This window comes from Mariniluteicoccus endophyticus (assembly GCF_054780035.1).
In genome coordinates, this window is record NZ_BAAGXC010000004.1 from 1 (window position 1) to 53,955 (window position 53,955).

Sequence of the window (53,955 nt, forward strand, 5' to 3'; positions counted from 1 at the left end):
GTTGAGTTCTCAAGAATCGACCACACACCTCGCACCACCCTCCCGGGCGCCGCTTGGGGCAACTCGACTTACTTTAGTCAGGCTTCGGTCTCGAGTCAAATCGAGGTTTTCGGCCTGTTTCCGTCCGCGTCAGATCTTCGCGATCCCCTAGTCAAAGAGTGATCGACGTCGGTCTGTCATGGTTGGAAGTGTCCTTCGGGGCGACATCTTCAGCTTTGCTGCCGTGTTTCGCACCCTCAAGGCTCAGAGAACATTACTCACCTCCGGCGTACGCGTCAAATCGCCGCCGTGTGGCTTGCCTCACATCGACCGCGCCGGCCTGAAGGCACGTCCTCAGAGCGTCCGGCGCACCACCGCCATGGTCTTCTTGCCGCGCCGCACCACCAAGTAGCGGTCGTGCAGCCACTGGCCGGCCACGGTCGCCGACTCGTCGGCCACCTTCTCGTTGTTGACGTAGGCCCCGCCCTCCTTGACGGCGCGGCGCGCAGCGCCCTTGGACTCGACGACCCCGGCGGCCACCAGCACGTCGAGGACCCCTGCGTCGGGGTCGTCGACCTCTCCCCCGCCGACCTCGCCGGCCAGCCCCTCGAGCGTCCGCTCGTCGAGGGCCCCGATGTCGCCTCGTCCGAAGAGTGCGGCGGCCGCCTCCACCGCCCGTTCGCGCTGCTCGACGCCGTGGACCAGGTCGGTGACGTCGTCGGCCAGCGCCCGCTGGGCCTCTCGCTTGAAGGGCTCGTCCGCCAAGGACTTCTCGAGCGCCTCGATCTCCTCGCGCGAGCGGGGGCTGAACACCTTGAGGTATTCGATGACCTTGGCGTCCTCGGCGTTGAGGAAGAACTGGTGGAACGCGTACGGGCTCGTCATCTCGGCATCTAGCCAGACGGTGCCCGACTCGGTCTTGCCGAACTTGGTGCCGTCGGCCTTGGTGAGCAGCGGCGTACAGATGGCGTGGACGCGCTCGCCGTCGGAGCGCCGGACGAGCTCGACGCCCGCGGTGATGTTGCCCCACTGGTCGGAACCGCCCGATTGCAGCGTGCACCCGTGGCGACGGAACAGCTCGCGGTAGTCCATCGACTGAAGGAGCACGTAGCTGAACTCGGTGTAGGAGATGCCCGACTCGAGACGCTTGGCCACCACGTCGCGCGCCAGCATGCGGTTGACCGGGAAGTGCTTGCCGACATCGCGCAAGAAGTCGAGCACCGACATCTCCGCGGTCCAGTCGTAGTTGTTGACCAGGGTCGCGGCGTTGTCGCCCTCGAACGAAACGAAGCGCTCCACCTGGGAGCGGATGCGCTCGACCCACTGGTGGACCGTCTCGATCGGGTTCAGGTTGCGCTCCGATGACTCCTTGGGGTCACCGATCAGCCCCGTCGCCCCGCCCACGAGTAGTAGCGGCCGATGGCCGTACCGCTGGAGTGTGCGCGCGACGATGAGCTGGACGAGGTTGCCCATGTGGATGCTCGGCGCGGTCGGGTCGAAGCCCACGTAGAACGTGACGGGTCCGGCATCGAGGTGGTCCGAGAGGGCCTCCTGGTCGGTCGAGTTGGCCAACAGGCCGCGCCACTTCAGCTCTTCGAGTGCCTCGTTCACGCTCGTCACCCTAGTGGTTGGTCCCCTCAGGACCGCGGAGCGTCCGTCGGCGGTTCGGGGCTCCGACCCACCCCGGCCTGCCCCCTCCACCCGCGCAGACGATCCGGGCTCCACGGCTCGGGCAGCACGTCGGCGCTCACCCACTGGTGGCGACGGAGGCCGGCGTACGCGTCCTCCAGCTGGCGGGAGACGGCCGCGGGCCCGGTGCCACCGGTCGCCTCGCGGCTGCCGACCGCGCCCTCGACGGTCAACCGCTCCAGCACGCCGGGCCGGAGCCGGTCGTCGATCCGGGGCAGGTCGTCGGCGGTGAGGTCGGAGAGCTCGATACCGCGGGACTCGCAGTGGCGTACGGCCGCACCTGCGATCTCGTGGGCCTGCGCGAACGGGACGCGCTGCTGGACCAGCCAGTCGGCCACGTCGGTCGCCAGGGAGAAGCCCTGCGGGGCGAGTGCCGCCATCTTGTCGGTGTGGAACACCAGGGTTCGGACCAGGCCCTCCATGGCGGGCAGCAGGACGTGGAGCTGGTCGATCGTGTCGAACAGCGGCTCCTTGTCCTCCTGGAGATCGCGGTTGTAGGCCAGAGGAAGGCCCTTGAACGTCGTCATGAGGCCGGTGAGGTTGCCGACGAACCGCCCGGCCTTGCCCCGCGCGAGCTCGGCGACGTCGGGGTTCTTCTTCTGCGGCATGATGCTCGACCCGGTCGACCAGGCGTCGTCGAGGGTCACGAACCCGAACTCGACCGTCGACCACAGGATGATCTCCTCGCTGATGCGTGAGAGATCGACACCGACCTGCGCCAGCACGAACGCCGCCTCGGCGACGAGGTCGCGCGACGCGGTGCCGTCGATGGAGTTCTCCACGGGCCCGTCGAAGCCGAGCTGCTCGGCGACGAGCTCCGGCGACAGGCCCAGCGAGGTGCCGGCCAGCGCCGCAGAGCCGTACGGCGACCGCGCCAGACGCGCGTCCAGGTCACGCAGCCGGTCGAGGTCGCGCAGCAGGGGCCACGCGTGGGCCATCAGGTGGTGGGACAGGGCGACCGGCTGGGCCGACTGCAGGTGCGTACGCCCCGGCATGATCGCCCCCCGGTGCCTGTCGGCCTGCTCCAGCAGCGCGTCGACCACGCGGGCGACCGCGTCACCGAGCGTGCGCAGCTCGAGGCGGAGGTAGAGGCGGACGAGGGTCGCGATCTGGTCGTTGCGCGACCGACCGGCACGCAGGCGGCCGCCGAGCTCCGGCCCGGCCTCCTCGATGAGGAGACGCTCCAGCGCGCCGTGGACGTCCTCGTCGCTGGCGGCGGGCTGCGCCTCGCCCGAGCGGACCTTGTCGATCAGCGTCGTCAGCGCCGCGTACAGGCCCTCGGCCTCGTCGTCGGTGAGGAGGTCGGCGGCGTACAGCGCGTTGGCGTGGGCGATGGAGCCACGCAGGTCCAGCTCGGCCAACCGCCAGTCGAAGTGGGTCGACTTCGACAGCGCGAACATGGCGTCGGCGGGGCCGCCCTCGAACCGGCCGCCCCACAGCACGCCCTCTCCGGCGGACTTGGGCGAGGTCAGGGCAGGGTCGTGCTGGGTGTCGGACATGGCTCCAGATCCTAGAGGGCGGGTGCGGCCCGCTTCGGTGTGCGGTCCGGTTCGGGTGAGGGTTCAGCTGCGGGGCTCCGCGGCCAGGCCGAGCATCCGCTCGGCGACGGCCGCTCCCCCGGCGGGGTCGCGGGTGATGAGCATGACGGTGTCGTCACCGGCGATCGTGCCGAGGATCTCGGGCCACGAGACCTTGTCGATCGCCGAGGCGAAGTATTGCGCCGCGCCCGGGGGCGTACGCAGGACTGCGAGGTTGGCCGAGGCGTCGGCGGACACGAGGACCTCCCCGCAGAGTCGCGCGAGCCGGGCCTCGAACGCCTGCGACTCCCCCGCCTGGTGGCTGCGGTCGCCGCCCTCGCCCGGGACGGCGTACACGAGGTGGCCGGCGGCGTTGCGGATGCGGACGGCACCGAGCTCGAGGAGGTCCTTCGACAGGGTGCCCTGTGAGACGGAGATCCCGTGGTCGGCGAGCTTCTCGGCCAGCTCGGTCTGCGAGCGGATGTGCTCGCGGGCGATGAGCTCGCCGATCGACGCCTGACGGGCGGCCTTCGTCATCACGGGGCTCATCTCACACCCCTCGGGCGGCCTTGTCGAGGAACACGAGCACGGCCTTCTGGACGTGTCGCCGGTTCTCGGCCTCGTCCCAGACCGCCGACTGCGGGCCCTCCAGCACCGACTCGGCGATCTCCTTGCCGCGGTAGGCGGGCAGGCAGTGCAGCACGATCGCGTCGTCGGCCGCGTGGCCGACCAGTTCCTCGGTGATCGAATAGGGCGCGAAGACCCGCTCGCGGACCTCGTCCTCGCCCTCCTGGCCCATCGACACCCACGTGTCGGTCGACACGACGTCGGCGCCCTTCACCGCCTCGACGGCATCGGTGGTGATGGTGACCGAACCACCGGTGGTCTCGGCGATCTTCTTCGCGCGCTCCACGATGCCAGCGTCGGGCTGGTAGCCCTCCGGTGCGCCGATGCGGACGTGCATGCCGGCGACGGCGCCGCCGAGCACGTAGGACTGAGCCATGTTGTTGGCACCGTCACCCACATAGGCGAAGACCTGGCCGGCGAGGGCCCCGCGCCGTTCCTGGACGGTGAGGAGGTCGGCGAGCACCTGGCAGGGGTGGTAGTCATCGGTGAGCGCGTTGACGACGGGCACGCCGGCGTACGCGGCCATCTCCTGCAGCCGCGCGTGGCCCGACGTGCGCCACACGACGGCGGCGACGTGTCGGCCGAGCACGCGTGCGGTGTCCCTGATGGGCTCGCCGCGGCCGAGCTGGGACAGCTGGGCGTCCATGATCATCGGGTGGCCGCCCAGCTCGGCGATGCCGGCCTCGAACGAGATGCGCGTACGCGTGGACGCCTTGTCGAACAGCACGGCGACGGCACGCGGCCCGGCGAAGGGCTTGGCCGCGTACGGGTCACGCTTGAACTCCGCGGCGAGCTCGAGGACGTGGAGCTGTTCGTCGTGGGACAGGTCGGCGTCGTCGAGGAAGTGCCGCAGCTGGCCGTCGGCGTTGTCGATGATGTGGGTCGGTGTGGTCATGATGCGCTCCCATCGAGGATGGCGGGCAGGGCGGCCACGAACGAGTCGATCTGGTCACCGGTGATGTTCAGCGGGGGTGCGAGGCGCAGGGCGTCGGGACGCGGTGCGTTGATGACGAAGCCGGCGTCGAGCGCCGCCTCGTACGCCTTGGGGCCGATCTCGGCCTTCAGCACGATCGCGCGCAGCAGGCCACGGCCGCGGACGTGGTCGACAAGCGGGTGGCCGAGGCCCTCCACGCCGGCCTTGAGCCGCTCCCCCATCGCCGTGGCGTTGGCCAGCAGGTCGTCGCGCTCGATGACCTCCAGGACGGCGAGGCCGGCGATGGCGGCGACGGGGTTGCCGCCGAACGTGCTGCCGTGGGAACCGGGCTGCAGGAGGTCGGCGGCACGGCCGGTGGCGACGCAGGCGCCCACGGGGAACCCGTTGCCCAGGCCCTTGGCCAGGGTCACGACGTCGGCGACGACCCCCGAGGAGGTCGACGCGAGCCAGTCGCCGCAGCGACCGATGCCGGTCTGGACCTCGTCGAACCAGAGCAGGGCGCCGTGGTCGTCGGTGATGCGCCGCGCGGCGGCCAGGTAACCCTCCGGCGGCTCGACAACGCCGCTCTCACCCTGAACGGGCTCCATCAGGACGGCGGCGGTCTGGTCGTCGACGGCCGCCTCGAGGGCCGCCTCGTCGCCGAACGGGACGAACACCACGCCACCGGGCAGCGGCTCGAACGGCTCTCGATATCTCGCGGTCGACGTCAACGCCAGCGAACCCATCGTGCGTCCGTGGAACGAGCCCTCCATCGCGACGACCTTGGTGCGACCCGTCCGGCGCGTGATCTTGAACGCGGCCTCGTTCGCCTCGGAGCCGGAGTTGGTGAAGAACACCCGTGCCTGCGAGCCGTCGTGGGCGACCATGGCGGACAGCCGCTCGGCGAGCGCGATCTGGGCCGGTGTGGCGAAGAAGTTCGACACGTGGCCCAGCGTCGCCAGCTGGGAGGTGATCGCCGCCAGCACGTAGGGATGGGCGTGACCCAGCGCGTTCACGGCGATGCCGGCCAGCAGGTCGAGGTAGCGGTTGCCGTCGGCGTCCCACACGTACGCGCCCTCACCGCGGACGAACACGCGCTTCGGCGTACCGAAGGTGTTCATCAGCGCGCCGGTGTAGCGCTGCTGCAGCTCGGACTGGCGGGCGTGGGGCAGCAGCTCGTCGAGCTCGGAGCTCATGCGTCCACCTCCTTGTTCTCGTGGTTCGTGGGGTCGGCAACGACCTGGGTGCCGACGCCGTCATCGGTGAAGATCTCGAGCAGCAGGGCGTGCGGGACGCGGCCGTCGAGGACGGTCGCGCGGCTCAGGCCGCCCTCGACCGCATGGAGGCAGGCCTCCATCTTGGGCACCATGCCCGACTGCAGGCTGGGCAGCATCTCCTGCAGCTCGCTGGCCGTGATCCCGGTGACGATCTCGGGGTCGTCGGGCCAGTTGCGGTAGAGGCCCTCGACATCGGTGAGGACGACAAGCTTTTCGGCACCCAGCGCCACGGCCAGTGCCGCGGCCGCCGTGTCGGCGTTGACGTTGTGGACCAGGCCGTCGTCATCGGGGGCGACCGTGGCCACGACCGGGATGCGGCCGGCCTCGATGAGGTCCTCGACCGCCTCGGGGTGGACCTGGGCCACCTCGCCGACGAGTCCGAGGTCGACGTCCTCGCCGTCGAGCATGAGCCCCTTGCGCTGGGCGGTGAACAGGCCCGCGTCCTCGCCGGACATGCCGACGGCGAGGTGACCGTGGGCGTTGATCAGGCCGACGAGCTCGCGGCCGACCTGGCCGACCAGCACCATGCGTACGACGTCCATGGCCTCGGGCGAGGTCACGCGCAGGCCGCCCTTGAACTCGCTCTCGATGCCGACGCGCTTGAGCATCGTGGAGATCTGCGGTCCGCCCCCGTGCACGACGACGGGGCGTACGCCGCAGCGCCGCAGGAAGACGATGTCCTCGGCGAAGGCCCGCTTGAGGTCGTCGTCGATCATGGCGTTGCCGCCGTACTTGATGACGATGGTCTTGCCTGCGTACGAGTCGAGCCAGGGCAGCGCCTCGGCGAGAACCGAGGCCTTGGTGCCGGCGTCCATGCGGCTGAGGGGGCTCATGAGCTGTACTCCGCGTTCTCCTTGACGTAGTCGTACGTCAGGTCGTTGGTCCAGACGGTGGCGGTCGCCGCGCCCGCGTGGAGGTCGACCAGCACGTGGACGGCCCGCTGAGACAGGTCGACGAGCTCGCGGTCGTCGCCGATCGCGCCGCCGCGGCACACCATGACGCCGTTGAACGACACGTCGACCTCGTCGGGGTCGTAGGCGGCATCGGTCGTGCCGAGCGCCGACAGCACGCGGCCCCAGTTGGGGTCGGCACCGAAGATCGCGCACTTGAACAGGTTCGACGACGTGATGGAGCGGCCGACCTTGACCGCGTCGTCCTCGCTGGCGGCGTTGACGACCTCGACAGCCACGTCGTGGGACGAGCCCTCGGCGTCGCCCAGCAGCTGTTGGCCCAGGTCGTGGCACAGCGCGGTCAGCGCCGCCGCCATGGTGGTCTCGTCGACCTCGACGCCGGAGGCGCCCGACGCCATGGCGACGACGGTGTCGTTGGTCGACATGCAGCCGTCGGAGTCGAGGCGGTTGAGCGTCACCCCGGTCGCGCGGGCCAGCGCGTGCTGGAGCTCGTCGGGGGCGATCTTCGCGTCGGTGGTGAGCACCACGAGCATGGTCGCCAGCCCCGGGTTGAGCATGCCGGCACCCTTGGCCATGCCGCCGACCGACCAGCCGTCACCGGTGATGACGGCCTGCTTCGAGACGGTGTCGGTGGTCATGACGGCCTCGGCCGCGTCGGTGCCGCCGGTCGCGCTCAGCGCCTGCGCGGCGTCGCGTACGCCGGCCAGCAGCGGCTCCATCGGCAGGCGTACGCCGATGAGGCCGGTGGAGCAGACCGCCACGTCGGTCGCCTCGCACGACAGGGCACGGGCGACCTCCTCGGCGGTGGCGCGGGAGTCGGCGTACCCCGGCTGGCCGGTGCAGGCGTTCGCGCCGCCGCTGTTCAGGACGACGGCCTTCAGCGAGCCGTCGCAGACCTCCTTCGACCAGCGCACGGGCGCGGCCTGGATGCGGTTGGACGTGAAGACGGCGGCGGCTGTCAGGTCGGGACCCTCGTTGACGACGAGCGCGAGGTCTTTGTTGCCGGAGGCCTTGATGCCCGCCGCGACGCCGGCGGCGACGAAGCCCTTCGGGGCCGTGACCCCGGTCTGGCCGACGGCGTTCACGGTGCCACGCCAATCTGCGGGAGGCCCGAGTGTTCGAGCATGCCCTGGGTGATGTTCATGCACTGGATCGCCCCACCGGCGGTGCCCTTGGTGAGGTTGTCGAGCGCGACCACGACGACGAGCCGGCCGGCGGCCTGGTCGACCGTCACCTGCACGTGCACCGCGTTGGAGCCGAGGACCGCCTGGGTCTGGGGCCACTGCCCCTGCGGCAGGAGGTGGAGGAAGGTCTCGTCGGCGTACGCGACCTCGTAGACGGCGCGCACCTGGTCCTCGCTCGTCGCCGGGTCGGCGAGCGGCGCGGTGCAGGTGGCGAGGATGCCGCGCGACATCGGCACGAGCACCGGCGTGAACGACAGCGTCGGCCCGTCGGCCCCCAGTGCGGTGAGGTTCTGAAGGATCTCCGGCGTGTGGCGGTGGACGCCACCGACGCCGTACGCGGACGCGGAGCCCATGAGCTCGGCGCCCAGCAGGTGGGGCTTGAGCGCCTTGCCCGCGCCCGAGGGCCCGGAGGCGGCGACGACGACGACGTCGCGGCCGTCGATGATCCCCTCGGCGACCGCCGGCATCAGGCCGAGCGTCACCGAGGTCGGGTAGCAGCCGGGGACCGCGATGCGGGTGGCGAGCGCGAGCTCGTCGCGCTTGCCCGGCAGCTCGGGCAGGCCGTAGGGCCAGGTGCCGGCGTGATCGGTTCCGTAGAACTTCTGCCACTGCCCCGCGTCGGCCAGCCGGAAGTCGGCACCGCAGTCGATGACGACCGTCTGCTCGGGCAGCTGGGCGGCGATCTCGGCCGACTGGCCGTGCGGCAGCGCGAGGAACACGACGTCGTGGCCGGCGAGGTTGTCAAGCGTCGTCGGGAGGACCTCTCGCTCGGCGAGCGGCCACAGGTGGGAGTGGTGCTCCCCCAGGCGCGAGCCGGCGCTGGTGCCGGCGGTGAGGTTCCCGATCTGGACGGCGGGGTGCTCCAGCAGCAGGCGCAGCAGCTCGCCGCCCGCGTATCCGGTGCAGCCCGCGACTGCCACGCTCAAAGTCATGCGCATAACTATGCCATACACGGAATAGTTACGCCATCGAGGCCGGGACCCCACCCCCGGGGATGACTCAACGCAGGTGACGCTGCACCCGACGCTCAAGAGCGCTGCGGACCGGCGGCCACTCATGCGGCAGGATCGAGAACTGGACCGTGTCACGCAGGTTGCCCTCACGGTCGCGCGTGTCGTTGCGCAGGACGCCGTCCTGGCGCGCACCCAGCCGGGCGATCGCCTCGCGCGACTGGCGGTTCATGAAGTTGGTTCGAAAAACGACGCTCTCACAGCCGAGCACCTCGAACGCGTGCCCGATGAGCAGGAGCTTCGAGTCGGGGTTGGTGCCCGAGCCGTGGGTCGAGGCCCGGTTCCACGTGTATCCGATCTCCACCTTGGGCACCGACGGGTCGACGTTGCAGTACGTCGTCATCCCCAGCACCTGGTCGTCCGACAGCCGCACGGCGACGAACGGCATCATCGTCCCCGCGGCCTTCAGTGCGAGCTTGGCCTGGATGTCGGCGGCCATCGCCCCGGGCTCGGGCACCGATGTGTAGAACAGGTCCCACAGCTCGCCGTCCGCGGCGGCCTCCTCGAGCGCCTTGCAGTGGTCGGTACGCAGCGGCTCGAGGCGGACGAGTCGGCCGGTCAGGGTCAGGTCGGGATCGATCACGTGCCCATCCCACCACCACCGGGCCGGTCATGAAAGTGTCTTCCCATGAGCGAGACGATTGCCATCTTCGGCGGACGCAGCGAGATCGGCCTGGAGATCGCCCGGCGGCTCTCGCCCGGCGCGACCGTGGTGCTGGCCGCCCGCCCCGGTCCGATGGACGAGGCCGTGGCCGCCTGCGAGCAGGCGGGGGCGGCTCGTGTCGAGGTCGTGGAGTTCGACGCCGACGACACCGACGCCCACGACACGCTCATCGCCGACATCGATTCGCGCGTCGGGCCTATCGACACCGCGATCCTCGCCTTCGGGATCCTCGGTGACCAGGCCGAGGCGGAGCGGGACCACCGCGCGGCGGTGAAGATCCTGCACACCGACTTCATCGCGCAGGCCTCGCTGCTGACGGTCCTCGCCAACACCATGCGTACGCGTGCCCGCGGCACGATCGTCGCGTTCTCGTCGGTGGCGGGGGCCCGCGTACGCCGTGCCAACTACGTGTACGGCTCGGCGAAGGCCGGCCTCGACGGTTTCGCGTCGGGTCTCGCGGACGCGCTGCACGGCTCCGGCGTACGCCTGGTCATCGCCCGGCCCGGCTTCGTGATCGGCCGCATGACCGAGGGCATGGAACCCGCACCGTTCTCGTCCACGCCCGCGCAGGTCGCCGACGCGACGGTGGCGTTCCTGAAGAAGGGCTCGGGCGTGGACCTGTGGATCCCGTGGCAGCTGAAGGCCATGTTCGCCCCGGCACCGTTCATCCCGCGCGCCGTCTGGCGCCGCATGCCGCGCTGACCGCCTACGCTTGATCCATGCCCAGCACCGACCAGCAGCAGCTCGACCGCGACCGCGCCTTCGTGGCGTCGGCGAAGCCCCGCATGATCATCAAGGGGGTCGTCGCGGCCACGGCACTGGTGATGGTCGGCTATGCCGGGTACGAGGCCTCGAAGATCCCCGACGCGGGGATGGATCTGTACGCGGTGATGGTCATCATGGTCCTGCTGTGCGTCTACCAGGTCTTCACGATCGTCCAGCTGGGCAAGCAGACGACCGAGGCCCGCGGACGCCTCGCCGACGCCGAGCGCCGCTGACCCCGCGTACGGTCCTGTCGGACCCGTCGGCGACGATGGGAGCATGGACCACAAGGAGACGCTCCACCACTACCTGAAGACGGCCCGCGGGGTCGTCATGTCGAAGGTCGAGGGGCTGCCCGAGCGCGAGCTGCGCATGCCCCGCACGCCGACGGGGACGAACCTGCTGGGCGTCGTGAAGCACCTGGCGCTCGTGGAGGTCGGGTATCTCGGCAACTGCATGGGCCGCCCCTCCTCGATCGACGTGTGGGCCGTCATGGGACCCGACGCCGAGGACAACGCCGACATGTATGCGCGCGCCGACGAGTCTGCGGAGTCGGTCCTGGCGATGTATCGCACCGTGTGGGCCCACGACGACGAGACCATCGCGACGATGGACCTCGACGCCGAGGCACAGGTGCCGTGGTGGGGCGAGCCGGCGCAGACGCTGCAGCGGCTGCTCGTCCACGTCATCGCCGAGACGAACCGTCATGCCGGCCAGCTCGACATCCTGCGTGAGTCGATCGACGGCGCGGTGGGCTACGACGGCCCGGGCGACAACCTGCCGCCGAACGACGAGCAGTGGTGGGCCGACTACCGTGCCAGGCTCATCGACATCGCCGGGCGGTTCTGACTACCGCCAGCGCCCGGACCAGTTCGTCCGGTTGGGATCGGCCGCCGGCATCTGCTGGGTGGGTGCCTCGGCGGTCGGCTGGTACAGCGTGCGCTCGTCGTCGGGCCGGTACGCGGTCGAGCCCGTGGCCGGGTAGGCGCGCGTGCGCTCGTCGGACGGCGTGCCGGTACGCAGCTGGTAGTGGCGCTGGGGCGCCTCAGGGAAGGCGGCCTCCGGACCGTCGCTCGACGGCAGGCGCATCTCGCCGCGGCGCAGGGCGTCCCAGAAGAACCACGCGGCCGCACCCAGGCCCGCCAGCGCGATCACGAGGCCGACGACCGTCGACAAGGTGTTCTTCGCGCCGAGGCCCTGCTGGACGATGACGGCCATGTTGCCGCTGCAGCCGACGGCGAGCACGATGCGAGCAGCCGCGCCGATCCCGTCGCGACGCAGCGTCAGCCAGCCGATGACGCCCACGAGCACACCCAGGACGAGCGTCGCGCTCCCCCGCGCCATGAGCTCGTCCGCCGCCCGTTGCAGAAGAGGACCCTCTGCCCGGTTCGCGATGCGCGCAAGGAGGTCGACCAGCGTGGAGCTGACGACCGCCGACAGCATCCCGGCACATGCCAGGACCATCGCGCGGACGACGTCACGTCCGCCGCGGCCGAGCCAGCCCCCGAACAGCACCCAGGCCCAGACCGAGCCCAGCACGATGCCGCCGATCTCGCCGACCGGGGCCAGCGCGGTGTCGCGGAAGAGCTGCAGCGCGCCCAGCGCCGTCACCGCGGAGGTGATGACGCCGAACAAGAAGCCGTGCAGGAGGGGGCGGCGAGGTCTCACACCACGAGGGTAGACACCCCGCGCAACCCCGACCCGCCGCGGGTCAGGAGCGCAGGACCGCGCCGGTCACCTCACCCGCGCGCGCGACGGCCGCGTCACGGGCCTCGGCGGCCTCGGCGTCCTTGAGCGTGCGGTCGGTGGCGCGGAAGCGCAGCGCGTACGCCAGGGACTTCTTGCCCTCGGGGATCTGGTCGCCGGTGTAGAGGTCGAACAGGCGCACCGACTCCAGGAGCGGACCCGCGCCCTCGACGAGCGCGCGTTCCACGTCGGCGGCCGCCACGGACTGGTCGACGACCAGCGCGACGTCCTCCTTCGCGACCGGCCGCGACGACAGCGGCGCGATGACACCAGGACCCGGCAGGGCCGCCAGCAGCGCATCCAGGTCGAGCTCTACGGCACACGCGCCGGTACGCAGACCGAACGCCTCGCAGACCTTCGGGTGGAGCTCGCCGGCGAGACCGACGACCCCGTCCTCGAGGACCACCTCGGCGCAGCGGCCCGGGTGGAACGGCGCGACCTGCGCGGCACGACGCGTCACCGGCACGCCCAGCGCCTCGGCGACGGTGTCGACGACGGCCATGGCGTGCTGCCAGGTCACCGGCTGGGCCGGGGCATCCCAGCGCGCGGGCAGCCAGTCGCCGACCAGCACGGCACCCAGGTGGCGCGGCTGGTCGGGCAGCGCCTCCTCGATCGCCGCACGCTCCTGGTCGGTGGGACGGCGGTCGACCGGCGGCATCGGAGCGGCACCGGAGCCCGGGCGTGCCCGGAAGACCGAGCCCATCTCGAACAGGGCGACGTCGTCGAGACCGCGGGAGGCGTTGCGCGTCGCTGCGGCCAGCAGGCCGGGCAGCACGGTCGTGCGCAGGAACGGCGAGGTCTCTGCGAGCGGGTTCGCGAGGCGTACGAGGTCGCGGCGGGTGTCGTCGGCCGGGACCTGCATCTTGTCGAGCTCGGCCTCTGCCATGAACGGGAAGGTCAGCACCTCGACCAGCCCGGCGGTGGCCAACGCACGCGTCACCGCACGGCGGCCCTGCTGGGCGGGCGTGAGCCCGCGCCCGCCCGGGGCGGGTGGCAGCACGCCGACGATCTTGTCGAGGCCGACCTTCTGGCCGACCTCCTCGACGTAGTCGTATGGGTCGCGCAGGTCGGGGCGCCACGTCGGCGGCGTCACGGTGAGGCGGTCGCCGTCACGCTCGACGTGTACGCCGGCGCCCTCGAGCGCCGCCACGGCCTCGTCGGCGGAGACCGGCATGCCGAGGATCCGCTCGGGCAGGTCGGCGTCGATCGTCGTCGCGGCCGGCTGGGGCACGTCACCGACGACGGTCACCGACTCGTCGAGCGTGCCACCGGCGAGCTCGACGAACAGGTCGGCGGCGCGGCGGGCGGCGGCGTACGCGGCGGCGGGGTCGATGCCACGCTCGAAGCGTCGGGAGGCCTCCGACGGAAGCTTGTGGCCGCGGGCGGTGCGCGAGACCGAGGCGCGCTCGAACACGGCGGCCTCGATGATCACCTCGGTGGTGGTGTCGGACAACTCGGTGGCCGCGCCACCCATCACACCGGCCAGGCCGATGGCGCCGGAGTCGTCGGCGATGACGAGGTCACCGGCGGACAGCGTGCGCTGCTGGCCGTCGAGGGTCGTGAGCCTCTCCCCCGGCTCCGCGTCGCGGACGACGATCGGGCCCTGGACCTTCGCGGCGTCATAGCCGTGCAGCGGCTGGCCGATCTCGATCATCACCAGGTTGGTGATGTCGACCGCCAGTGAGATCGATCGGATGCCCGCCGCGACGACGCGCTGCTTCAGCCAGGCGGGGCTCGGACGGGTCGGGTCGATGCCGGTGACCTTCTGGGCCACGAACCGCGTGCAGCGCGGGTCGTCCAGACGTACGGCGACCGAGCCTTCGGTCGCGTCGCGGTCGGCGGTCACCGGATCGGTGAACGGCACGTCGAACGCGTACGCCAGCTCGCGCCCCAGGCCACGGATCGACAGGCAGTGCGGCATGTCAGGGGTGACCTCGAGGGTGTAGATGATCTCGTCGGCGCCCAGCAGCGGCATGGCCGGCTGACCGATCTCGGGCTCGCCGTCGAGGACGATGATGCCGTCGGCGTCCTCGCCGAGACCGAGCTCGGCCGCCGAGCAGATCATGCCATCGGAGATGTGGCCGTAGGTCTTGCGCGACGCGATCTCGAACCCGCCGGGAAGCACCGCACCCGGCAACGACACGACGACGTGGTCGCCGACGTCGAAGTTGTGGGCACCACAGACGATGCCGCGGCCGGGCTCACCCTCGGGGTTGTGGGCGGGGCCCACGTCGACGGTGCACCAGTTGATGGTCTTGCCGTTCTTCTGCGGCTCGGGGTTGCGGGACAGGACCTTGCCGACGACGACCGGGCCGGTCACCTCGGTGCCGGCCTGGACCTCGTCGACCTCGATGCCAGCGCGGACGAACGCCTCGGTGATCTTCTCGATCGGGGTGTCGGCGGGGATGGGCGCATACTCGCGCAGCCAGGACAGGGGTGCCTTCATCGTGCGATTCCTTCGATGTGGGAGGTCAGCGGGATTCGCCGACGAGCGAGCGGGAGAAACGGACGTCGCCCTCGACCATGTCGCGCAGGTCGGTGGCGCCGTTGCGGAACATCACGCCGCGGTCGATGCCCATGCCGAACGCGAAGCCGGTGTAGACGTCGGGGTCGATGCCGCAGGCGACCAGCACACGCGGGTTCACCACGCCGCAGCCGCCCCACTCGATCCAGCCGTCGGTGTCACCGGCGCCCGCGATCTCGAACTTCACGTCGACCTCGGCCGACGGCTCGGTGAACGGGAAGAAGTGCGGGCGGAAGCGGGTCTCGACGTGGTCGCCGTACAGCGCCTTGGCGAGGTGGTCGAGCGTGCCCTTGAGGTGGGCCATGGTGATGCCCTTGTCGACGACCAGACCCTCGACCTGATGGAACACCGGCAGGTGGGTCGCGTCGAACTCGTCGGCGCGGTAGACCTTGCCCGGGCAGGCGATGTAGACGGGCAGATCGCGCTCCAGCAGGGCGCGAGCCTGGACCGGTGAGGTGTGCGTACGCATCAGCAGGTGGTTGTCGACCGGCTCGACGAACAGCGTGTCCTGCAGGTAGCGCGCCGGGTGGTCCGGCGGGAAGTTGAGGGCGTCGAAGTTCAGCCACTCCGCCTCGAGCTCGGGGCCCTCGGCGATCTCCCAGCCCATCGACACGAAGATGTCGGAGATCAGGTCCATCATGCCGGTGATCGGGTGGATGGCACCGCGCGGTGCGAGGGTCGCAGGCATGGTGACGTCGACGGTCTCGGAGGCCAGGCGTGCCTCGACCTCGGCCTCGGCAAGGACCTCCTCACGGGCCTTGAGCGCCTGGTTGACGCGGCCGCGCGCCTTGCCGACGCGGGCGCCGGCCTCCTTGCGGGCCTGCGGGGGAAGCGCACCGATCTCACGGTTCGCCAGGGCCAACGGCGAGCGTTCGCCGCTGTGGTCGATCCGGACCTGCTTGAGCTCGGAGGTCGTGCCGGCGCCCTCGATGGCCGCCAGCGCCTCGGTGACGAAGCGCTCGATCTCGTCCGCGTTGAGCGGCGTGACCTGGACTGGATCGAAATTCGTGTTCGGCCCGGACATGGGCTCCCCTCGGTGCTGGCGGTGTGGTGTGCGGGGGCCAGTCTAGGGAGTCGCACGAGTTCTTGCTCGCCCGTTCCGCCCTCGGTGGGTACGGCCCGCGACCACCCCGCACCTACGATGGGCGGCGGTCCGCACAGGCGAGCGAGAGGTGTTGTTGCGTGTTTCCCCCGGGCTGGGAGCTGGTGGTCACCGAGAAGGCCGTCCACATCCTCCTGACGATCGTCGTCGCGCTCGTGTTGCGGTGGCTCGTCCACAAGGCGATCCGCAAGACCGTCGACGCGGCGGTATCCAACCGGAACCGGCTCACCGTCGGACTGGGCGAGCGGGCGTCGACCGTCCTCACGAACGCCCAAGCTGCCTCGACCGCCCGCCACAGCCAGCGCACCAAGACGCTCGGTTCGGTGCTGGGCTCGGTCTTCGACCTGGTCCTGGTGGTCGTCGTGGTGCTGATGGTGCTGTCGACGCTCGGCCTTTCGGTCGCGCCGGCCCTCGCCTCGGCGGGCATCGGCGGCCTCGCGCTGGGCTTCGGCGCCCAGTCGCTGGTCAAAGACCTCATCTCGGGCGTCTTTCTGATCTTCGAGGACCAGTACGGGGTCGGCGACTACGTGTCGGTCAACGGCATCCAGGGCACGGTGCTGCGCGTCGGCTTCCGCGTCACCCAGCTCCAGGACGCCTCCGGCGAGATCTGGTACGTCCGCAACGGCGAGATCACCAAGGTCGGCAACCAGACCCAGGGCTGGTCGTCGAGCTACGTGCAGATCCCGGTCGCGATCACCGAGGACCCGTTCCGGGTCGTACGCATCCTCGAGGAGGTCGTCGGCAGCCTCGACGAGGAGCCCCAGTGGCGCGAACAGATGCTGGAGACCCCGCGCGTGCTCGGCCTGTCGAACTTCAACGACCGGCTGATGAACTTCACGGTCATGGCCAAGTGCCCCGGCAACGAGCAGTGGGCCGTCGAGCGGGAGATCCGCGCCCGTGCCATGACGGTGCTGCGCGAGGCCGGCGTACGCTCCCCCGGCCTGCTGGTGGAGAACCGCGACTACGACAGGCTCGAGATCGACGACCACTCGATCGAGCGGGCGACGCGCCGGGACTCGGCGCTGCGCCTGCGGCGCCGGAAGGCCGCCGCCGACTCCCGCACCGAGCACGACGAGCAGCCGAACCCCAACTGATCTCAGGCGGTACGCCGCTGCGCGAACGCCGTGGCGTGCAGGCACACCGCCGCAGCCGTGGCGAGGTTCAGCGACTCCGCCTTCCCGTGCAGCGGCACGGAGACGACCTCGTCGGCGAGCACGGCGTGCTCGGGCGGCAGGCCCCACGCCTCGTTGCCCATGACCCACACGACGGGACGGTTCAGGTCTCCGTCGTCGAGCATGGCGTCGAGGTCTCGCGTGCCCCCGCCGTCGGCGGCGAGCACCAGCATGCCGCGGTCGCGCAGGTCGGCCAGCGTGTTCTCCAGATCGGCGCCCACCACGACCGGCAGGTGGAAGATCGAGCCCACCGACGAGCGGACGACCTTCGGGTTGTGCAGCTCGACAGAGCCCTCGGACAGGATCACCGCGTCGGCGCCGAACGCGTCGGCGCAGCGGATGACGGTGCCGGCGTTGCCGGGGTCGCGGACCTGCGCGCACACGACGACCAACCGGGCGTCGCGCGGGATCGCGTCGAGCTCGACGTCGACATGACGGCAGATCGCGACGACCCCCTGCGGGGTCACGGTGTCGCTCATGGAGTCGAGCTCTGCCGACGAGACACCGAAGGTGCGTACGCCGGCCCGACGGCCGGCGTCCACGAGTTCGGTCACGCGGTCGTTGCCGACGACATACCAGATCTCCGTGACGTCGCCGTACGCCAGCGCCTCGCGCACGGCCTGCGGCCCCTCGGCCAGGAACAGGCCAGTTTCGAGACGCTGCTTGCGCTGCAACAGACGCCGAGCCGACCGGAACTGCCCCTGGGTGGGGCGGTTCACGGTCGGCTCGTTCGCAGAGGTGCGATCAGCCACGGACTCAGGCCGCGGTGGTCTCGCCCTGATTGGCCTTGGCGACCTCGACCAGAGCGGAGAACGCCTTGGCGTCGGTGACGGCCAGGTCGGCGAGGATCTTGCGATCGACCTCGACGCCGGCGTTCTTCAGGCCGTTGATGAAGCGGTTGTACGTCATGCCCTCGGCGCGGGCCGCAGCGTTGATGCGCTGGATCCACAGCTTGCGGAAGTCGCCCTTCTTCGCACGACGGTCACGGTAGGAGTAGACCATCGAGTGGGTGACCTGCTCCTTCGCCTTGCGGTACAGGCGCGAGCGCTGGCCGCGGTAGCCCGAGGCCTGCTCGAGGATTTCGCGGCGCTTCTTCTGCGCATTCACAGAACGCTTGACGCGTGCCATGGGTATCTCCTTGTTTCGGTTGTGCCCAGGTCAGCGGGCACGGAAGTCTGGTGGTGCGGGTTGGGGGAAGCTCAGGCCTTGCCGAGCAGCTTCTTGGCCTTCTTGGCGTCGCCCTTGGGCAGGACGGCGTCGCCGGTGAGGCGGCGCGTACGCGTGCTGGGCTTGTGCTCGTTCAGGTGCATCTTGCCGGCACGGCGATGCATGACCTTGCCCGAACCGGTGATCTTGAACCGCTTCTTCGCACCCGAGTGCGTCTTCATCTTCGGCATGGTGCCGCTCCTTACAGGCGCACAGCGAGCTGTGCTGTCGTGTCTTCCCGTGAGGCGTGGGCAGCCTCCGGGTGACCCGACCAGGTGTGGCCGGGTCGCGGGGTGATCCGTGGGATCAGAGGTCGATGTCGGGGTCCATGTTGTCGGCGGGACCCTTCTTCTTCTTCTTGCGTTCCTGCTGCGCCACCTGGCGGCGGTGCTCGGCCTGCTGGGCCTCCTCGGCCTGCTGCTCGGCGGTGCGAGCGGCGACCTTGGCGTCCTTCTCGGCCTGGACGTCGGCCTTGGCCTCGGTCTTCTTCTTGGTCGGCCCGAGCACCATGAGCATGTTGCGCCCGTCCTGCTTGGGCGCCGACTCGATGAAGCCGAACTCCTCGACGTCGTCGGCCAGGCGCTTGAGCAGGTTGAAGCCCAGCTCGGGGCGGCTCTGCTCACGGCCACGGAACATGATGGTGATCTTCACCTTGTCCCCGGCCTTGAGGAAGCGCACGACGTGACCCTTCTTGGTCTCGTAGTCGTGGCCGTCGATCTTCGGGCGGAGCTTCATCTCCTTGATCACCGCATTGGTCTGGTTACGGCGCGAGGCGCGATCCTTCTGATCGGTCTCGTACTTGAACTTGCCGTAGTCCATGAGCTTCGCGACCGGGGGTCGGGCCATCGGGGCGACCTCGACCAGGTCGAGATCGGCCTCACGGGCGAGGCGCATGGCGTCCTCGATCCGGACGATGCCGACCTGCTCGCCGGCGGGGCCGACGAGCCGGACTTCCGGAACGCGGATGCGCTCGTTGGTACGCGGTTCGGTGCTGATGTGTCCTCCTGGGTTTCGCTGGTCCGAGCCGACCGCGGGCTCCACCGGGAGCCCCCTGGAATGCAGAAAGGCCCCCGCGCAGCGGAGGCCTGAAAACCACGACGACACAACATCCACGCGATGAAGCACGTGCGGTGTCGTCATGACCGACCCGACGACTTGTGTCGTGCGGGTGGAGGATCAGGTCCCCACTTGTGGATCCGCGCAGGGCGAATCGGTCTCAACCATCCTAGACGACCGATGCCGGGTGTGGAAAATCGGGCCCGATCAGGCCTGCTGGCCCGTCACCACCCAGCCGTAGCCGCCGTCGTCGAGCCGGGTGAGGCGACGGCCGAGCGCGAGCTGTTCGAGGACGACGCCCTCGATCTCGAGCGGCTCGGGTCCCTGCAGGTCGACCAGCACCGTTCCGCAGCCCGACGAGGCGGCGGCCTCCGCGACGACGTCGAGCGTCGCCGGCACGGGGCGTGCCTTCGGATCCCACGCCGACAGCGCGTCGGTGCCGGTGAACGCCAGCATCGCCCGCCGTCCGTCGGCAGCCTGCAACATGACGGCGGACATCGCGGCCTGACGCTCCGGGTCGTGCTGCATCGTCTCGTCACCGGAGGCGACCAGCGGCACCAGCAGGCGGGACAGGCACAGCTCGACCACGGCATCCAAGTAGGCCTCCTGCGACTCGACGCTTCGCACCCGCGCCAGAGCCTCGCGTACGCCGGGCGCGGCCGAGCCGTCGTCGTCGGCGAACGCCTCGGAGTAGCCGCCGAGGCTACGCCCCTGGCCGAGACCGAGGTGGGGGTGCGGGTGGTCGTGGTCGTGCGCCATGACGGCCACCCTAGCGACAAACCCGGGGGCTCCCCGATGTGATCCGGCGTACGCCTGTGACACGCTGGAGGCATGCTCCTGCCCATCTGCATCGCCATCAGCACCCTGTCCGTCATCCTCGCCGTCGTCCTGTGGCTGCGGGACCGGCGAGGCGGTGCGGTGCAGGCGATCGGCTTCGCCCTCCTGCCGATCGGCCTGCTCGTCAGCGGGCTCGCCCCGCTCGTCGCGGACGGCGTGAAGGCGCTGCTCGCCTGGGCGCGCAGCGCGACCGTCGACACGATGGTGGGCACGGGGCTGGGCCTCATCGCGCTGAGCGTGGTGCTGTGGTTCGTCGGCGGCTGGATCGGCCGTCGTGGCGCGGCGCGGCGCGCGGTGCAGGGGACGCAGGGCAAGCCGGCGGTCGGCTCCAAGGCGTCGGCACCCACGGCGAGCGCGCGCAAGACCCCCGCACCCAAGGCGGCCGGTGGCAGGAAGAACCAGGCCGCCGACCCGGAGATGGACGAGATCGAGGCCATCCTCCGCAACCGCGGCATCGAGTGACATGAGGCGCCGGCCGCTCCTGTGGTTCTTCCTCCTGGCGTACGCCGGCTCGTGGGTGCTCTGGAGCCCCTGGTGGCTGGCACGCAACGGGATCGGCCTCCTGCCCTGGGAGCTTCCGCGCCCCGCGGTGCTCCTGGTGAACCAGCTGGGTCTGTTCGGCGGTCCGTTCATGGCGGCGCTCGTCGTCTCTCGTGTGCTGGAGGGCCGCGGCGCGCGCGGCGCCTGCTCCGCCGGTGCCTACCGGGCCGGGCCGGGCTCGGGGCGTACGCCGTCGCCACGATCGTCCTGGCGCTCGTACTGACGCTGCCCTACCTGGCGACGCGGGCCGCCCCCGTGCCCGGCAACGGCGGGCCCGCCGCCGTCGCCGTCACAGCCGTGGTGACGTTCTTCGTCTTCTTCGCCGGGGGCCCGCTGCAGGAGGAACCCGGCTGGCGCGGCTTCGCCCAGCCCCGGATGCAGGAGCACCTGCACCCCCTGGCGACGGCCGCGCTCATCGGCGCCCTGTGGACCGGCTGGCACGCGCCCCTGTTCTTCACCCGCGAGTGGGACACGCCCCGCAACGGTCCGACCGATCTCCTCGCCTACCTGGTGTTCGTCGTGGGGCTGGGCGTGGTCCTCGCATGGCTGACCAACGTCTCGCGCGCGGTGTGGCTGGCGATCCTCGGCCACGACGTGGCCAACTGGGCGCTGACCATCGGCCCGCCGCTCCTCGGCAGGACAGCCGACAGCATCTGGCCCGCCGCGCTGGGCGTCGGCGCGCTGGCCCTGATCGTCGTCGCCGCGACGCGCGGTCGCCTCGGTCTCGCCGACGCCCCCACGGCTCAGTCGGCTGTGTGCTCGGCGTGAAGCCGACGAAGCTCCTGCACGGCCTGCACCGCACGCTTGCCGTCGACCGACTGGATGCCGAGCATCATCGTCTTCGGCGCATCGAGCGGGTTCCCGCCGAGCCCGACCCGGCCGACGGCAAACGCCCACGGGTCACCTTGGCGGAAGCGGATCTCGGCGACGTCGTCCCAGGCGAGGCGGCGCACGGCCCACACGTTGCGGATGCGCAGACCTGCGGCATCGGCCGTGACGGTGCACGTGGCGACCGACATCATGATGAAGATCATCACGAGCTCGAAGAAGATCAGTGTGGCGATCTGCAGCCCCGTGAACTGGTCGCGGATCGAGCGCTCCAGGCCGAACCAGCCCCAGACGCTGAGGGCGATCAGCAGGAGCGAGAAGCCGGCCGACCACATGAGGGTCCTGCGCGGGTACCAGGTGCGGGTCTCCCCCGCCGTGGCGCTCACAGCCGGCAGGCGGCGATGTCGGTGACCAGGATCGCGCGCGCCCCCAGCTCCCACAGGTCGTCCATCACCTTCTGGGCGACGGACTTCTTGACCATGGCGCGGACGGCGACCCAACCGGCCTTCGCCAGCGGCGAGACCGTCGGCGACTCGAGTCCGGGGGTGACCGCGGTGGCCTGCTCGACCAGCTCCGAGGGGCAGTCGTAGTCCATCATCACGTAGTTGCGGGCGACCATGACGCCGGAGAGGCGGCGTACGAGCAGGTCGAGGCCGTGGGGGGCGTCCACACCCCTGCGGCCGATGAGGATGGCCTCCGAGTGCAGGATCGGGTCGCCGAACAGCTCAAGGCCCGCCTGGCGCAGCGTACGCCCGGTCTCGACCACGTCGGCGATCACGTCGGCCACACCGAGGCGGATGGCCGACTCGACGGCACCGTCGAGCTTGATGAGGCGTGCCTGGATGCCCTGTTCAGCCAGATGGGTCTCGACCAGGCCCGGGTAGGACGTGGCGATGCGGCGTCCGGCCAGCCCGGGCACCGTGTGGCCCTCACCGGCGAGGGCGGCGAACCGGAAGCGCGTCGCGCCGAAGCCGAGCTGCAGGAGCTCGGCCGCCTCCGCGTGGGAGTCGAGCAGCATGTCCCGGCCCGTGATGCCCAGGTCGAGCGTGCCCTCCCCCACGTACACCGCGATGTCGCGCGGGCGCAGGTAGTAGAACTCGACGCCGTTGGCCTCGTCGGTCAGCACGAGGTCCTTGGAATCCGAGCGCTGGCGGTAGCCGGCCTCGCGCAGCATCTGTGCGGCGGACTCCGACAGGGAGCCCTTGTTGGGCACGGCGATCTTCAGCAGGCGGTCGGTCACGGGTTTCCTCTCGAATGACCAGGCGTAGGGGTGGACCAGGCGTACAGCAAGACGGGCGGAGGGTCAGAGGTGACGGTAGATGTCCTGGGGCTCCAGCCCGAGCGCGACCATCATCACCTGCACGTGGTAGATGAGCTGCGACATCTCCTCCGCAGCGTTCTCCTTGCCCTCGTACTCCGCCGCCATCCAGACCTCCGCGGCCTCCTCCACGATCTTCTTGCCGATGTGGTGGACGCCGGCGTCGAGGCGCTTCACGGTCGACGAGCCCTCGGGGCGCGTGCGGGCGATCTCGGTGAGCTCGGCGTACAGGCCGTCAAACGTCTTCACGGCACCCACCCTAGTGGCGAACTCAGGCGGTCACGACATCGAGCGCGATCGCGGACTCGGCCGGCACCGGCACCTTCGTGAGCTCCTTCTCCGCCAAGAACGCGCTCATCTTCTTCCACTGCTCGGCGTCGACGCTGCCGTCCACCGTGCCACCGGGCGCCCACAGCGGGATCGTGGCGTCGAGAGTGGCGCGTGCGGCGGTGCGCTGCTGCTCCTGGGCGAGTGTCGGCACGTGCTTCTTCGCGTCCTCGATCGCCTTCGCCGGGTCTGCGACCACTGCCTTCATGCCCCCGACCATGGCGTCGGCGACCTTCTTGGCGAGGTCCTTCTTCGTATCGAGGGTCTTGCGCTGGGTCACCAGCACGATCGACACCAGCGGCACCTCGTCGGCGAGCGGGACCTGGCGTACGCCGACCCCGGCCAGCTGGAACTGGACCGCGTCGTTGTTGGAGAAGCCGACCACGGCGTCGACCTTGCCGGTCGTCAGCGCGGCCTGCTGGGTGTACCCGATCTCCTGCACCTTCACCTTCGACTCGTCCAGACCGGCGCCGGCGAGCGCGACCTGCAGGCCGAAGAACGTCTCGCCGTAGCGGCCGGGGATGCCGACCGTGCGGCCGGCGAGGTCGGCGGCGGTACGGATCGGCGAGTCGTCCTTGACGATGACGGTGACCGGGTAGGCGCGATAGTAGGTCGCCAGCGCGACGAGGTCCATGCCCTGCTCGCGGGCCTGCAACATCTCGTCGCCGCCTGCGATCACGAATTCCTCCTGACCGGCTGACAGCGCGGTGAACAGGCCCTCGTTGGCGCCGTGGTGGTGCAGCGTCGCATCGACGCCGGCCTTTGAGAACAGCCCCTGCGCCTCGGCGGTGTAGAACGGCGCGAACTGGATGTTGGGGATGTAGCTCAGGCCGATCGTGGTCCTCCCGCCCGCGGCGCCCGTGGGGGTCGGCGTCTGACCGGCCTGGCAGGCGGCGAGGCCGCCGATCCCTGCGGCCGCGGCGAGTGCGAGGAAGGTGCGTCGGCTGGTCATTTCGGGCCTTTCGGTCGTGGTCCTGCTGGTGGTTCGGATTGCTGGTGGTTCGGGTTGACGGTGGTTCGGGTCGGGTCAGGGGCGCTTGAGCAGCGCCTGGATCGTGCGGGAGCGGCGCTCGACGAGCAGGAGCAGCCAGTAGACGGTGGAGGCGACGGCGCACAGCACGGCGATGGTCGCGAACATGCCTGCGGTGTCGACGGAGTCGCGCTGGAGGGTGAGGATCGAGCCCATGCCCGCACCGCCCATGACCATCTCGCCGACGACGGCGCCGGTGATCGACAGGGTGAACCCGTTGCGCATGCCGGCGAGGACCGCGGGCAGGGCCATCGGCGCCTCGATGTGGCGCAGCAGCGCGAGCGACCCGGCGCCGTCGATCCGGGCCGCCTCGACGACGTCGGCGTCGACGTGGCGCAGGCCGACGACGGCTGAGACGAGGATCGGGAAGAAGACCATCAGGGCGCACAACGCGACGATGGCGGCCAGGCCGTAGCCCACCCACAGCACCAGCAGTGGCGCGAGAGCGATGGCGGGGATGGCCTGGGTGGCGCCGAGGAACGGCTGGACGGCTGAGGCGACCCAGCGGGAGCGGTGGATCACCGCGGCGAGCGGCAGGGCGACGGCGACGCCGACGAGCGAGCCGACGACGGCCTCCGTGACGGTCGCGGTCAGGTAGGGCCACACCTCTCCGCCGAGCAGCAGGTCTCCAAGGCGCGCGACGACGGCGGCGGGCGACGGGAGCATGTACGCCGGGGCGCCCCGCGACAGCAGCCACCACGCGACGACGGCCAGCACTCCGAACAGCATCGGGGCGAGGACGTCGCGGCGGGCGACGTGGGCGCGGTTGGCCGTGTCGTCGCGGTGGGACTGGCTCATGCTCTCCTCCGGCCCGTACGGGTCCCGGGGATCGCGAGGGAGCCGCGCACGCGCAGGCATACGCAGACCTCGGCGCACGCGGACAGCGCATACGCCTGTGTTCCTCCCATCCGGACTTTCACCGTCGGTCGGGGAATTTCACCCCATCAACCGCACGCTGGCTGCGTACGGGTCGCGGACTTTCACCGCCGGTTCGGACTTGCACCGACCCCGGAACACGCACGAGCCCGTCGTTTGGGTGGACTCGTGCCGACGAGCATACCGAACCTCACCCGGCAGCGCCCGCAGGTCCACCACACGGGCGGGGCGATGCCCGGGTCGGCGCCGCCGGACTCAGCCCTGCTCCTGGGCATTCTCCTGATTCGCGTGCTGCTCCCGTTCGGCCTTGGGCATCTCATGGCCCTCGTCGTCGTACTTCTGGGGCTCGACGGCCTGGGCGGTGTTTCGTGCCTCCGACGAGGTCATGTCGGCTGCCACGAGGGCGTTGGCCCAACGGGCGGTCGGGTCGGAGTCGATGAGGATCGCCTTGGCGAGCAGCGTGCAGGGCAGCGCCAGCAGTGCACCGAGCGGACCCAGCACCCAGGCCCACAGGATCAACGACAGGAAGGCGAGCGTGGGGGTCACCCCCACCGCGTCCCCGGTGAACTTCGGCTGGATGACCGACTGCACGACGAAGTTCACCAGGCTGTAGCCGACGATAACCGCCAGCGCCGCCCACGGGCCCTTGTCGAGCAGCGCCATGAGCGTCGGCGGGATCAGGCCCAGCACGAAACCCACGTTGGGGATGTAGTTCGTCAGGAACGACAGGACGCCCCAGGCGAGGGCGAGCGGCACGCCGAGGATCAGCAGCTCGACGACGTTGATGATGGCGACGATGAGGCCGAAGATCGTGGTCACGACCCAGTAGCGGCGTACGCCCTCGGAGAACGAGCGCAGCGCCTCGGCCAGACGGGGGTGGTATTGGGCGGCCTTGTCGAGGCGGGCACCGAAACTGACCGAGTCCATCATCAGGAACAGCAGCACCGTCACGACGACCGCGAGCAGCGACGCGAGACCCGACACGTTCGACAGCACTCCGGACAGCACCGACACGATCGACTGCGGGTCGATGCCCTTGGCCTGCTGGGTGATCTGGTCCTGCGAGATGCCGAAGCGCGACAGGATGTCGAGGGCCTGCTGCCACAGGCCGAGGAACTTCTGGCGGTAGAGCGGCAGCTCGGTGATCAGCATGGTGATCGCCATGCCGATGGCGCCGATGAAGAAGATGAGGAACAGCAGCACCACGAACCCGGCGACGACGGCGGCGAGCCAGCGTGGGAACCGCCACCTCACCAGCAGCGCCTGGAGCGGCGAGACGGCCAGCACCAGGTTGATGGCCAGGAAGACCGGGCCGATGAGGTCCTTGAGACCCTGCATGCCCTGCAGCACGAACCACGAGGCGGCCAGGCCCAGCACGATCAGCAGGACGCGTGGCAGGCCCCAGCGGTTCGTGGTGCCCTCCTGCTGGGGAGTGCGCTCGTCGTAGGCGTCGCGCTGCTCCTCGCTGTGGGACAGGCTCACGGCGGCGTCGTCACGGCTCAGTGCGTGGCTCAAGGAAGTCTCCTCAGTCGATGGGTGCACCAGCGTACGGGATCGCAGCGGGGACGATCAGAGCTCGACGCCCAGCAGCGCGTCGCAGAGTGCGCGGACGACAGCCGGGGCGTCCGCGTCGTCGCCGTCGATGCTGAGGGACGACGAGGCCCAGGCGTCCACCGCAGCCAGCGCCCTCGGGGCGTCCAGGTCGTCGGCCAGCGCGGAGCGGACGTCGGCCAGAACCTCGGTGGCGGGCAGCGAGAAGGGCAGCGACACCGCGTCCCGCCAGGTCTGCAGCCGGGAGCGCGCCTCGGTGAGCAGCTCGTCGGTCCAGGACCAGTCGCTGCGGTAGTGGTTGGCCAGCAGCGCCAGGCGGATGGCCATGGGGTCCTCCCCCTGCGCGCGGAGCTTCGACACGAGCACCAGATTGCCCTTCGACTTCGACATCTTCTCGCCGTCGAGGCCGACCATGCCGGAGTGGACGTACGCCGACGCGAACGGCGAACCCGTCGCCACCTGCGCCTCGGCGGCGCTCATCTCGTGGTGCGGGAAGGCCAGGTCGGAGCCTCCACCCTGGACGTCGAACGTGTCGCCGAGGAAGCGCTCGGCGATGGCGGCGCACTCGATGTGCCAGCCGGGACGGCCACGACCGAACGGGCTCTCCCACGACGGCTCGCCCTCGCGGGCCGACAGCCAGACGAGGCAGTCGAGCGGGTGTCGCTTGCCCTCGCGGTCGGGGTCTCCCCCACGCTCCGCGAACACCTTCAGGGCCTCGTCCTCGTCGAGGTGGGACACCTCCATGAACGACTTGGCGGCGTGCACGTCGAAGTACCAGTCGGGGTGCTCGCCCTCGAGCTGGTAGACGACGCCCTCGGGCATGCGCTGCAGCAGATCGACGACCAGCGGGATCGATTCGACCGCGCCGATGTAGTCGGCCGGCGGGAGGACGCGCAGCGCCGTCATGTCGGTGCGGAACAGCTCGGTCTCGCGCTCGGCGAGCTCGGCCCAGTCGACGCCCGTGGCGTTCGCGCGCTCGAGCAGGGGTTCGTCCACGTCGGTGACGTTCTGGACGTAGTTGACGTTGAGGCCGCGGTCGCGCCACGCGCGGTTGAGCAGGTCGAACGTCACGTAGGTGTTCGCGTGGCCCATGTGGGTCGCGTCGTAGGGGGTGATGCCGCAGACGTACAGGCGGGCGGTGCCGCGCTGCGGTCCCACGGCCCTCAGTCCCTGACTCGCCGTGTCGTACACCCTCAGCTCGACCGGGTCCTCCGCGTGGGGAAGCTCGGGGACCGGGGCCGCTTTCCATGCCTGCATGCGGGCGAGCCTACCGATTCTGCGGGAACCCGGCGTACGCGTGGCCTCGCCGGACCTCGTATGGACCTCGATCGACGGACCCTGCTCGCACTCGCGGCGGTGCCGCTGTGGTCGGCGCGGGCTGTACCCCTGACCATCCGGCGCCCTCAGGAGAGGCGGGTCGGGCGTCAGGTCGAGGAGCTCTCGCGCGGGTACGGGGACGACGGGATCACGCTGGCAGTGGTGGCCACGACCCGTGGCGATCAGCTCGCCGCCCGCGTAGGCCTGTGCGTGACGCCCGACGGCCCCGGCACCGAGCTCTGGGGGCGCTGAGTCAGAAGGGAGGCCAGGGAACCGCCGGCCACCCGTCGTGCGGCTCGGGGAAGGTCCCCGTCTTCAGCATGTCCGCGATGCGTGCGTGGACCGCCGCGATCTCCTCGGCGGTGATCAGCCCCTCGAGCACGTCGTCGGCCGCGTCGTCGGCGGCGTGCAGCAGTTCCATCTCCCCGGCGTCGAGCGCCTCCCCGGCCCAGCCCCACAGGAGCGTACGCAGCTTCGGGTCGACGCTGAGGCTGACACCGTGGTCGCAGCCCCACAGGTGGCCGTCGGCGTCGACCAGCACGTGGCCGCCCTTGCGGTCGGAGTTGTTGATGACTGCGTCGAACAGCGCCATGCGCCGCAGGCGCGGGTCGTCGGCGTGGACGACCGCGACCTCGTTCTCGTCGGCGTCCAGGCCCTCCATGACGGCGAACCACCCGTCGGGGACCTGATCGACGCCCACCAGGTCGACGAGTCGTTCGACGGCCTCGTCGTCGGAGTCGATCCAGCGCTGCAGGGAGCCGCGCCCCCACGGACCCTCCACCAGCAGCGTCTCGGGCACCACCCCGAACCCGGCGGCGTCCGACAACCGGTAGGCCGCCACCTCCCGCTGGGCGAGGTTGCCGTCCGGGTAGTCCCACAGGGGTCGCTCACCGGCGACGGGCTTGTGGACCCAGTGCTGCTCGCCGACGGCGCACAGGAACGTGGCGTTGGACGCGGTCACCAACCGGCCGACGACCTTGAAGGCCACGGGCTCGTCGGCGTCAGAAGAGGGGACGTCGGTAGCCATTGGCGCGCGGGCAGATGTGACCGCCGGGATCGATGGGCTGGAGGCAGAACGGGCACGACGGTCGGCCTGCGGCCACGACCGCCTTGGAACGGGCGACGAAGTCGCGGGCGGCGGCGGGGCGGACGCGGACGGTCAGCACCTCGCCGGCGCGCTCGGCCTCGCTGCGCGCGATGTCCTCGGCGCTGTCGTCGTCACCGACGTCGGGGTCGTCGTCGGTGACCGAGAACATCTCGATCACGACACGTTCGTCGGACGGGTCCCAGGCGATCGTCATCGTGCCGACCCGGAACTCCTCCTCGATCGGGGCGTCCAGCGGGTCGTTGTCGTGGGCGACGTCACGCGGCGGCGGCACGACGACCATGCCGTTGGTGAGCCGGCCGATCTCCCCGAGGATCCGGTCGAGATGGTCGGCGAGCACCTCGACCTGCTGCTTCTCGCAGGCCACGCTCACCAGGCGGTTGCCCTCGCGGGCCTGCAGGAAGAAGGTGCGTTCGCCCGGCTGGCCGACCGTTCCGGCGACGAAACGGTCGGGGGCATTGAAGGTGTGCTCGACGGCGGCCATGGATCAAGCCTAGGCGTCGCGCGCCGGGTCGTCGTCCGAAGGGGCGATCGCCTGGGCCCCCGCACCGCCGCCAAGCACCGCGTCGGACGGCGGCGTGCCGTCGGTGTCGGGCTTTGTCACGACGCCCTCCAGGCCGGTCGACGTCGAGTTCATGGTCACCACGTAGGGCCGCTGCTCGGTGTAGCGGATGACCTGGATGGACGCCGGGTCGACGATGATCCGCTGGAACCCGTCGAGGTGCAGGCCCAGCGCGTCGGCCAGGATCGCTTTGATGACGTCGCCGTGGGAGACCGCGACCCAGGCCGCGTGCTCGCCGTGCTCGGCAGCAATGCGGCGGTCCCACTCGCGCATCGCCGCGACGGCGCGCGCCGACATCTCGGTCATGGCCTCGCCGCCGGGGAACCGGACCGCCGACGGCTGGGCCTGAATGACCTTCCACAGCGGTTCGCCCGCCAGCTCGCCCAACTTCTTGTTCGTCCAGTCCCCGTAGTCGCACTCGGTCAGGCCGGACTCAGTGAAGCGCGGCACGTCGCGGCCCGCCAGGAGCAGGTCGGCGGTCTGCTGGCAGCGCAGCACGGGCGAGGCGACAGCGGCCACCAGCGGTACGCTGGCCAGCCGGGCCCCCGCGTCGAGGGCCTGGTCGCGGCCGGTGGCGTCCAGGTCGACACCCTCGGCACGACCGGCGAGGACGCCGGCGGTGTTGGCGGTCGACCGGCCGTGACGGACGAGGAAGACGGTGGTCATGCCCCGAGCCTAGACAGGTCGACGTAGCGGCCGCGTACGTGGGCCATGGGCGTACCGTCGGCGATCTCCGCGTGCTCGACGCGGGCGGTGACCAGCAGCGCCCAGCCGGCGTACGTCGGTTCCGCGCTCACGCGTACGCCCAGCCAGCCGGCGGCACCGACGAGTCTCGGCCCCCAGGCTGTCGGCTCCCACTCCCCCACCCGGAACGGGCCACCGGGGGCAGGTGCGACCCGGGCGAACGCGTCGGCGACGTCACGGTGGTCGTGGGTGAGCAGGGAGATGCACAGCGTCGTGCCGCCCGCGACCTCGGCGGCCAGCTCGGAGTCCTCGTCGAGCAGGCCGACGACCACCGGTCCACGGCCGTCCGAGCCGTCGTCGCCCTCGGCGACCAGCAGCGACGACACGGTCCAGCCCTCGCGGTTCGCCCCGTCGCCGGTGGCCCACACCGTGACCGGCGCGGGCATCCGGCCCCGCAGACGGCGCAGGGGGTCGCGGTCGTGCTCGGGCGTGGCGAACGGGTGGTCGCTGTGGATCGTCACGCGACGAGCGTACGACCACGGGATGAAATCCCCCTGAGGTGCGGGTGTCTGGTTTCCGGACGGGCGCGTACGCCACCTAGGGTGAACCGCGTCCTACGAAAGGTTGCCCATGAACTGGCTGCACGCGATCCTCCTCGGCATCGTCGAGGGGCTCACCGAGTTCCTGCCCGTCTCCTCCACCGGCCACCTGACCGTGGTGGAGAAGCTGCTCGGCTACCGGATCGACGACCCCGGCATCACCGCGTTCACCGCGGTCATCCAGATGGGCGCGATCATCGCGGCGGTCATCTACTTCTGGTCCGACATCGTCCGACTGGCGACCGCCTTCTTCGCCGGCGTCGCCGACAAGGCGAAGCGCGAGGAGCCCCACTACAGGCTTGGCCTCGGCGTCATCGTCGCCACCATCCCCATCGTGCTCATCGCGCTCGCGCTGAGCGACCTGATCGAGGGCGCCTTCCGCTCCATGTGGGCCGTGGCCGGCGCGCTGATCGTCTGGTCGTTCGTCATGTGGCTCGCCGACCGGGTCGGCAAGCAGGAGCGCGGCGAGGCCACTGTCGGCGTCAAGGACTCAGTGTTGATCGGTCTGGCCCAGTGCATCGCGCTCGTGCCGGGCGTCTCGCGCTCCGGCGCCACGATCTCCGCCGGCCTGCTGCTGGGCCTCGACCGCGTCACCGCCACGCGCATGTCCTTCTTCCTCGGCATCCCCGCGCTTCTCGCCGGCGGGACCTACCAGGCCGTCAAGGCGGCCGGTGACATCTCCGCGACCGTCGGCTGGGGCCCCACCGCCGTCGCCACGGTCGTGTCGTTCGTCGTCGGGTACGCGTCCATCGCGTGGCTGCTGAAGTTCGTCGCCTCGAACAACTTCACCGGTTTCGTGGTCTACCGCGTGCTCCTCGGCCTGGGCATCTTCGGCCTGCTCGCCGGCGGGATCATCACCGCCCACTGAGGCGATTCCCGCCGCTGTCCTGTTCTCCGAGCGAGCGCCAGCCAGACGAGGAGCGCCTCCCCGTCTCAGGCGTGGCCGCCCGCGCTCGGAGAACAGTGGAGGCAGACGCACCCGCCCCCGCAGTGAGCTCAGGCGCAGGCAGCCGGGCTCCTGCCACAGAACCAGAAGGGGCGCCGGACACATGTCCGCGCCCCTTCGTTCGTCGTCAGAGGCTCTCGGCCGCCCGCGCCGCAACGGTCAGAGCGGCCAACTTCTCCTCGGTGGTGCGGCCGACCGGCGACAGCGCGCACGTCGTGACGCCCGCGTCGGCGAGCTCGCGCAGGCGGTCGGCCAGACGGCCCTCGTCGCCGAGCAGCGAGGTCTGGTCGATGAAGTCCACGGGTACCTCGGCCATGGCGTCGCGCTGCTGGCGGGCGAGGTAGAGCTCCTGGATGCGGTCGGCCTCCTTCTCGAACCCCATACGGCGCGCGAGCGCGTTGTAGAAGTTCTTGTCCTTGGAGCCCATGCCGCCGACGTAGAGGGCCGCGTACGGACGCACCGGGTCGGCACAGGCCGCGACGTCGCCGCCCACGACCAGCGGGAAAGTCGGGACGACGTCGAAGCCCTCGAGGCTCTTGCCGACCTTCTGACGGCCAGCCTCGATCGAGGCGAGCTGCTCCGAGGCGTATCCGGCGGCGAAGAACACCGCCAGCCAGCCGTCGCACAGCTCACCGGCGAGCTCGAGGTTCTTGGGGCCCACCGCGGCGAGGTACGTCGGGATGTGCTCGCTCGGCGGGCGGACCATCAGCTTCAACGCCTTGCCCGGGCCGCCCGGGATGGGCAGGTCGTGGTGGCGGCCGTGGTGCTCGACCTTCTCCCCGGCCAGCGCCTTGCCGACGATCTCCAGGTAGTCGCGCGTACGCTCCAGAGGGCGGGCGAACCGTACGCCGTGCCAGCCCTCGGAGACCTGCGGGCCGGACACGCCCAGGCCCATGCGGAACCGTCCCGGGGCGAGCATGTCCATGCTGGCGGCGGTCATCGCCGCCATGGCCGGCGTACGCCCAGGGATCTGCATGATCGCCGAGCCGACGCCGATCCTCTCCGTCTGACCGGCGAGCCAGGCGAGGACCGACACGCAGTCCGAGCCGTACGCCTCCGCGGCCCACACCGAGTCGAACCCGAGCGACTCCGCATGGCGCGTCAGCGCGAGCTGGCCCTGGGGATCGTCCGCACCGACCATGTATCCGAGATTGAGCGCAAGCTTCATGGCGGTCATCCTGCCATCGCGGTTACCCGTGCGTAACCCCTTGTCGGCGAACTCGTCCGTCCGTGAGACCGGTCGACGCGCGACGGGCACTAGTCTTCTTCGCCATGGAGATGCGTCAGGTGGGGAACACGGGCCTGCAGGTCGCCCGGCTCGGGCTCGGCACGATGACCTGGGGCCGTGACACCACGCGGTCGGAGGCCAAGCAGCTCCTGCGCTCCTACCGCGACGCGGGAGGCAACCTGCTCGACACCGCGGCGGCATACGGCCACGGCGACTCCGAGCGCGTCATCGGCGAGCTGCTCGCCGCCGACGTGGCCCGCGACGAGGTCGTCATCATGACCAAGGCCGGTTTCGTGCAGCGCGACGGCCACCGCGTCGTCGACACCTCCCGCCACGCGATGCTCAGCGACCTCGACGAGTCGCTGCGGCGCCTGCGTACCGACCACGTGGACGTGTGGCAGGTGCACGCCTGGGGGTCGGCGCCGCTGGAGGAGACGCTGTCGGCGATGGACCTCGCCGTGAGCTCGGGACGCGCCCGCTATGTGGGCCTGTCGAACTTCATCGGCTGGCAGACCGCGCAGGCCGCCACGTGGCAGAGAGCCTTCCCCGGGCGTACGCCGCTCGCGTCCGCCCAGGTCGAGTATTCGCTGCTGGCCCGCCGCGCCGAGGTCGAGATCCTGCCCGCCGTGCGCGCCTTCGGCATGGGCTTCTTCCCGTGGTCTCCGCTGGGTCGCGGCGTGCTGACGGGCAAGTACCGCGAGTCGATCCCTCGCGACTCCCGGGCCGCCACCCACTTCGCATGGTTCGTCGAGCCCTATCTGGAGCAGCGCTCCAAGGCCGTCGTCGAGGCCGTCGTGCGCGCGGCCCAGGGCCTCGACCTGTCGCCGCTGCAGGTCGCGCTGGCGTGGGTGCGCGACGTCCCGGGGGTGACCGCTCCCCTGCTCGGCGCGCGCACCGCCGCCCAGCTCACCGAGTGCCTCCGGGTCGAGGAGGTCGAGCTGCCCGAGCCGATCGCCTCGGCCCTCGACGACGTGACCGGCGGCCCGGCGGCGGGACGTACGCGCGCCTGAGCGCGGTTCTAGCGTCTCAGCTCGGAGGTGTCGAGCGTCGGGCGGACGCGGATGATCTTGCGGCGTACCCAGATCTCGCGGCTGCCGTCGCGGTAGCGACGCAGCCGTTCCAGCTCCCAACCGCCGTACTCGGCACGGTCGGTCAGGAGCCGGCGTACGGCGTTCTTCGACCAGGTGTGGTCGATGCGCAGGCGCTCGACCTCGTACTCGGGTTCGGGGCGCCCCCGGTTGCGCAGGTGGGTGCTCAGCGGTGGAGCACCACCTTCAGGCGACCGGTGGCCGGCACGTTGGCCGTCTCGTACGCGGCCTGCACCTCGTCGAGCTCGTCGAACGAGAACTTGTGGGTGGTGAGGTTGTTCGCCAGCGTCGGGTCGGCGCGCAGGTAGTCATCGGCGGCCTTGAGCATGCGGTGCTTGTCACGGGTCAGGCCCGAGCGCAGCGTGAGGTCCTTGTGGAGGAACTCATCGAAGTCGAACGGGTAGGAGTCCTGGTCGGGCACGCCGAACGCGAAGACGAAACCGCCGTGGGCGACACCGTGAACGGCGTCGTTGAGAGTCAGCGTCTGGTGGCCCACCGCCTCGATGACGATGTCGGGACGGTCCGCGTCGGAGACCTGACGCGACCACGTGGTGGAGTGCGTACGGATGAACTCGTCGACGCCGAAGGTCTTGGCCGCCTCGCTGTGGTCGACCAGGTCGATGCCGGTGACGTGTGCGGCACCCGCCTCCTTCATCAGGCGCGAGAACATGACGCCGATGGGGCCCTGCCCGAGCACGGCGACGCGCTTGCCGGCGACGTCGGGGATGCGCTCGACCGCGTAGATCACGCAGGCCAGAGGCTGCAGGTTGATGGCGACGTCCGGCGACCACTGCTGGTCGTAGGACAGCACCGCATCACCGGGGACCTTGATGTAGGGACGCAGGCCCTCGTAGGACAGCGCCCAGCCGACGACCTTGTCGCCCACCTTGTGGTGAGGGCTGCGGGTCGCGACGACCTCGCCGAGGGTCTCGTGCATGGGCGAGCCCGGCTTGGAGATGAAGCCCGGGTTGGGCGGCTCGGGCGCCGAGCCGCTGCCGGCCATCTTGCCGACGATGCCCCGGAAGTAGGGGAGGTCGGAGCCGCACACGCCGCCGGCCAGCACCTTCAGCAGCACCTCACCCTCGGCGAGTTCGGACTCCTGCGGCTTGGCCAGCTCGTCGCGGCCGAACTTCGTGGGGGCGACCAGCGAGTGGGTCTTCATCGTCTCCGTCATGATCGGATTATGGCCCCACCACTCCGCCGTCGACACCCCTGGCCCGCTCTCTGGGCGCTCGATGTGCATCCGTGCGCCGGTTCTGCTAAGTTCTACGGGCTGCCCCGGTGAGAACCGGAGGCCGACACCGAGTCCGGGTGGCGGAATAGGTAGACGCGCTAGCTTGAGGTGCTAGTCCCCGTTACAGGGGGTGGAGGTTCAAGTCCTCTCTCGGACACCAACGGAACGGGTCGTGACGATGTCACGGCCCGTTCGTCGTTCCCGGGTCAGGCCTCGTCGTCCTCCGCGGGCTCCCGCTCTCCCCCGTCCGCCTCCGTCGCCGGCTCGGCGGCCCACTTGTCGAACCACCCGGCCAGTGCCGGGCGTACGTCTTCGCGGGTCTGGTCGTCGAGGTCGACCTGCTCGAGGATGCGGTCGGCCGACTCCTCGCCGAAGCTTCGGTGTTGTTCCATGGCGCCATTGTCACCCGCGTGCCGCTCGAGCTCGAGCCCGACCTCGGCGGCGATGGCCCGGACCATCCGCGTGAGGCGGGCGGCACGCTCGGGCATCGTGGCCCGGTATTCGTTGAGGGTCAGCAGTCCCGGCCCCGCGAAGGCGAAGGCCCGCGCACGGGCCCACGTCGCGTCGTCGGCGCCCGTGGTCTGGCGCAGCGTCTGCCGGGCCGGTGCGTCGAACAGGCTCCACGCATACAACAGGTCCACCGACCCGTCGCCCACGCCCATCGCGCCGAAGTCGATGACACCGGCCAGGTGGCCGTCGGCGTCGACCAGCAGGTTCTCCGCCGACAGGTCGGTGTGGACCCAGCAGGGCGGCGAGGTCGAGCGCGGGACGTCGCGTACCCGACACCAGGCCTCGCGAACGGCGGCGGGATCGAACTGGTCGGCCAGCGCGAGGGCTGCCTGGTCGACCCACCGGTCGGTCTCGTCGGTCACGGGCTCGCCGCAGCGGTAGCCCCACGTCTTCGGACCGACCGGCACCCCGGACGCGTCCACCGCGTGGAGCTCCCGCACGAAACGCCCCAGGTCAGCGGCGAGCGCCTGCTGCTGGTCGGCAGTCAGGTTGTTGGGCCGCTCCCCCGCGATCCACGACACGACCGCCCAGTCCCACGGAAACTCCGGTGACGGGACGCCTGCGTGCACCACCTCGGGCACGCGTACGCCGACCCCCGGGGCGATACGGGGCAGGAAGCGTGTCTCGGTGCGGATGCTCTCGGCGTACGCCGCCGAGCGGGGCAGGCGTACGGCCAGGTCGTCGCCCAGCCGGAACACCCAGTTGCTGCTCCCCTCGTCCGCGCTGGGACGCACCGGCAGATCGGCGAGGTGGGGCGCCTGCTCGGCCACGAGCCGGGCCACGAGGTCGGGAGAAGGAGGTGCCGCGTCGGTCATGGGGGAAATGTCGCACAGCGGCCCCGCGGGCACGATCGTGTTTCGGGAGCGGGTGGCCAGAACGGCGCCTGGTCTCCTCTCTAGGGTGGTGCCCATGGACGCACTCGATCTCGACACGCTCGTCGCCCTCGAGCGCCGGGGCTGGGACGCCCTGAGCGATGGCACGGGCGGCACCTACTACGGCGACCTCATGACCGACGACGCGCTGATGGTGCTGGTCAACGGCATCGTCATGGACCGCGCCACCGTCGTCGCCTCGCTCGACCAGGCGCCCACGTGGGACCACTACGAGCTGACCGATCCGCGCCGTGTGGACCTGGGCGCCGATGCCGCAGCGCTGGCGTACCGCGCCACGGCGCAGCGCGGCGGCGAGCCGCCCTTCGAGGCGCTCATGACCAGCGTCTACAGGCTCGTCGACGGTACGCCCCGGCTCGCCCTCTACACGCAGACGACGGCGACCCACTGATCATCGTGACCAACGCCGTGCACCACATCGAGCTGTGGACGTCGGACCTCACGTCCTCGGTCCCCTCGTTCGACTGGGTCCTCACCTCGCTCGGCTGGGTCGCCGAGCACGACCCCGACTGGCCCGCCGGCCGATCGTGGCACCACCCCAGCGGCGTGTACGTCGTGCTCGAGCAGTCCCCCGACGTGTCGGGTCCGCACGAGCGCACCCGCGCGGGGTTGAACCTCGCACTCCGCGCCCACGACCGGGCCCGTCTCGACGCCCTCCGCCGTGACCTCGGCGACCACGGATGGTCCGAGATGTTCGCCGACAGGTACCCCCACGCGGGCGGCCCCCAGCACACCGCCCTCTTCATCGAGAACGCCGAGGGGTTCGAGCTGGAGATCGTCGCCGACCGCCCCGCCTGACCCGGAGGACGAGCAGGGCGCCGACCGAGTCGGTCGACGCCCCGGGCTGTCGTGCTGTCGTGCTGTCGTGCTGTCCGGCCGTCAGGCCTCCACCGCGACCTCCTGCGGCTCCGGGCGCGGGCGGAGGATCGCCGCGGTGAGCGCCATCGAGGCCGGCCACGCCACCATCGTGAGCACGAAGGCGATGGGCCAGGCGATGATGAACTGCTTGGGCCAGGTCGTCAGCCACTGCATCGACGGACCACCAGCGAAGATCATGCCGAGCAGGCCGGACATGGTCGTCGCCATGATGAAGGTCATGATGGTCTGCGACAGCAGGATGGTCTTCTTGTCCACGGATTCTCCCTTGGTTCTGGCCGGGGCGCAGCGATCCAAGACGCAGCGCCACCGACCGCTGCGTTGCGGATGGGCGCCTCTGGGTTCACACCGTGCGGTGCGACTTCATCTCGGAGTGCGAGGGCTGGAATAACCACACCAGCCGGAATCTTCAGGCGCGGCCAGACTAGCACCCGCGTACGCCTGCCGCCGGCCGTGGACACGCCGCCGGGAACGCCCCCTGAAAGCCCCGGACATGCGAAGAGGGCCCGCCGACGGCGGGCCCTCCTGGTCGTACGCGGCAGGCGTTCAGGCCTGCGCGGTCTCCCCCTCGACCGTGGTGCGCTTGGCGGGCACCGCGTCCTCGGAGTACTGCGAGACGAGCTTCGACAGGTCGACGCCCGTGGTGTTCTTGATGAGCTCCATCGTCTGGACGACGTTGTTGGTGACCTGCTTCGGCACCGCGCCCGCGCCGTCGGTGGAGACGACGGTGAGCTTGTCGATGCCCGCCATCGGGGCGGCGACCTTCTCGGCGACCTCCGGCAGCACCTCGACGAGCATCTGCAGCACGGCGGCCTGGTTGTATCGCGAGAACGCCTCGGCGCGCTTGTTCATCGCCTCGGCCTCGGCCTGGCCGGTGGCGAGGATCGCGGACGCCTGGGCCTCACCCTCGGCGCGTACGGCCTCCGCCTCGGCGATACGGCGTGCCTTCTCGGCCTCACCACGACGCGCACCCTCGATGGCCTCGGCCTCGGCGAGCGCCGCACGGCGGGACTTGTCACCCTCACCGGTCAGGCGCGCGGTCTCGGCCTCGGCCTGGGCACGGGCGATCGCGGTGGCCTTCGAGGCCTCGGCCCCGAGCCGCGCCGAGTTCTTGCGCGCGGCGGCCTCGGTCTCGGCGCGGTAGCGGTCGGCGTCGACGGGCTTGCGGACCTCGGTGTCGAGCTGACGGTCCTTCCGTGCGGCCTGGCGTACGGCGACCATCTCCTGCTCGGTGAGGATCGCCTGGTCGCGGTCGGCCTGGGCCAGCGGGACCGCTGCGGCGGCCTGAGCGGACGCGGCGTCGGTCTCGGCCTTGATCTCGGCGGTCTTCAGCGCCAGCGCACGCTCGGAGATCGCGATCTCCTGCTCGGCGATGATGCGGGCAGGCTCGGCCTCACGTCGGGCATCGGCCTCGGCGACCGAAGCGATCCGGTTGGCCTTCGCGGCCTCGGGGCGACCGAGGTCGGCCAGGTAGGCCCGTCGTCGGTGATGTCCTGGATCTGGAACGTGTCGAGCACCAGGCCCTGGCCGGTCAGCGAGCTCTCCGACTCGTCGGCGACGCGCTGGGCGAACGCCGCGCGGTCACGGATGATCTGCTCCACCGACAGCGAGCCGACGATGGAACGGAGCGAACCCGCGAGGGTCTCCTGGGTGAACGTCTCGATCTCTTCCTGCTGGGTGAGGAATCGCTGGGCGGCCGCGCGGATCGAGTCCTCCTTGCCACCCACCATGACAATGGCCACGCCGTCGAGGTTCAGCTTGATGCCCTGACCCGACGCGGCGCCACGGATCTGGACCGTGATGCGGCGCGAGACCGGTCCAGGATGTGGAGGCGCTGCACGAACGTCATGACGCAGACGCCACCGCCCATGACCCTTCTGGCCCGACAGGTCGGTCGAGATCTGGCCGGTCTCGGGGTTGCCTACCTCCTTGCCCTTCGAGCGGGTGACGATGAAGGCCTCGTTGGGGCCCGCCACCTTGTAGCGGCTGATGGTCACCAGGACCAGCAGCACGAGCAGCACGAGCAGCGCGACCGGTGGCATGATGCTGATCGTCAGGACACGAAGGTCCATCTGTTCTCCTTCGACGTGGCCCGAGTGGGCCGGCCGCCCCGGCGAAGCCGAACGCGCCGAAGAATCCCGCGATCGCGGTCAGCGAGCAGAAGTCGCTGTCGAACAGGATGTCCATGTCGAGGAGGTCGCTCACCACCAGCGAGAGCACCAGCACCGCGAGGCTGATGCCACCGATGCAAGAAAGACCATTGCCCCCGTTTCCGGGCCGAGTGCAGGTGGACCGGACCTGAAGGCAAGCCGACGCGATCCGTCGCCCGCCCCCCTCCCCCCTCGGTGGGGCTCGGTGCGATGATGAGGCGATTGATCACACACCCACGAAAGTGAGCGCCATGACCACCGCCGTTCCTCTGCGCGCCGCCTCGACCGACCAGCCCCACGTGGTGGTCGTCGGAGCCGGCATGCTCGGGCTGTCCACCGCCTGGTTCCTGCAGGAGGAGGGCGTACGCGTCACCGTGCTCGACCGCTCGGGCGTCGCCGCCGGCTCTTCCTGGGGGAACGCGGGCTGGATTTCACCGGGCATGGCGATCCCGCTTTCGGAGCCGTCGGTGCTGCGCTACGGCGTCAAGGCGCTCATGGACCCCGACTCGCCGCTGTTCGTCCCCGTCAAGGTCGAGCGCGAGCTCATCTCGTTCCTGCTGGGCTTCGCCCGCCGCTGCACCATCGGCCAGTGGCAGAAGGCGATGCAGCACTTCGTGCCGCTCAACGCCATCGCCATCGAGAGCTATGACCTGCTCGCGCAGCACGGCGTCACCGGCGAGGTCCACGACGCCCCGATCATGGCTGCATTCCTCGAGGCCGGCCAGACCGAGTCGCTCGAGCACGAGTTCGATCTGATCCGCCAGGCGGGCGTACCGCTGGAGGCCGAGCGCCTCACCGGTGACCAGCTGCGTGCCGAGGTGCCGATCGTCGCCGACCGTGTCGAGGCCGCCATCGCGATCCGCGGCCAGCGCTACATCAACCCCGGCGCGTACGCGGAGTCGCTCGCCGACGCCGTCCGCGCCCGCGGCGGTGAGATCATCGCAGGAGCCGACGTGAAGCGCCTGCGCCAGGGCCCCGGCGGGCTGACGTGCGAGCTCGTCGGGCGTGAGCCCGTGCGCGGTGACGCCGTCGTGCTCGCCACCGGCGCCTGGCTGCCCGAGCTGGCGCGCGAGGCTGGCGTGCGCACCGTCATGGTCGGCGGCCGCGGCTATTCATTCTCGGTGCCGACCGACTCGCCGGTGAACGGCCCGGTGTACTTCCCCGTCCAGCGCGTGGCCTGCACGCCGCTGGACGACCGGTTGCGCGTGGGCGGGACCATGGAGTTCCGCGGGCCCGACGAGCCCCTCTACCCCGCCCGCGTGGAGGCGATCGTGCGCACCGCCCGCCCGCTGCTCGACGGCGTCGACTGGGACGACCGCCGCGACACGTGGGTCGGCGCCCGGCCCGTGACCGTCGACAACCTGCCGCTGGTGGGTGCCACGAAGATCCCCGGCGTGTGGACCGCCGGTGGCCACGGCATGTGGGGAATCACGCTCGGCCCCGCCACCGGCCGGCTGCTGGCGCGCTACATGGTGACGGGCCGCTGCCCCGACGAGCTGCGCGCGCTCGACCCCACGCGCTGACCACATCCCGGACACCCCGGCGGCCTTGCCTGCCGGTGATATATTTAGTCAAGTCAAACAACTAACTATCGGGAGGCGAGCGCGGGAGTGCCACAGACAGAGCTGGCGTACAGGCTGAGGGCCGCGTGCATGCGCGTGTCCCGCAAGGTGAAGCTCGAGGCCTCGGGGCTGGCTCCCCACCTGTTCACCGTCCTCGCCCAGTGCGAGCGCGAACCGCGCACCGCGACCGACCTCGCCCAGTGCGAGCAGGTCACTGCGGCGTCCATGTCGCGCACCATCGCCGAGCTCGAGCAGCGGGGCCTCATCGCCCGCCTCCCCCACCCCACCGACGGTCGCACCCGGTTGATCTCCCTCACCGACGCCGGTCGCGCGGAGCTCACCGCCGGACGACGCCGCCGCGACACCTGGATGCAGGAACGCCTCGCCGAGTGCACCCCCGAGGAGCGGCACACCCTCCAGCAGGCCGCCGCCATCCTCGAGCGCTTCGTCGGGGGTGCCCGATGAGCACGATGTTCGCCTCGCTGTCGGTGCCGAACTACCGCGCGTACGCCGCCGGAGTCGTCGTCTCCAACACCGGCATGTGGATGAGCCGCACCGCCCAGTCGTGGCTGGTGCTGATGGTGCTCACCCACCACGACTCGCAGGCCCTGGGCATGGTGACGGGCCTGCAGTTCCTGCCCGTGCTGCTGCTGTCGACATGGGCCGGTTCGCTGGCCGACCGGTTCGCCAAGCGCCACATCATGCTCGTCACCCAGTCGGTCATGGGCCTCAACGCGCTCGTGCTCGGCCTGCTGGTCGTCACCGGGCACGCGACGCTGCCGCTGGTCTACCTGTGCACCCTGATCGAGGGCTCCGCCTCGGCGATCGACGCCCCCGCGCGCCAGTCGTTCGTCTCCGAGATGGTCCCGCCCAAACGGCTCAGCAACGCGATCTCGCTGAACTCGGCCATGTTCAACGCCGCACGCCTGTTCGGGCCTGGTGTGGCCGGCGTGCTCATCGCGTTCGGGGGCACCGGACCGGTGTTCCTGATCAATGCGGCCACGTTCGCGGTCTTCCTCGTCGCGCTGCTGCGGCTCGACCGCTCAGAGCTCACGCCCGCGCCGCGCCAGACCGGCAAGGGCCGCGTACGCGAGGGCCTGCGCTACGTACGGTCAAGGCCCGACATCATGCTGATCATGGCCATCGCCTTCATGATGGGCACCTTCGGCTTCAACTTCCAGATGACCAACGTGCTGATGGCGACCGAGGTATACGGCCGCGGCGCCGCCGAGTACGGCGTGCTCGGCTCGATCATGGCGATCGGTTCGTTGACCGCCGCGCTGCTGTCCGCGCGGCGCGAGCGCCCCCGCCTGCGTCACCTGCTCATCGCCCTCGCGGCGTTCGTCGTGTCGTCGGCGCTCGGCGCGGCATCGCCGACGTTCCTCGGCTTCTGCATCATGCTCGTCCCCATCGGTCTCAGCGCGATCTCGGTCTCGGTCACCGCCAACGCGCTGGTCCAGTCGCGGGTCGACGCCGAGGTACGCGGCCGCGTGATGGCGCTGTACATGCTGCTGTTCCTGGGCGGCACCCCCCTCGGCGCACCCGTCATCGGCTGGATCGGCGAGAACTTCGGCGCGCGCTGGACCATCTGGATCGGCTCGGCGTTCGTGGGCGTCACGCTGGTGGTGGCAATGGCCTACCTGTGGCGGACCGAGCGGCTCACGCTACGCGTGGCGCGGGGCGGCAGGCGCCTCCCGAGGTTCAGGTTCGTCCGCGGCGAGGTTGACGAGCCCGAGCCGCAGAAGTTCGCTTAGATTACCGCGCGGTCACGAATCGACCTCGTCCGGTCACAAGTCGACCATGTGCCGTGACAATCACCGCACACGCGCGAAACACTCCACGGGAGAGCAACCCACGAGGAGTGAGATGACCAGCCCTTCCCAACGGGTCAGGATCGCGACCGCCGTCGCAGCCCTTGCCCTGACCGCTGGCTACGGCGCCCCCGCGTACGCCGCACCGACGCCGACGCCCACGCCCACGCCCACGCCGAAGTACTCGCCCACGCCGACGAGGTCCGCGACGACGGCCGCCAAACCCGGCGTACACCAGATCTCGGTCCCGCAGTCGCGCCCGAGCTTGGTCGACGGCCGGACCGTGGTCGCTGCCCTCGCCCCGCAGGCGACCAGCCGGTTCTCGATGGCAGGCGTCACCTGGGCGGCGTCCTCGACGTCACCGACGGTCCAGGTCCGTACGCAGAACCTCGAAGGCACCTGGAGCACATGGTCGACACTGCCCACGGAGTCGCTGGTCGCCGAGGGCAGCAAACGCCTAGGCACCGCCCCGGCATACACCGGTGATGCCCAGGGCATCGAGGTCCGCGTGCTCGTCGACGCCGGCGCGACCGCCCCGGGCGACCTCCAGCTCTCGCTGATCGATCCCGGCCGCCTGGCCACCGACGCCGCCCCCCAGGAGACCCGCCCCGCGGCCAACGGTCGCGCCGTGACCCAGGCGGCTCAGCCGCCGGTGGTCTCGCGTGCCGCGTGGGGTGCGGACGAGAACCTCAAGTCCCAGTCGGGCGCGAGCTGCATGACGCCCAAGTACGACCGCACGATCAAGGCCGTCGTCGTCCACCACACCGAGGGCAGCAACGACTACACCGCCGACCGGTCGGCGAGCATCGTGCGCGGCATCTACGCCTACCACGTGACCGGCAACGGCTGGTGCGACATCGGCTACAACTTCCTGATCGACCGCTACGGCAAGATCTTCGAGGGACGCGCCGGTGGCATCACCCGCCCCGTCCACGGCGCCCACGCGTTCGACTGGAACACCGACACCATGGGCATCTCGGTCATGGGTTCGTTCTCGGCCCAGCTCCCGCCCGCGGCCGCCCTCGACTCCGCCGTACGACTCACCGCCTGGCGTCTCGCGGCCTACTACCGTGAGCCGTTCGGCCGTCTCACCATCGGCCGCTACACCTCCGACGTGATCTCGGGCCACCGTCAGGTCAGCGACACCGACTGCCCGGGCGACGCCTTCTTCAACTACCTGCCCACGTTCCGCGACCGCGTTGCCCAGACGCTGGGCAGCTATCGGACGCCCATCTGGAACCGCTGGCAGCAGCTCGGCGGAGCAGGCAGCTTCACCGGCGACGTGTACGAGGGCGAGCAGCCCTACCTCGGCGGCCGCCTCACCCGGTTCTGGGGGGCGACGGTCTACCAGCGTCCCGACGGCGGTGTCGCTTGGGCTCGTGGCGCGATCCTCAGCAAGTACGAGTCCATGGGTGAGGCCCGCAGCACGCTCGGTTTCCCGCTGACCGACGAGAACTGCGAGGCGGCCGGCTGCTGGCAGAAGTTCGAGCGCGGCTTCATCCTCTGGTCGCCCCAGACCGGCGCCCACACGGTCTGGGGTGCCATCCAGGAGAAGCATGCCCAGATGGGCAACGAACGCGGTGTCCTCGGCTATCCCGTCACCGACGAGGTCTGCGCCGACGGCGGCTGCCAGCAGCAGTTCCAGGGCGGCTGGCTGCTGTGGTCCCCGGCCACCGGGGCGCACAACAGCTGGGGCATGCTCCGCGACCGCTACGTGCAGCTGGGCGGTCACAGGAGCTGGCTCGGCTACCCCAGCAGCGACGAGATGTGCGACGGCAAGGGCTGCTGGCAGGACTACCAGGGCGGTTCCCTGACGCTGAACGGCCAGCGCGGCCTACACTGGGTCCGCGGCGCCATCCGTGACCGCTACCTGGCCAAGGGTGGCCGCAACGGCATGTTCGGCTACCCCAGCAGCGACGAGATCTGCGGCCTGCGTGACGGAGGCTGCTTCCAGGCGTTCGGCCCAGACGGCTTCTACTGGTCGCCGACCACCGGCGCGTGGGAGAACCTGGGCGCGATCCGTGAGGCGTACGCCTCGCAGGGCTACGAGACCGGACGCCTCGGCTGGCCGACGACGGGCGAGCAGTGCGACGCGAACGGCTGCGTGCAGCGCTTCCAAGGCGGCACGATCACCTGGAACCCCCGCACGGGTCCGCGCATCAGCTGACCCCTCGAGAAACGATCGACCGGCCCCGGGGCCCTCTGGCTCCGGGGCCGGTTGCACAATGGAGCGTATGACCGAGCAGACCGAGACCTACTCCTACGACGCCGAGGCGTCCCGCTACGAGGCCCGTCGCGGTGACCGGGTCGTGGGCACGATCGACATCGTCGAGCGCGACGGCGTGGCGACGCTGACCCACACCAACACCGATCCCGAGCTGCAGGGCCAGGGCATCGCCAGCAACATCACCCGTTTCGCGCTCGACGACCTGCGCGAGCGTGGCCTCAAGGTCGTGCCGCAGTGCAGCTATGCCGTCGGCTGGATCGAGCGCCACCCCGAGTACGCCGAGCTCCTCGCCTGAGGCTCAGTCTGTCACGGCCGCGGTCGCACCCGCAGGCCGTGGCAGGCCGCTGCGGCGCAGCTCGAGGTCGGCAAGCCGGTCGATGACGTCCTGGTCGCCGTCCCGCCACGCCGAGACGGGGTCGTCGCTGATCTTGGCGATGAGGTGCATCGGCTGGTTGGCCATGGCCCGCAGAGCGAAGAGGTCGAGGTCGGCCGGCGAGTCGATGAACCGGCGCGCCGCCATCGACTCGGCCCGGAACCGCAGACGGCGAGGGAACCAGAGGGCGAAAAGCAGCGCCACCGGGATCGCGACGACGAGGATGCCGACGATCGAGGACACCTGTTCGATGAGGTGGACCTGACTCTCGGCGGCCGCGACCACGTCGCCCATCGAACCCGCGGCCGACTCGAACGGTTTGCGGAGCTCGTCACCGGCCAGCGGGACGTTGCCCGCCTTCGCGCCGGCGTCGACGAAGTCGGCCCGCAGCTTGCCCGCCGCCTGGGCGGTCTCGCGTGCGGGGGCCGCGATCGCCGAGATCGCACCGGCGACCACCCGTGAGATCTGCCACCACAGCACCGTCCAGACCACCATGAAGAGGTCTGCGGCGACCTGGCGCCACAGCTGCCACGACGGCCGTGCATAGAAGCCCATGTCGCCAAGTCTGCCGCGCCGGGCCCAACGGCGCCCCTCGACGCCCCGTCCACCCGCTTCCTGGATTCCAACCCTCCGCTCAGCCGACCGATCCCGGCACCAGACGCCACAGGGCGCTGTCGGTCATCTCCGCCAGCCCCATCTCCGACAGCTCGTCAAGCGCCGCCAGGACGGGTCCGATGGCCACACCGCTGCGCAACGCGATCTCGGAGGCGCTGCGTCCGCCGCGCCCGGGCAACGTCTCGAACACCTCCCGCACCTGGGGGTCGAGCACGTCCAGGACCCGGTCTCGGCCCCGCTCGAGGGGCAGCATCTCCTCCCCCATCGGCGCCAGCATCTCCCGGATGTGGGCGGGCGAGGCCACCAGCTCGGCCTCGCGGCGGCGTACGAGCTCGTGGGGTGTGTGGGCCTGGGCGGAGAACACAGGACCTGGCGCGGCCATGAGGTGGCGTCCGAGCAGCGTCGCCCACGTCGCGGTCGAGCGCGCGCCGGAGCGGACGGCTGCCTCGACGACCAGCGTGCCCAGCCCGAGCGCGGCGATGAGCCTGTTGCGACCGAGGAACCTCAGCCGAGAAGGCGTCTCGCCCGGCGCCACCTCGGAGACCAGCACATGGTCGGCCAAGATCGCGTCGAATATACGCGCGTTGCCCCGCGGATAGGGTCGGTCGACGCCACAGGCCAGCACGGCCACGGTCCGGCCCACGGCCATCGCCCCCGCGTGGGCAGCCGCGTCGATGCCGAACGCACCCCCGGACACGATGCCGTGGCCCGCCTCAGCGAGGTCACCCGCCCACTGGCGTGCCACCTCCTGGCCGTAGCCCGTCGCCGCACGCGACCCAACCATGGCGAGGGGACGCTCCCCCAGCAGTTCCGGCAGCCGACCCCGGCCGCGCAACCAGAGTCCGATCGGTTCGCCACCCCGCCGGTCGTGTTCCAGACCGGCCAGGTCACCGAGCCGAGACGGCCACTCCGCGTCGCCCGGCACGACGAACCGCGCCCCGCAGGCCATGGTGCGTCCCGCCAGGTCTGCGGGATGGATCCCCCGGGCCCGCCTCCCCCACGGCGTCTCCGCACGTGGACCGGTCAGGGAAGCGGCCACCGCGCAGGCCCCCTCGGCGGCCACGTGGGCCGCCAGCACCGGATCTCCCGGCTCGCTCACCGCGCACAGCAGCATCCGCGCCGCACGCTCGCGCTCGTCGGTCATGACGCCACCCCCATCGGCTGGTTGCCCCCACTGCGCCGCAACGAGATGGCCTGGCGGACATCGTGACGGGCGGGTGCGTCGCGACCCGCCAGATCGGCGAGCGTCCACGCCAACCGCAGGACCTTGTCGACGCCGCGGGCGCTCAGGTGTCCCCGGGACACGGCCGCGTCGACCAGCTCGACGCCGTCGGCCCGCGGCAGGCAGGACCTCATGTAGGGGCCGCGCACGTCGGCGTTGAGCCGCCACGGGGTGTCGGCCAGGCGTCGGGCCTGTCTATCCCGCGCCTCGGCGACGCGGGCCAGCACCGTGGCCGACGACTCCGACGGCGTGACCCTGTCGAGCAGCGATCGCTTCACCGGGTGGAGCGTCTGGTGGATGTCGACGCGGTCGAGGATCGGCCCCGACAGCCGCTGGCGGTAGCGGATCACCGACATCGGGGCACACCGGCACTCCGCGCCGGGCGTCAGTGACATCCCGCAGGGGCACGGGTTGGCGGCCATCACCAGCTGGAACCGGGCCGGGTAGGTCGCGTGCCGACCGCTGCGGCCCAGCGTGATCGTGCCCTGTTCCAGTGGGGTCCGCAGCGCGTCGAGGGTCTTGGGCGCGATCTCGGCCGCCTCGTCGAGGAACAGGACGCCGCGGTGGGCCAGGCTGGCCGCCCCGGGCTGGGCCACGCGGGCCCCACCACCGACCAGGCCCGCCAAGGACGCAGAGTGGTGGGGTGCCGCGTACGGAGGACGGCGGTCGAGATGACCTCCGACCGCGATCCCCGCCAGCGAGCGGATGGCGGCCACCTCGAGCGCATGGTCGGTGCCCAGGTCGGGCAGGATCGTGGGAAGGCGTTCGGCCAGCATCGTCTTGCCCGACCCGGGCGCGCCGTGCAGGAAGACGTGGTGGCCGCCGGCGGCCGCGACCTCCAGCGCATGGCGTGCCTCGTCCTGGCCGACCACGTCGGCGAGATCAGGCGAGGTGCCGACCGCCCGGTCCGGTGCCGCCGCCCGGACCGGGGGGCCGGGGACGAGCAGCGGTTCGCCTCGCAGCACCACCAGCAGGTCCGTCAACGAGGCGACGCCCTGGACCTCGAGGCCCTCCACCAGACCTGCCTCCGCGACGTGGCACCACGGGACGACGGCCCGCGTGAACCCGGCGTCGCGGGCCGCCAGCAGCGCGGGCAGGACGCCCGGGACACCGCGTACGCGTCCGTCGAGCCCCAGCTCGCCGACCAGGACGCGATCTGCGAGCAGCCGGCCGGGAACCCGGTCGTCGGCCGCGGCGAGGACCGCGCCCGCGATGCCGAGGTCGTAGTGGCTGCCCGCCTTCGGCATCGTCGCCGGCGTCAGGTTTATCGTCACCCGTTGTTGAGGCCACTCGAACCCGCAGCCGACCACCGCGGCCCGGCAGCGGTCCTTCGCCTCCTGCAGGGCCGAGTCGGGCAGCCCCACCAGCGAGGTGCGCGGCAGCCCGCTGGCCACCGACACCTCGATGTCGACCACCGTGCCCACCAGCCCGCTCAGCGCCACCGAGTGGGCCGTCGCCAGCCGACTCATGCGTCGATCCACTTCTCGTGGCGCACCACCGGCAGCCGCCCGGGCCGGGCGACGATTCCGATCGCGTCGAGCCGGATCGCGCCCCGGTGACCCGGGTGCGCGGCCAGCCACAGGCCGACCAGCCGCCGCAGCCGTCGAACCTTCGCGTACGTCAGGGCCTCGAGCGGGTCACCGAAACCCGTCCCACGACGCAGCTTGACCTCGCAGAAGACAAGGGTCCCGTCCCCGTCGACGGCGACCAGGTCGAGCTCACCGTGACGGCAGCGCCAGTTGCGGTCGATGACGACGAGCCCTGAGGCAGCCAAGTGTTCCTCGGCCAGGTCCTCCCCGCGGATGCCGCGGAGCTGATGTGAAGCAGTCATGCCCCTCACACATAACGTGCGCAGGGCATGAAACGGCACTTGCGCACAGGAGTGCTCCCCCAACTCGTCGCTCGGGGCTGTGGACAGCTCAGTCCTGGCCGGGGACCTTCAGCTCGCTGTGGACGATCTCCTCGATGGAGACGTCGCGGAACGTCAGCACCTTCGCGCTCTTCACGAAGCGTCCGGGGCGATACATGTCCCACACCCACGCGTCACCCATCGAGACCTCGTAGTAGACGTCGGTGCCCTCGGTGCGCACCTTCAGGTCGACCGCGTTGCAGAGGTAGAACCGGCGCTCGGTCTCGACGGCATAGCGGAAGATCCCGACGACGTCCTTGTATTCCTTGTAGAGCTGCAGCTCAAGGGCGGATTCATACTGTTCGAGATCTTCGGCGCTCATGGTGGGACCACTCTAACCGCCCGCGACCGCCCTTGCCTCGAACACGGCCGCGGCCCGGCGTACGTTGTCGAACCGCCACCGGTGCACCGGGCTGGGCCCGTGCTCCTCCAACAACCGCTGGTGGACCCCCGTGCAGTAGCCCTTGTGACCGTCGAAGCCGTAGTCGGGATGTTCCTCGTGGAGCTCGGTCATGATCCGGTCGCGCGTAACCTTCGCCAACACCGACGCGGCGGCCACGCACGCGGCCACCCGGTCGCCCTTCCACACCGCCAGCCCGGGCGCGCCCAGCCCGTCGACAGGGAACCCGTCGGTCAGGACGTACGCCGGCGCCACCTCCAGACGCAGCACCGCACGGCGCAGCGCGGTGATGTTCGCCACGTGCATGCCGAGGCGGTCGCACTCCTGCGGGGGCACCACGACCACCGACCAGGCGACGGCCCTCGCCACGATCTCGTCGAAAGCCCGCTCACGCGCCGCGGCTGTCATCAGCTTGGAGTCGCGCAGGCCCGTGATCGGTCGCGTGCCGAGGATCGCAGCCGACGCCACCAGGGGTCCCGCGCAGGCGCCACGACCGGCCTCGTCGGCACCCGCGACGGGAGCCAGACCTGCCCGGCCCAGGGCACGCTCATAGCCGTAGAGCCCCGAGTCGCGACGGACGACGACCCGGCCCATCAGCAGCTGTCCGGTGCCTTGACGATCAACGGGGCAGCAGGCGCGGCCTGCTGCGGCGGGCTCACCGCCCGATAGGCGTCGGGGTTGTCGAGCCGGCGTACGCGGTCGAAGGGCATGAAGATCGCCGGCACCGTGCCGACGACCGCGTCGAGCGGGATGAACGCCCCGGCGCCGGGCCCCTTCAGGCTGGTGTCCTTGAGGTGGCAGCGCGAGTCGGCCGAGGCGTCACGGTGGTCGCCCAGCACGAAGATGTGCCCCAGGGGGACCACAACCTCGAAGTCGACGTTGGAGGCCTTGACCATGCCGCTGGCGTCGGCGTACAGGTAGGCGCTCTCGTCGAGCGGCGTCCCGTTGACCGATAGACGTCCCTGCTTGTCGCAGCAGCGTACGCGGTCTCCCGGCATGCCGACGACCCGCTTCACCAGGTGTTCCTCGGCCGAGCTGGGCGCCAGGCCCATGACCTCGAGCGCCTTGCGGACACCGCTGGGGCGCGGCTTCTCGGCCGAGTCGAGCCAGTGGTTGACGTCGCGGAAGACGACGATGTCGCCACGCTCGACCGAGGTCACCTTCTCGGCGGCTATCTTGTCGCCGACGCGCAGCGTGTTCTCCATGGAGCCCGAGGGCACCTCGAAGGGCTGGACGACGAACGTCCGCAGCAGGAACGAGGCCAGGAGGGCGGCGACGATGATGATGCCCACCTCGCCGATGGTCCCGAGCAGCGTCGCCGGCTTCTCCTCCTCCACCGCACGTCGCCCGCGTCGCCCACGCCGGGCCCGGCGCACGGCGGCGGTGGAACCGCGCGGGGGCGGCTCGGCCGCCGAGGTGGGACGGTTAACGCTGGGACGTCCCGCGGTGACCGAGCGTATCGGGGCCGTCGCAGGCACCGCGCCCCGGGAACGGTCGGTCTGAACGCGCAGGGTCGGATCGGGGTCCCAGCCAGCGACCGAGGGGGCCTGTGGCTGAGCGGATGTAGCGGCCACGGCCGGGGCGGGCGGGATGGGCGGGGCGGGCGGGGCTGCGCCGAACACGGGCACGGCGTCGATCAGGGGCTCCGGCTCGCGGTAGAGGTCAGGTCTGTCGGTCACCGGTGGCGCGACGTCGGCCGGGGACACCCAGCGCCGCCGCGGCTGCAGGATCGTGCCGTCCTGGTGGGGCTCGTCCCATGCGCGCGCCGGCGCACCCGCAGGGCCTCGCGGTCGCAGCACGGTCCCGGGCTCGGTGTCGTCGGCGACGTCGTGCGAGGCCGCCGGCGGGACGGGCTGTCGGGGACGGGGGTTGGTGTCGCCGTCCGCCGCAGCGGGGGCGGAGGCGCCCACGGGCGGCGGGGGCAGCGTCGCCTCATCGTAGGCGCGGCGGGCGACGGGACGAACGGACGTCGCGTCGGGGTCGCCGCCCCACTGACCCTCACGGCTCACCGGATCGTGTCCTTCCATCGCTGCGTGCCGCGGCGGCGGCACCCGCCCAAAGGTACCCGCCGCCGGGGCGGGGACGACGAACGCGCCCCGACCGAGGTCCGAGGCGCGTCGTCATGGGTGCGCAGATCAGTTCTCGCGCTTCTCCTTGATCTTGGCGGCCTTGCCGTGCAGGCCGCGCAGGTAGTAGAGCTTCGCGCGACGGACGTCACCGCGACGCTCCACCTCGATCTTCTCGATGATCGGCGAGTGGACCGGGAACGTACGCTCGACGCCGACGCCGAAGCTCACCTTGCGGACAGTGAACGCCTCCTGCAGGCCGCCGCTGTTCTTGGCGATGACGATGCCGGCGAAGACCTGGACGCGCGAGCGGTTGCCCTCGACGACGCGTACATGGACCTTCACGGAGTCGCCCGCGCGGAAGGCGGGGACGTCGTCACGGAGGGACTGCTTGTTGAGCTCGCTGATGAGCGGATGCATGATCTGGTCCTTACCCGGCGCCACAGGTCGCCGCGTGCTTGAAGTCGTTGGATGTCGCCAGGTCCCGGACTATCCCCCCATGGCAGGAGCCGGAGCACGACAACGAGGGTTGATTCTGCCAGAACGACGACAGTTCGACCAAACCGTGCGCCCCTCGCGTAGGCGCGCGACGAGCTGGGCCCGGTGGTTAGGCTCCCACCATGGTCAAGTCCCGCGTACGCCTCGCCGCCGCCTCAGCCCTCCTGCTCCTGGGGGCTGGCTGCACCTCGGAGCCCTCCCCCACCCCGCCGCCGGCGCCCGTGGACACGCCGCCGAACCCGCCCAACTCCGCGATCCCCACACCGGATGCGCCGACGGCGCCGCCCGCGGACGGCGTCACTCCCGCCTCGCTCCCGACCGCCGGCGACCTGGTCGGCCGCGTCCAGGGCCCCTGGAAGGAGACGGTCACCACCGACCGCAGCCCCAACCAACCGGTCAGCGGGTGCCAGCGCTCGCAGTGGGAGTCGTTCGGGGCGACCTCGCTGCAGGTCCGCGAGTACGCCGGCCCCGGCGGGTCGACCGCCGCGGCCGTCGCCATGGGCTTCCCGAGCGCCGAGGACGCCCAGCGGGCCTCCGACACGGTGGCCCAGTGGTGGTCCGACTGCTCCGACGTGGTGACGTCGCAGGGCGGCAGCGGGGTCGAGGTCGTCGAGAAGCCCGCGGAGCTCACGGTCGACGGCGGACGGGGATCTGTCGACAGCGGGCGCTGGACGCTGGCCGGCAAGCAGGTCTCCGAGGGCCACGCCACCGTGCTGCTGGGCACGCGCCTGGGCGTGGTCGTGATGAAGGACTCCCAGCCCGTGCCCCGCGACGTGCTGACGAGATCACTGGAGAATGCCGCTCGCCGACTGCGCGGATGACGCACGACGCCCGGCGACCGCACAGGTGCGGTCCCGGGCGCCAGCGGCGATCTCCTGGGGGCTGGGTAAGAGCGCATGACGACTCTCCCCCTTCCGGATGATGGATGCCAGCCGGGCGGAAGCGGAAACTTCCAGATCAGGCGACCAACTCGCCGATCCTTTGACGGCACAAGGGTCCCGCGCGCGGCGTGATGCCGCACGGGATCCTCGGTGTCTTGCCGGATCCGACGATCGGTTCAGTGGATCAGCGCGAGTGCGGGGAGGACCGCGATGGCGCGGCCCGGGAACGTGCACCCCGTGCAGGAGACACACCAGCCGACGAGAACCTGAACCTTCCGTCTTCCTGACCGGTTGAAAAAGGAACTTCCGGGCAACGCCGCGAGGGCGCCGATCCTCACGGATCGACGCCCTCGTGCGTGCGCGGTGGAGCCCTGTGATCAGGCCTTGCGCAGTGCGGTGAACAGGTCGCGGTTGAGGCGCGAGATGCTCTCCAGCGGGATGCCCTTCGGGCAGACCGCGGTGCACTCACCGATGTTGGTGCAGTTGCCGAAGCCGGAGGCGTCGTGCTCGGCGACCATGCCGAGGACGCGCGTCCAGCGCTCGGGCTGACCCTGCG

Annotated in this window: 62 protein-coding genes, 1 tRNA gene and 1 riboswitch (1 of these 64 only partly in view); of the genes, 19 read left to right on the top strand and 44 right to left on the bottom strand. The window is 70.8% G+C overall.

The window, feature by feature from the left end; all coding sequences use genetic code 11:
• Positions 1 to 333: 333 nt before the first annotated feature.
• The 9 genes from tyrS to ACYVGD_RS01620 all read right to left on the bottom strand — a co-directional run bounded on the left by tyrS (position 334) and on the right by ACYVGD_RS01620 (position 9,690).
• A complete protein-coding gene (tyrS, locus tag ACYVGD_RS01580) occupies positions 334 to 1,590 on the bottom strand; it encodes a tyrosine--tRNA ligase (RefSeq protein WP_460741217.1) in 1,257 nt (418 codons plus the stop codon).
• Between the two features lie 26 nt (positions 1,591 to 1,616).
• Entirely contained in the window at positions 1,617 to 3,167 is a 1,551-nt protein-coding gene (gene argH / locus ACYVGD_RS01585; protein WP_460741218.1) for an argininosuccinate lyase, read from the bottom strand.
• A 63-nt stretch (positions 3,168 to 3,230) separates the two neighbouring features.
• A complete protein-coding gene (locus ACYVGD_RS01590) occupies positions 3,231 to 3,734 on the bottom strand; it encodes an arginine repressor (RefSeq protein ID WP_460741219.1) in 504 nt (167 codons plus the stop codon).
• Position 3,735: 1 nt separating this feature from the next.
• Positions 3,736 to 4,707: an ornithine carbamoyltransferase gene (gene argF, locus ACYVGD_RS01595; RefSeq protein WP_460741220.1), complete on the bottom strand. Its 972-nt coding sequence runs from the start codon at positions 4,705 to 4,707 to the stop codon at positions 3,736 to 3,738.
• Positions 4,704 to 5,921 carry an acetylornithine transaminase gene (locus ACYVGD_RS01600; protein ID WP_460741221.1) on the bottom strand — a complete coding sequence of 406 codons (1,218 nt, stop codon included), beginning with the start codon at positions 5,919 to 5,921 and terminating at the stop codon, positions 4,704 to 4,706. Before ACYVGD_RS01600 ends, argF begins: the two co-directional genes overlap by 4 nt.
• On the bottom strand, positions 5,918 to 6,835 hold the full coding sequence (gene argB / locus ACYVGD_RS01605; protein ID WP_460741222.1) for an acetylglutamate kinase: 918 nt from the start codon (positions 6,833 to 6,835) through the stop codon (positions 5,918 to 5,920). The genes ACYVGD_RS01600 and argB overlap by 4 nt, the downstream gene beginning before the upstream one ends.
• Complete coding sequence (argJ, locus tag ACYVGD_RS01610) at positions 6,832 to 7,998, bottom strand: bifunctional glutamate N-acetyltransferase/amino-acid acetyltransferase ArgJ (RefSeq protein ID WP_460741223.1); 1,167 nt, start codon at positions 7,996 to 7,998, stop codon at positions 6,832 to 6,834. Before argJ ends, argB begins: the two co-directional genes overlap by 4 nt.
• On the bottom strand, positions 7,995 to 9,029 hold the full coding sequence (argC, locus tag ACYVGD_RS01615; protein WP_460741224.1) for an N-acetyl-gamma-glutamyl-phosphate reductase: 1,035 nt from the start codon (positions 9,027 to 9,029) through the stop codon (positions 7,995 to 7,997). The genes argJ and argC overlap by 4 nt, the downstream gene beginning before the upstream one ends.
• 67 nt (positions 9,030 to 9,096) lie before the next feature.
• Entirely contained in the window at positions 9,097 to 9,690 is a 594-nt protein-coding gene (locus tag ACYVGD_RS01620) for a GNAT family N-acetyltransferase (RefSeq protein ID WP_460741225.1), read from the bottom strand.
• Positions 9,691 to 9,735: 45 nt separating this feature from the next.
• Between ACYVGD_RS01620 and ACYVGD_RS01625 the strand changes: the two genes are divergently transcribed.
• From ACYVGD_RS01625 to ACYVGD_RS01635, 3 genes are read left to right on the top strand one after another with little or no spacing between them, the layout of a single operon-like run.
• Positions 9,736 to 10,473, top strand: coding sequence for an SDR family NAD(P)-dependent oxidoreductase (locus tag ACYVGD_RS01625; protein WP_460741226.1), 738 nt, complete (start codon positions 9,736 to 9,738; stop codon positions 10,471 to 10,473).
• Positions 10,474 to 10,490: 17 nt separating this feature from the next.
• The gene (locus ACYVGD_RS01630) at positions 10,491 to 10,769 is read left to right on the top strand and encodes a hypothetical protein (RefSeq protein ID WP_460741227.1); all 279 of its coding nucleotides are present in this window, start codon (positions 10,491 to 10,493) and stop codon (positions 10,767 to 10,769) included.
• A gap of 43 nt (positions 10,770 to 10,812) precedes the next feature.
• Entirely contained in the window at positions 10,813 to 11,382 is a 570-nt protein-coding gene (locus ACYVGD_RS01635) for a DinB family protein (protein WP_460741228.1), read from the top strand.
• On the opposite strand, the gene ACYVGD_RS01640 is transcribed toward ACYVGD_RS01635, so the two are convergent.
• Genes ACYVGD_RS01640 through pheS form a run of 3 tightly spaced genes read right to left on the bottom strand, consistent with a single transcriptional unit; the run spans position 11,383 to position 15,827 of the window.
• Positions 11,383 to 12,201, bottom strand: coding sequence for a hypothetical protein (locus ACYVGD_RS01640; protein WP_460741229.1), 819 nt, complete (start codon positions 12,199 to 12,201; stop codon positions 11,383 to 11,385).
• A gap of 43 nt (positions 12,202 to 12,244) precedes the next feature.
• Positions 12,245 to 14,725 carry a phenylalanine--tRNA ligase subunit beta gene (pheT, locus tag ACYVGD_RS01645; RefSeq protein ID WP_460741230.1) on the bottom strand — a complete coding sequence of 827 codons (2,481 nt, stop codon included), beginning with the start codon at positions 14,723 to 14,725 and terminating at the stop codon, positions 12,245 to 12,247.
• A 25-nt stretch (positions 14,726 to 14,750) separates the two neighbouring features.
• Entirely contained in the window at positions 14,751 to 15,827 is a 1,077-nt protein-coding gene (gene pheS / locus ACYVGD_RS01650) for a phenylalanine--tRNA ligase subunit alpha (protein ID WP_460741231.1), read from the bottom strand.
• Between the two features lie 158 nt (positions 15,828 to 15,985).
• Between pheS and ACYVGD_RS01655 the strand changes: the two genes are divergently transcribed.
• Positions 15,986 to 16,999 (top strand): mechanosensitive ion channel family protein, encoded by a 1,014-nt coding sequence (locus ACYVGD_RS01655; protein WP_460741232.1) that lies wholly within the window; start codon positions 15,986 to 15,988, stop codon positions 16,997 to 16,999.
• A gap of 2 nt (positions 17,000 to 17,001) precedes the next feature.
• Here the strand turns inward: ACYVGD_RS01655 and ACYVGD_RS01660 are convergent, their stop codons facing one another.
• The 5 genes from ACYVGD_RS01660 to ACYVGD_RS01680 all read right to left on the bottom strand — a co-directional run bounded on the left by ACYVGD_RS01660 (position 17,002) and on the right by ACYVGD_RS01680 (position 20,098).
• Entirely contained in the window at positions 17,002 to 17,796 is a 795-nt protein-coding gene (locus tag ACYVGD_RS01660) for a TrmH family RNA methyltransferase (protein WP_460741233.1), read from the bottom strand.
• A gap of 37 nt (positions 17,797 to 17,833) precedes the next feature.
• Positions 17,834 to 18,205 (bottom strand): 50S ribosomal protein L20, encoded by a 372-nt coding sequence (rplT, locus tag ACYVGD_RS01665; protein ID WP_460741234.1) that lies wholly within the window; start codon positions 18,203 to 18,205, stop codon positions 17,834 to 17,836.
• 71 nt (positions 18,206 to 18,276) lie between these two features.
• A complete protein-coding gene (gene rpmI / locus ACYVGD_RS01670) occupies positions 18,277 to 18,474 on the bottom strand; it encodes a 50S ribosomal protein L35 (RefSeq protein WP_460741235.1) in 198 nt (65 codons plus the stop codon).
• Positions 18,475 to 18,589: 115 nt separating this feature from the next.
• A complete protein-coding gene (infC, locus tag ACYVGD_RS01675) occupies positions 18,590 to 19,324 on the bottom strand; it encodes a translation initiation factor IF-3 (protein WP_460741236.1) in 735 nt (244 codons plus the stop codon).
• 222 nt (positions 19,325 to 19,546) lie between these two features.
• The gene (locus ACYVGD_RS01680) at positions 19,547 to 20,098 is read right to left on the bottom strand and encodes an SseB family protein (RefSeq protein ID WP_460741237.1); all 552 of its coding nucleotides are present in this window, start codon (positions 20,096 to 20,098) and stop codon (positions 19,547 to 19,549) included.
• A 72-nt stretch (positions 20,099 to 20,170) separates the two neighbouring features.
• On the opposite strand from ACYVGD_RS01680, the gene ACYVGD_RS01685 reads away from it, so the two are divergent.
• The 3 genes from ACYVGD_RS01685 to ACYVGD_RS01695 are packed head-to-tail and all read left to right on the top strand — an operon-like array spanning position 20,171 to position 21,484.
• A complete protein-coding gene (locus ACYVGD_RS01685; protein ID WP_460741238.1) occupies positions 20,171 to 20,638 on the top strand; it encodes a hypothetical protein in 468 nt (155 codons plus the stop codon).
• A 1-nt stretch (position 20,639) separates the two neighbouring features.
• A complete protein-coding gene (locus tag ACYVGD_RS01690) occupies positions 20,640 to 20,939 on the top strand; it encodes a hypothetical protein (RefSeq protein WP_460741239.1) in 300 nt (99 codons plus the stop codon).
• 32 nt (positions 20,940 to 20,971) lie between these two features.
• Positions 20,972 to 21,484, top strand: coding sequence for a CPBP family intramembrane glutamic endopeptidase (locus ACYVGD_RS01695; RefSeq protein WP_460741240.1), 513 nt, complete (start codon positions 20,972 to 20,974; stop codon positions 21,482 to 21,484).
• Here ACYVGD_RS01695 and ACYVGD_RS01700 read toward each other — a convergent pair.
• The 7 genes from ACYVGD_RS01700 to mshC all read right to left on the bottom strand — a co-directional run bounded on the left by ACYVGD_RS01700 (position 21,460) and on the right by mshC (position 27,903).
• Entirely contained in the window at positions 21,460 to 21,930 is a 471-nt protein-coding gene (locus tag ACYVGD_RS01700; RefSeq protein ID WP_460741241.1) for a PH domain-containing protein, read from the bottom strand. The genes ACYVGD_RS01695 and ACYVGD_RS01700 overlap by 25 nt on opposite strands.
• Complete coding sequence (gene hisG / locus ACYVGD_RS01705; protein WP_460741305.1) at positions 21,927 to 22,772, bottom strand: ATP phosphoribosyltransferase; 846 nt, start codon at positions 22,770 to 22,772, stop codon at positions 21,927 to 21,929. The genes ACYVGD_RS01700 and hisG overlap by 4 nt, the downstream gene beginning before the upstream one ends.
• Positions 22,773 to 22,847: 75 nt before the next feature.
• Positions 22,848 to 23,111: a phosphoribosyl-ATP diphosphatase gene (locus tag ACYVGD_RS01710; protein WP_460741242.1), complete on the bottom strand. Its 264-nt coding sequence runs from the start codon at positions 23,109 to 23,111 to the stop codon at positions 22,848 to 22,850.
• Positions 23,112 to 23,133: 22 nt separating this feature from the next.
• Positions 23,134 to 24,141 carry an ABC transporter substrate-binding protein gene (locus ACYVGD_RS01715; RefSeq protein WP_460741243.1) on the bottom strand — a complete coding sequence of 336 codons (1,008 nt, stop codon included), beginning with the start codon at positions 24,139 to 24,141 and terminating at the stop codon, positions 23,134 to 23,136.
• A gap of 75 nt (positions 24,142 to 24,216) precedes the next feature.
• Positions 24,217 to 25,017: an ABC transporter permease gene (locus ACYVGD_RS01720; protein ID WP_460741244.1), complete on the bottom strand. Its 801-nt coding sequence runs from the start codon at positions 25,015 to 25,017 to the stop codon at positions 24,217 to 24,219.
• A gap of 94 nt (positions 25,018 to 25,111) precedes the next feature.
• Positions 25,112 to 25,239: riboswitch (FMN riboswitch) on the bottom strand.
• Positions 25,240 to 25,350: 111 nt separating this feature from the next.
• Positions 25,351 to 26,610 carry an AI-2E family transporter gene (locus ACYVGD_RS01725; protein WP_460741245.1) on the bottom strand — a complete coding sequence of 420 codons (1,260 nt, stop codon included), beginning with the start codon at positions 26,608 to 26,610 and terminating at the stop codon, positions 25,351 to 25,353.
• Between the two features lie 54 nt (positions 26,611 to 26,664).
• A complete protein-coding gene (gene mshC, locus ACYVGD_RS01730) occupies positions 26,665 to 27,903 on the bottom strand; it encodes a cysteine--1-D-myo-inosityl 2-amino-2-deoxy-alpha-D-glucopyranoside ligase (protein WP_460741246.1) in 1,239 nt (412 codons plus the stop codon).
• A gap of 60 nt (positions 27,904 to 27,963) precedes the next feature.
• Between mshC and ACYVGD_RS01735 the strand changes: the two genes are divergently transcribed.
• Positions 27,964 to 28,215, top strand: a complete 252-nt coding sequence (locus ACYVGD_RS01735) for a hypothetical protein (protein WP_460741247.1) — start codon at positions 27,964 to 27,966, stop codon at positions 28,213 to 28,215.
• 1 nt (position 28,216) lies between these two features.
• On the opposite strand, the gene ACYVGD_RS01740 is transcribed toward ACYVGD_RS01735, so the two are convergent.
• From ACYVGD_RS01740 to ACYVGD_RS01755, 4 genes are read right to left on the bottom strand one after another with little or no spacing between them, the layout of a single operon-like run.
• Positions 28,217 to 28,990 carry an SCO1664 family protein gene (locus ACYVGD_RS01740; protein WP_460741248.1) on the bottom strand — a complete coding sequence of 258 codons (774 nt, stop codon included), beginning with the start codon at positions 28,988 to 28,990 and terminating at the stop codon, positions 28,217 to 28,219.
• Positions 28,965 to 29,552, bottom strand: a complete 588-nt coding sequence (locus tag ACYVGD_RS01745) for a DUF3090 family protein (RefSeq protein ID WP_460741249.1) — start codon at positions 29,550 to 29,552, stop codon at positions 28,965 to 28,967. The genes ACYVGD_RS01740 and ACYVGD_RS01745 overlap by 26 nt, the downstream gene beginning before the upstream one ends.
• Positions 29,553 to 29,561: 9 nt before the next feature.
• On the bottom strand, positions 29,562 to 30,296 hold the full coding sequence (locus tag ACYVGD_RS01750; RefSeq protein WP_460741250.1) for a histidine phosphatase family protein: 735 nt from the start codon (positions 30,294 to 30,296) through the stop codon (positions 29,562 to 29,564).
• On the bottom strand, positions 30,293 to 30,835 hold the full coding sequence (locus tag ACYVGD_RS01755; protein WP_460741251.1) for a flavin reductase family protein: 543 nt from the start codon (positions 30,833 to 30,835) through the stop codon (positions 30,293 to 30,295). Before ACYVGD_RS01755 ends, ACYVGD_RS01750 begins: the two co-directional genes overlap by 4 nt.
• 109 nt (positions 30,836 to 30,944) lie before the next feature.
• Here ACYVGD_RS01755 and ACYVGD_RS01760 point away from each other — a divergent pair, with 109 nt between their 5' ends.
• Positions 30,945 to 31,781 carry an undecaprenyl-diphosphate phosphatase gene (locus tag ACYVGD_RS01760; protein ID WP_460741252.1) on the top strand — a complete coding sequence of 279 codons (837 nt, stop codon included), beginning with the start codon at positions 30,945 to 30,947 and terminating at the stop codon, positions 31,779 to 31,781.
• Between the two features lie 205 nt (positions 31,782 to 31,986).
• Here the strand turns inward: ACYVGD_RS01760 and ACYVGD_RS01765 are convergent, their stop codons facing one another.
• A complete protein-coding gene (locus ACYVGD_RS01765; RefSeq protein WP_460741253.1) occupies positions 31,987 to 33,027 on the bottom strand; it encodes an LLM class F420-dependent oxidoreductase in 1,041 nt (346 codons plus the stop codon).
• 104 nt (positions 33,028 to 33,131) lie between these two features.
• On the opposite strand from ACYVGD_RS01765, the gene ACYVGD_RS01770 reads away from it, so the two are divergent.
• Positions 33,132 to 34,097, top strand: a complete 966-nt coding sequence (locus ACYVGD_RS01770; protein WP_460741254.1) for an aldo/keto reductase — start codon at positions 33,132 to 33,134, stop codon at positions 34,095 to 34,097.
• An 8-nt stretch (positions 34,098 to 34,105) separates the two neighbouring features.
• On the opposite strand, the gene ACYVGD_RS01775 is transcribed toward ACYVGD_RS01770, so the two are convergent.
• The gene (locus ACYVGD_RS01775) at positions 34,106 to 34,345 is read right to left on the bottom strand and encodes a DUF5703 family protein (RefSeq protein ID WP_460741306.1); all 240 of its coding nucleotides are present in this window, start codon (positions 34,343 to 34,345) and stop codon (positions 34,106 to 34,108) included.
• Complete coding sequence (locus tag ACYVGD_RS01780; RefSeq protein WP_460741255.1) at positions 34,342 to 35,349, bottom strand: zinc-binding dehydrogenase; 1,008 nt, start codon at positions 35,347 to 35,349, stop codon at positions 34,342 to 34,344. The genes ACYVGD_RS01775 and ACYVGD_RS01780 overlap by 4 nt, the downstream gene beginning before the upstream one ends.
• Positions 35,350 to 35,480: 131 nt before the next feature.
• Between ACYVGD_RS01780 and ACYVGD_RS01785 the strand changes: the two genes are divergently transcribed.
• A tRNA-Leu gene (locus tag ACYVGD_RS01785) sits at positions 35,481 to 35,569 on the top strand.
• Positions 35,570 to 35,615: 46 nt separating this feature from the next.
• Here ACYVGD_RS01785 and ACYVGD_RS01790 read toward each other — a convergent pair.
• Entirely contained in the window at positions 35,616 to 36,734 is a 1,119-nt protein-coding gene (locus tag ACYVGD_RS01790; protein ID WP_460741256.1) for an aminoglycoside phosphotransferase family protein, read from the bottom strand.
• A gap of 94 nt (positions 36,735 to 36,828) precedes the next feature.
• Here ACYVGD_RS01790 and ACYVGD_RS01795 point away from each other — a divergent pair, with 94 nt between their 5' ends.
• Entirely contained in the window at positions 36,829 to 37,200 is a 372-nt protein-coding gene (locus ACYVGD_RS01795; RefSeq protein ID WP_460741257.1) for a nuclear transport factor 2 family protein, read from the top strand.
• 5 nt (positions 37,201 to 37,205) lie between these two features.
• On the top strand, positions 37,206 to 37,607 hold the full coding sequence (locus ACYVGD_RS01800; protein WP_460741258.1) for a VOC family protein: 402 nt from the start codon (positions 37,206 to 37,208) through the stop codon (positions 37,605 to 37,607).
• Positions 37,608 to 37,688: 81 nt separating this feature from the next.
• Here ACYVGD_RS01800 and ACYVGD_RS01805 read toward each other — a convergent pair whose 3' ends face one another.
• From ACYVGD_RS01805 to ACYVGD_RS01815, 3 genes are all read right to left on the bottom strand, one after another.
• Positions 37,689 to 37,943 (bottom strand): DUF2798 domain-containing protein, encoded by a 255-nt coding sequence (locus ACYVGD_RS01805; RefSeq protein WP_460741259.1) that lies wholly within the window; start codon positions 37,941 to 37,943, stop codon positions 37,689 to 37,691.
• Between the two features lie 288 nt (positions 37,944 to 38,231).
• Entirely contained in the window at positions 38,232 to 38,906 is a 675-nt protein-coding gene (locus tag ACYVGD_RS01810; RefSeq protein WP_460741260.1) for a flotillin domain-containing protein, read from the bottom strand.
• A 107-nt stretch (positions 38,907 to 39,013) separates the two neighbouring features.
• Complete coding sequence (locus tag ACYVGD_RS01815; RefSeq protein ID WP_460741261.1) at positions 39,014 to 39,757, bottom strand: flotillin family protein; 744 nt, start codon at positions 39,755 to 39,757, stop codon at positions 39,014 to 39,016.
• Positions 39,758 to 40,086: 329 nt separating this feature from the next.
• Between ACYVGD_RS01815 and ACYVGD_RS01820 the strand changes: the two genes are divergently transcribed.
• The 5 genes from ACYVGD_RS01820 to ACYVGD_RS01840 all read left to right on the top strand — a co-directional run bounded on the left by ACYVGD_RS01820 (position 40,087) and on the right by ACYVGD_RS01840 (position 45,730).
• Positions 40,087 to 41,358: an NAD(P)/FAD-dependent oxidoreductase gene (locus ACYVGD_RS01820; RefSeq protein ID WP_460741262.1), complete on the top strand. Its 1,272-nt coding sequence runs from the start codon at positions 40,087 to 40,089 to the stop codon at positions 41,356 to 41,358.
• A gap of 129 nt (positions 41,359 to 41,487) precedes the next feature.
• Positions 41,488 to 41,862: a MarR family winged helix-turn-helix transcriptional regulator gene (locus ACYVGD_RS01825; RefSeq protein ID WP_460741263.1), complete on the top strand. Its 375-nt coding sequence runs from the start codon at positions 41,488 to 41,490 to the stop codon at positions 41,860 to 41,862.
• Positions 41,859 to 43,151: an MFS transporter gene (locus ACYVGD_RS01830; RefSeq protein ID WP_460741264.1), complete on the top strand. Its 1,293-nt coding sequence runs from the start codon at positions 41,859 to 41,861 to the stop codon at positions 43,149 to 43,151. The genes ACYVGD_RS01825 and ACYVGD_RS01830 overlap by 4 nt, the downstream gene beginning before the upstream one ends.
• A 112-nt stretch (positions 43,152 to 43,263) precedes the next feature.
• Entirely contained in the window at positions 43,264 to 45,375 is a 2,112-nt protein-coding gene (locus ACYVGD_RS01835; protein ID WP_460741265.1) for an N-acetylmuramoyl-L-alanine amidase, read from the top strand.
• A 67-nt stretch (positions 45,376 to 45,442) separates the two neighbouring features.
• Entirely contained in the window at positions 45,443 to 45,730 is a 288-nt protein-coding gene (locus ACYVGD_RS01840; RefSeq protein WP_460741266.1) for a GNAT family N-acetyltransferase, read from the top strand.
• 3 nt (positions 45,731 to 45,733) lie between these two features.
• Here the strand turns inward: ACYVGD_RS01840 and ACYVGD_RS01845 are convergent, their stop codons facing one another.
• From ACYVGD_RS01845 to rplS, 8 genes are all read right to left on the bottom strand, one after another.
• Complete coding sequence (locus ACYVGD_RS01845; protein WP_460741267.1) at positions 45,734 to 46,363, bottom strand: hypothetical protein; 630 nt, start codon at positions 46,361 to 46,363, stop codon at positions 45,734 to 45,736.
• Positions 46,364 to 46,442: 79 nt separating this feature from the next.
• Positions 46,443 to 47,567: a DNA-processing protein DprA gene (locus ACYVGD_RS01850; protein WP_460741268.1), complete on the bottom strand. Its 1,125-nt coding sequence runs from the start codon at positions 47,565 to 47,567 to the stop codon at positions 46,443 to 46,445.
• A complete protein-coding gene (locus tag ACYVGD_RS01855; RefSeq protein ID WP_460741269.1) occupies positions 47,564 to 49,114 on the bottom strand; it encodes a YifB family Mg chelatase-like AAA ATPase in 1,551 nt (516 codons plus the stop codon). The genes ACYVGD_RS01850 and ACYVGD_RS01855 overlap by 4 nt, the downstream gene beginning before the upstream one ends.
• On the bottom strand, positions 49,111 to 49,476 hold the full coding sequence (locus tag ACYVGD_RS01860; protein ID WP_460741270.1) for a YraN family protein: 366 nt from the start codon (positions 49,474 to 49,476) through the stop codon (positions 49,111 to 49,113). The genes ACYVGD_RS01855 and ACYVGD_RS01860 overlap by 4 nt, the downstream gene beginning before the upstream one ends.
• Positions 49,477 to 49,564: 88 nt before the next feature.
• Positions 49,565 to 49,876: a DUF2469 domain-containing protein gene (locus ACYVGD_RS01865; RefSeq protein ID WP_460741271.1), complete on the bottom strand. Its 312-nt coding sequence runs from the start codon at positions 49,874 to 49,876 to the stop codon at positions 49,565 to 49,567.
• A gap of 12 nt (positions 49,877 to 49,888) precedes the next feature.
• Positions 49,889 to 50,548, bottom strand: coding sequence for a ribonuclease HII (locus ACYVGD_RS01870; RefSeq protein WP_460741272.1), 660 nt, complete (start codon positions 50,546 to 50,548; stop codon positions 49,889 to 49,891).
• Positions 50,548 to 51,963 (bottom strand): signal peptidase I, encoded by a 1,416-nt coding sequence (gene lepB, locus ACYVGD_RS01875; protein ID WP_460741273.1) that lies wholly within the window; start codon positions 51,961 to 51,963, stop codon positions 50,548 to 50,550. The genes ACYVGD_RS01870 and lepB overlap by 1 nt, the downstream gene beginning before the upstream one ends.
• A gap of 126 nt (positions 51,964 to 52,089) precedes the next feature.
• On the bottom strand, positions 52,090 to 52,440 hold the full coding sequence (gene rplS, locus ACYVGD_RS01880) for a 50S ribosomal protein L19 (protein ID WP_460741274.1): 351 nt from the start codon (positions 52,438 to 52,440) through the stop codon (positions 52,090 to 52,092).
• Between the two features lie 200 nt (positions 52,441 to 52,640).
• On the opposite strand from rplS, the gene ACYVGD_RS01885 reads away from it, so the two are divergent.
• Positions 52,641 to 53,339, top strand: coding sequence for a hypothetical protein (locus ACYVGD_RS01885; protein ID WP_460741275.1), 699 nt, complete (start codon positions 52,641 to 52,643; stop codon positions 53,337 to 53,339).
• 437 nt (positions 53,340 to 53,776) lie between these two features.
• On the opposite strand, the gene ACYVGD_RS01890 is transcribed toward ACYVGD_RS01885, so the two are convergent.
• Positions 53,777 to 53,955, bottom strand: partial view of a succinate dehydrogenase/fumarate reductase iron-sulfur subunit gene (locus ACYVGD_RS01890; RefSeq protein WP_460741276.1) — the final stretch only. It continues 574 nt past the right edge of the window; 179 of the gene's 753 nt are visible here — the last part of the coding sequence; its start codon lies off the right edge, out of view — the gene reads right to left on this strand; its stop codon occupies positions 53,777 to 53,779.

Coding starts and splice junctions, on each gene's coding strand:
- ACYVGD_RS01845 (WP_460741267.1), bottom strand. CDS start 46,363: ATGGGCTTCTATGCACGGCCGTCGTGGCAGCTGTGGCGCCAGGTCGCC.
- mshC (WP_460741246.1), bottom strand. CDS start 27,903: ATGCAGGCATGGAAAGCGGCCCCGGTCCCCGAGCTTCCCCACGCGGAG.
- ACYVGD_RS01715 (WP_460741243.1), bottom strand. CDS start 24,141: ATGACCAGCCGACGCACCTTCCTCGCACTCGCCGCGGCCGCAGGGATC.
- ACYVGD_RS01850 (WP_460741268.1), bottom strand. CDS start 47,567: ATGACCGACGAGCGCGAGCGTGCGGCGCGGATGCTGCTGTGCGCGGTG.
- argF (WP_460741220.1), bottom strand. CDS start 4,707: ATGACCACACCGACCCACATCATCGACAACGCCGACGGCCAGCTGCGG.
- ACYVGD_RS01635 (WP_460741228.1), top strand. CDS start 10,813: ATGGACCACAAGGAGACGCTCCACCACTACCTGAAGACGGCCCGCGGG.
- ACYVGD_RS01860 (WP_460741270.1), bottom strand. CDS start 49,476: ATGACTGCTTCACATCAGCTCCGCGGCATCCGCGGGGAGGACCTGGCC.
- ACYVGD_RS01840 (WP_460741266.1), top strand. CDS start 45,443: ATGACCGAGCAGACCGAGACCTACTCCTACGACGCCGAGGCGTCCCGC.
- ACYVGD_RS01810 (WP_460741260.1), bottom strand. CDS start 38,906: ATGGTCGCCGTACGCCAGGCCGCACGGAAGGACCGTCAGCTCGACACC.
- ACYVGD_RS01865 (WP_460741271.1), bottom strand. CDS start 49,876: ATGAGCGCCGAAGATCTCGAACAGTATGAATCCGCCCTTGAGCTGCAG.
- ACYVGD_RS01855 (WP_460741269.1), bottom strand. CDS start 49,114: ATGAGTCGGCTGGCGACGGCCCACTCGGTGGCGCTGAGCGGGCTGGTG.
- ACYVGD_RS01685 (WP_460741238.1), top strand. CDS start 20,171: ATGCTCCTGCCCATCTGCATCGCCATCAGCACCCTGTCCGTCATCCTC.
- argC (WP_460741224.1), bottom strand. CDS start 9,029: ATGACTTTGAGCGTGGCAGTCGCGGGCTGCACCGGATACGCGGGCGGC.
- ACYVGD_RS01870 (WP_460741272.1), bottom strand. CDS start 50,548: ATGGGCCGGGTCGTCGTCCGTCGCGACTCGGGGCTCTACGGCTATGAG.
- argB (WP_460741222.1), bottom strand. CDS start 6,835: ATGAGCCCCCTCAGCCGCATGGACGCCGGCACCAAGGCCTCGGTTCTC.
- argH (WP_460741218.1), bottom strand. CDS start 3,167: ATGTCCGACACCCAGCACGACCCTGCCCTGACCTCGCCCAAGTCCGCC.
- ACYVGD_RS01690 (WP_460741239.1), top strand. CDS start 20,640: ATGAGGCGCCGGCCGCTCCTGTGGTTCTTCCTCCTGGCGTACGCCGGC.
- ACYVGD_RS01745 (WP_460741249.1), bottom strand. CDS start 29,552: ATGGCCGCCGTCGAGCACACCTTCAATGCCCCCGACCGTTTCGTCGCC.
- ACYVGD_RS01720 (WP_460741244.1), bottom strand. CDS start 25,017: ATGAGCCAGTCCCACCGCGACGACACGGCCAACCGCGCCCACGTCGCC.
- rpmI (WP_460741235.1), bottom strand. CDS start 18,474: ATGCCGAAGATGAAGACGCACTCGGGTGCGAAGAAGCGGTTCAAGATC.
- ACYVGD_RS01735 (WP_460741247.1), top strand. CDS start 27,964: ATGGACCTCGATCGACGGACCCTGCTCGCACTCGCGGCGGTGCCGCTG.
- ACYVGD_RS01780 (WP_460741255.1), bottom strand. CDS start 35,349: ATGACGGAGACGATGAAGACCCACTCGCTGGTCGCCCCCACGAAGTTC.
- ACYVGD_RS01680 (WP_460741237.1), bottom strand. CDS start 20,098: ATGGCGCACGACCACGACCACCCGCACCCCCACCTCGGTCTCGGCCAG.
- ACYVGD_RS01825 (WP_460741263.1), top strand. CDS start 41,488: ATGCGCGTGTCCCGCAAGGTGAAGCTCGAGGCCTCGGGGCTGGCTCCC.
- ACYVGD_RS01820 (WP_460741262.1), top strand. CDS start 40,087: ATGACCACCGCCGTTCCTCTGCGCGCCGCCTCGACCGACCAGCCCCAC.
- ACYVGD_RS01765 (WP_460741253.1), bottom strand. CDS start 33,027: ATGAAGCTTGCGCTCAATCTCGGATACATGGTCGGTGCGGACGATCCC.
- ACYVGD_RS01590 (WP_460741219.1), bottom strand. CDS start 3,734: ATGAGCCCCGTGATGACGAAGGCCGCCCGTCAGGCGTCGATCGGCGAG.
- rplS (WP_460741274.1), bottom strand. CDS start 52,440: ATGCATCCGCTCATCAGCGAGCTCAACAAGCAGTCCCTCCGTGACGAC.
- ACYVGD_RS01600 (WP_460741221.1), bottom strand. CDS start 5,921: ATGAGCTCCGAGCTCGACGAGCTGCTGCCCCACGCCCGCCAGTCCGAG.
- ACYVGD_RS01750 (WP_460741250.1), bottom strand. CDS start 30,296: ATGACCACCGTCTTCCTCGTCCGTCACGGCCGGTCGACCGCCAACACC.
- ACYVGD_RS01760 (WP_460741252.1), top strand. CDS start 30,945: ATGAACTGGCTGCACGCGATCCTCCTCGGCATCGTCGAGGGGCTCACC.
- ACYVGD_RS01770 (WP_460741254.1), top strand. CDS start 33,132: ATGGAGATGCGTCAGGTGGGGAACACGGGCCTGCAGGTCGCCCGGCTC.
- ACYVGD_RS01740 (WP_460741248.1), bottom strand. CDS start 28,990: ATGGCTACCGACGTCCCCTCTTCTGACGCCGACGAGCCCGTGGCCTTC.
- ACYVGD_RS01790 (WP_460741256.1), bottom strand. CDS start 36,734: ATGACCGACGCGGCACCTCCTTCTCCCGACCTCGTGGCCCGGCTCGTG.
- ACYVGD_RS01885 (WP_460741275.1), top strand. CDS start 52,641: ATGGTCAAGTCCCGCGTACGCCTCGCCGCCGCCTCAGCCCTCCTGCTC.
- pheT (WP_460741230.1), bottom strand. CDS start 14,725: ATGAAGGCACCCCTGTCCTGGCTGCGCGAGTATGCGCCCATCCCCGCC.
- rplT (WP_460741234.1), bottom strand. CDS start 18,205: ATGGCACGCGTCAAGCGTTCTGTGAATGCGCAGAAGAAGCGCCGCGAA.
- ACYVGD_RS01835 (WP_460741265.1), top strand. CDS start 43,264: ATGACCAGCCCTTCCCAACGGGTCAGGATCGCGACCGCCGTCGCAGCC.
- ACYVGD_RS01815 (WP_460741261.1), bottom strand. CDS start 39,757: ATGGACCTTCGTGTCCTGACGATCAGCATCATGCCACCGGTCGCGCTG.
- ACYVGD_RS01830 (WP_460741264.1), top strand. CDS start 41,859: ATGAGCACGATGTTCGCCTCGCTGTCGGTGCCGAACTACCGCGCGTAC.
- ACYVGD_RS01625 (WP_460741226.1), top strand. CDS start 9,736: ATGAGCGAGACGATTGCCATCTTCGGCGGACGCAGCGAGATCGGCCTG.
- pheS (WP_460741231.1), bottom strand. CDS start 15,827: ATGTCCGGGCCGAACACGAATTTCGATCCAGTCCAGGTCACGCCGCTC.
- ACYVGD_RS01630 (WP_460741227.1), top strand. CDS start 10,491: ATGCCCAGCACCGACCAGCAGCAGCTCGACCGCGACCGCGCCTTCGTG.
- ACYVGD_RS01795 (WP_460741257.1), top strand. CDS start 36,829: ATGGACGCACTCGATCTCGACACGCTCGTCGCCCTCGAGCGCCGGGGC.